60 protein-coding genes and 1 pseudogene (2 of these 61 running past the window's edge) are annotated in these 55,462 nt (G+C 69.0%); 45 read left to right on the top strand and 16 right to left on the bottom strand.

The window, feature by feature from the left end; genetic code table 11:
- Positions 1–762 carry the 3' portion of a hypothetical protein gene (locus OG609_RS16480; protein WP_327273508.1) on the top strand. The gene continues 84 nt to the left of window position 1, outside the view, so the window shows 762 of its 846 coding nt (coding positions 85–846); its start codon lies off the left edge, out of view; its stop codon occupies positions 760–762.
- Positions 763–1,194: 432 nt separating this feature from the next.
- Here OG609_RS16480 and OG609_RS16475 read toward each other — a convergent pair whose 3' ends face one another.
- From OG609_RS16475 to OG609_RS16465, 3 genes are all read right to left on the bottom strand, one after another.
- Positions 1,195–2,067 (bottom strand): hypothetical protein, encoded by an 873-nt coding sequence (locus tag OG609_RS16475; protein ID WP_327273507.1) that lies wholly within the window; start codon positions 2,065–2,067, stop codon positions 1,195–1,197.
- Between the two features lie 33 nt (positions 2,068–2,100).
- Entirely contained in the window at positions 2,101–3,081 is a 981-nt protein-coding gene (locus tag OG609_RS16470) for a helix-turn-helix domain-containing protein (protein WP_327273506.1), read from the bottom strand.
- Between the two features lie 204 nt (positions 3,082–3,285).
- Complete coding sequence (locus OG609_RS16465; protein WP_327273505.1) at positions 3,286–3,777, bottom strand: ATP-binding protein; 492 nt, start codon at positions 3,775–3,777, stop codon at positions 3,286–3,288.
- Positions 3,778–3,941: 164 nt separating this feature from the next.
- Here OG609_RS16465 and OG609_RS16460 point away from each other — a divergent pair, with 164 nt between their 5' ends.
- Positions 3,942–4,820: a helix-turn-helix domain-containing protein gene (locus OG609_RS16460; protein ID WP_327273504.1), complete on the top strand. Its 879-nt coding sequence runs from the start codon at positions 3,942–3,944 to the stop codon at positions 4,818–4,820.
- A complete protein-coding gene (locus tag OG609_RS16455) occupies positions 4,817–5,026 on the top strand; it encodes a DUF397 domain-containing protein (RefSeq protein ID WP_327273503.1) in 210 nt (69 codons plus the stop codon). Before OG609_RS16460 ends, OG609_RS16455 begins: the two co-directional genes overlap by 4 nt.
- A gap of 58 nt (positions 5,027–5,084) precedes the next feature.
- Here the strand turns inward: OG609_RS16455 and OG609_RS46190 are convergent, their stop codons facing one another.
- From OG609_RS46190 to OG609_RS16435, 4 genes are all read right to left on the bottom strand, one after another.
- Positions 5,085–9,224, bottom strand: coding sequence for an Eco57I restriction-modification methylase domain-containing protein (locus tag OG609_RS46190; RefSeq protein ID WP_442817971.1), 4,140 nt, complete (start codon positions 9,222–9,224; stop codon positions 5,085–5,087).
- 170 nt (positions 9,225–9,394) lie between these two features.
- Positions 9,395–12,469: a DISARM system SNF2-like helicase DrmD gene (gene drmD / locus OG609_RS16445; protein ID WP_327273502.1), complete on the bottom strand. Its 3,075-nt coding sequence runs from the start codon at positions 12,467–12,469 to the stop codon at positions 9,395–9,397.
- 113 nt (positions 12,470–12,582) lie between these two features.
- Complete coding sequence (locus OG609_RS16440) at positions 12,583–14,811, bottom strand: poly(A) polymerase (RefSeq protein WP_327273501.1); 2,229 nt, start codon at positions 14,809–14,811, stop codon at positions 12,583–12,585.
- Complete coding sequence (locus OG609_RS16435) at positions 14,812–16,482, bottom strand: RNA ligase family protein (RefSeq protein WP_327273500.1); 1,671 nt, start codon at positions 16,480–16,482, stop codon at positions 14,812–14,814.
- A 508-nt stretch (positions 16,483–16,990) separates the two neighbouring features.
- On the opposite strand from OG609_RS16435, the gene rpsJ reads away from it, so the two are divergent.
- The 32 genes from rpsJ (at position 16,991) to truA (ending at position 35,103) form a co-directional block, all read left to right on the top strand.
- Positions 16,991–17,299, top strand: coding sequence for a 30S ribosomal protein S10 (gene rpsJ / locus OG609_RS16430; RefSeq protein WP_003948644.1), 309 nt, complete (start codon positions 16,991–16,993; stop codon positions 17,297–17,299).
- A 13-nt stretch (positions 17,300–17,312) separates the two neighbouring features.
- Entirely contained in the window at positions 17,313–17,957 is a 645-nt protein-coding gene (gene rplC / locus OG609_RS16425; protein ID WP_031080467.1) for a 50S ribosomal protein L3, read from the top strand.
- Between the two features lie 4 nt (positions 17,958–17,961).
- Positions 17,962–18,612, top strand: coding sequence for a 50S ribosomal protein L4 (gene rplD, locus OG609_RS16420; RefSeq protein WP_093897249.1), 651 nt, complete (start codon positions 17,962–17,964; stop codon positions 18,610–18,612).
- Positions 18,612–18,935: a 50S ribosomal protein L23 gene (gene rplW / locus OG609_RS16415; RefSeq protein ID WP_014154589.1), complete on the top strand. Its 324-nt coding sequence runs from the start codon at positions 18,612–18,614 to the stop codon at positions 18,933–18,935. Before rplD ends, rplW begins: the two co-directional genes overlap by 1 nt.
- A gap of 39 nt (positions 18,936–18,974) precedes the next feature.
- The gene (rplB, locus tag OG609_RS16410; RefSeq protein WP_093773282.1) at positions 18,975–19,811 is read left to right on the top strand and encodes a 50S ribosomal protein L2; all 837 of its coding nucleotides are present in this window, start codon (positions 18,975–18,977) and stop codon (positions 19,809–19,811) included.
- A 12-nt stretch (positions 19,812–19,823) separates the two neighbouring features.
- Entirely contained in the window at positions 19,824–20,105 is a 282-nt protein-coding gene (gene rpsS, locus OG609_RS16405) for a 30S ribosomal protein S19 (protein WP_003966956.1), read from the top strand.
- A gap of 43 nt (positions 20,106–20,148) precedes the next feature.
- The gene (gene rplV, locus OG609_RS16400) at positions 20,149–20,496 is read left to right on the top strand and encodes a 50S ribosomal protein L22 (protein ID WP_004571827.1); all 348 of its coding nucleotides are present in this window, start codon (positions 20,149–20,151) and stop codon (positions 20,494–20,496) included.
- Entirely contained in the window at positions 20,496–21,332 is an 837-nt protein-coding gene (gene rpsC / locus OG609_RS16395) for a 30S ribosomal protein S3 (protein WP_103492852.1), read from the top strand. Before rplV ends, rpsC begins: the two co-directional genes overlap by 1 nt.
- A 5-nt stretch (positions 21,333–21,337) precedes the next feature.
- Entirely contained in the window at positions 21,338–21,757 is a 420-nt protein-coding gene (gene rplP / locus OG609_RS16390) for a 50S ribosomal protein L16 (protein ID WP_014047785.1), read from the top strand.
- Positions 21,757–21,981, top strand: coding sequence for a 50S ribosomal protein L29 (gene rpmC / locus OG609_RS16385; RefSeq protein WP_124716937.1), 225 nt, complete (start codon positions 21,757–21,759; stop codon positions 21,979–21,981). The genes rplP and rpmC overlap by 1 nt, the downstream gene beginning before the upstream one ends.
- Positions 21,981–22,265, top strand: coding sequence for a 30S ribosomal protein S17 (gene rpsQ / locus OG609_RS16380; RefSeq protein ID WP_030977953.1), 285 nt, complete (start codon positions 21,981–21,983; stop codon positions 22,263–22,265). Before rpmC ends, rpsQ begins: the two co-directional genes overlap by 1 nt.
- Before the next feature lie 107 nt (positions 22,266–22,372).
- Complete coding sequence (gene rplN / locus OG609_RS16375; protein WP_003966950.1) at positions 22,373–22,741, top strand: 50S ribosomal protein L14; 369 nt, start codon at positions 22,373–22,375, stop codon at positions 22,739–22,741.
- Positions 22,742–22,743: 2 nt separating this feature from the next.
- Positions 22,744–23,067, top strand: a complete 324-nt coding sequence (gene rplX, locus OG609_RS16370; RefSeq protein WP_018550616.1) for a 50S ribosomal protein L24 — start codon at positions 22,744–22,746, stop codon at positions 23,065–23,067.
- Positions 23,067–23,624, top strand: coding sequence for a 50S ribosomal protein L5 (rplE, locus tag OG609_RS16365; protein ID WP_327273499.1), 558 nt, complete (start codon positions 23,067–23,069; stop codon positions 23,622–23,624). Before rplX ends, rplE begins: the two co-directional genes overlap by 1 nt.
- 2 nt (positions 23,625–23,626) lie before the next feature.
- Positions 23,627–23,812 (top strand): type Z 30S ribosomal protein S14, encoded by a 186-nt coding sequence (locus OG609_RS16360; protein ID WP_024491590.1) that lies wholly within the window; start codon positions 23,627–23,629, stop codon positions 23,810–23,812.
- Between the two features lie 224 nt (positions 23,813–24,036).
- Positions 24,037–24,435 carry a 30S ribosomal protein S8 gene (gene rpsH / locus OG609_RS16355; RefSeq protein WP_037688013.1) on the top strand — a complete coding sequence of 133 codons (399 nt, stop codon included), beginning with the start codon at positions 24,037–24,039 and terminating at the stop codon, positions 24,433–24,435.
- Between the two features lie 21 nt (positions 24,436–24,456).
- Positions 24,457–24,996, top strand: coding sequence for a 50S ribosomal protein L6 (gene rplF / locus OG609_RS16350; RefSeq protein ID WP_030914145.1), 540 nt, complete (start codon positions 24,457–24,459; stop codon positions 24,994–24,996).
- Between the two features lie 2 nt (positions 24,997–24,998).
- Positions 24,999–25,382 carry a 50S ribosomal protein L18 gene (gene rplR / locus OG609_RS16345; RefSeq protein WP_093540756.1) on the top strand — a complete coding sequence of 128 codons (384 nt, stop codon included), beginning with the start codon at positions 24,999–25,001 and terminating at the stop codon, positions 25,380–25,382.
- Between the two features lie 47 nt (positions 25,383–25,429).
- On the top strand, positions 25,430–26,035 hold the full coding sequence (gene rpsE / locus OG609_RS16340) for a 30S ribosomal protein S5 (RefSeq protein ID WP_266913326.1): 606 nt from the start codon (positions 25,430–25,432) through the stop codon (positions 26,033–26,035).
- Positions 26,035–26,217, top strand: coding sequence for a 50S ribosomal protein L30 (gene rpmD / locus OG609_RS16335; RefSeq protein WP_018550611.1), 183 nt, complete (start codon positions 26,035–26,037; stop codon positions 26,215–26,217). Before rpsE ends, rpmD begins: the two co-directional genes overlap by 1 nt.
- Position 26,218: 1 nt before the next feature.
- Positions 26,219–26,674 (top strand): 50S ribosomal protein L15, encoded by a 456-nt coding sequence (gene rplO, locus OG609_RS16330; protein WP_018550610.1) that lies wholly within the window; start codon positions 26,219–26,221, stop codon positions 26,672–26,674.
- Between the two features lie 215 nt (positions 26,675–26,889).
- Complete coding sequence (gene secY, locus OG609_RS16325) at positions 26,890–28,209, top strand: preprotein translocase subunit SecY (protein ID WP_093540755.1); 1,320 nt, start codon at positions 26,890–26,892, stop codon at positions 28,207–28,209.
- Positions 28,209–28,865 (top strand): adenylate kinase, encoded by a 657-nt coding sequence (locus tag OG609_RS16320; RefSeq protein WP_114246103.1) that lies wholly within the window; start codon positions 28,209–28,211, stop codon positions 28,863–28,865. Before secY ends, OG609_RS16320 begins: the two co-directional genes overlap by 1 nt.
- Positions 28,866–29,000: 135 nt before the next feature.
- Positions 29,001–29,837 (top strand): type I methionyl aminopeptidase, encoded by an 837-nt coding sequence (gene map, locus OG609_RS16315; protein WP_327273498.1) that lies wholly within the window; start codon positions 29,001–29,003, stop codon positions 29,835–29,837.
- Between the two features lie 328 nt (positions 29,838–30,165).
- On the top strand, positions 30,166–30,387 hold the full coding sequence (infA, locus tag OG609_RS16310; protein ID WP_003956442.1) for a translation initiation factor IF-1: 222 nt from the start codon (positions 30,166–30,168) through the stop codon (positions 30,385–30,387).
- 60 nt (positions 30,388–30,447) lie between these two features.
- The gene (gene rpmJ / locus OG609_RS16305) at positions 30,448–30,561 is read left to right on the top strand and encodes a 50S ribosomal protein L36 (RefSeq protein WP_003956441.1); all 114 of its coding nucleotides are present in this window, start codon (positions 30,448–30,450) and stop codon (positions 30,559–30,561) included.
- 194 nt (positions 30,562–30,755) lie between these two features.
- The gene (gene rpsM / locus OG609_RS16300) at positions 30,756–31,136 is read left to right on the top strand and encodes a 30S ribosomal protein S13 (RefSeq protein ID WP_014047799.1); all 381 of its coding nucleotides are present in this window, start codon (positions 30,756–30,758) and stop codon (positions 31,134–31,136) included.
- 105 nt (positions 31,137–31,241) lie between these two features.
- Positions 31,242–31,646 carry a 30S ribosomal protein S11 gene (gene rpsK / locus OG609_RS16295; protein ID WP_003956432.1) on the top strand — a complete coding sequence of 135 codons (405 nt, stop codon included), beginning with the start codon at positions 31,242–31,244 and terminating at the stop codon, positions 31,644–31,646.
- Between the two features lie 31 nt (positions 31,647–31,677).
- Positions 31,678–32,304 (top strand): 30S ribosomal protein S4, encoded by a 627-nt coding sequence (gene rpsD, locus OG609_RS16290; protein WP_327273497.1) that lies wholly within the window; start codon positions 31,678–31,680, stop codon positions 32,302–32,304.
- A gap of 107 nt (positions 32,305–32,411) precedes the next feature.
- Positions 32,412–33,434, top strand: a complete 1,023-nt coding sequence (locus OG609_RS16285) for a DNA-directed RNA polymerase subunit alpha (protein ID WP_003966937.1) — start codon at positions 32,412–32,414, stop codon at positions 33,432–33,434.
- Positions 33,435–33,648: 214 nt separating this feature from the next.
- Entirely contained in the window at positions 33,649–34,161 is a 513-nt protein-coding gene (rplQ, locus tag OG609_RS16280; protein ID WP_327273496.1) for a 50S ribosomal protein L17, read from the top strand.
- 87 nt (positions 34,162–34,248) lie between these two features.
- On the top strand, positions 34,249–35,103 hold the full coding sequence (gene truA, locus OG609_RS16275) for a tRNA pseudouridine(38-40) synthase TruA (RefSeq protein ID WP_327273495.1): 855 nt from the start codon (positions 34,249–34,251) through the stop codon (positions 35,101–35,103).
- A 22-nt stretch (positions 35,104–35,125) separates the two neighbouring features.
- On the opposite strand, the gene OG609_RS16270 is transcribed toward truA, so the two are convergent.
- Together OG609_RS16270 and OG609_RS16265 are read right to left on the bottom strand one after the other, a co-directional pair.
- Positions 35,126–37,021 carry a hypothetical protein gene (locus OG609_RS16270; RefSeq protein WP_327273494.1) on the bottom strand — a complete coding sequence of 632 codons (1,896 nt, stop codon included), beginning with the start codon at positions 37,019–37,021 and terminating at the stop codon, positions 35,126–35,128.
- Positions 37,022–37,038: 17 nt separating this feature from the next.
- A complete protein-coding gene (locus tag OG609_RS16265; protein ID WP_327273493.1) occupies positions 37,039–37,893 on the bottom strand; it encodes a hypothetical protein in 855 nt (284 codons plus the stop codon).
- A gap of 58 nt (positions 37,894–37,951) precedes the next feature.
- Between OG609_RS16265 and OG609_RS16260 the strand changes: the two genes are divergently transcribed.
- The 4 genes from OG609_RS16260 to glmM all read left to right on the top strand — a co-directional run bounded on the left by OG609_RS16260 (position 37,952) and on the right by glmM (position 42,626).
- The gene (locus OG609_RS16260) at positions 37,952–39,580 is read left to right on the top strand and encodes an ABC-F family ATP-binding cassette domain-containing protein (protein ID WP_327278074.1); all 1,629 of its coding nucleotides are present in this window, start codon (positions 37,952–37,954) and stop codon (positions 39,578–39,580) included.
- A 441-nt stretch (positions 39,581–40,021) separates the two neighbouring features.
- Positions 40,022–40,465: a 50S ribosomal protein L13 gene (gene rplM, locus OG609_RS16255; protein ID WP_072486702.1), complete on the top strand. Its 444-nt coding sequence runs from the start codon at positions 40,022–40,024 to the stop codon at positions 40,463–40,465.
- A 44-nt stretch (positions 40,466–40,509) separates the two neighbouring features.
- Positions 40,510–41,037, top strand: a complete 528-nt coding sequence (gene rpsI, locus OG609_RS16250) for a 30S ribosomal protein S9 (RefSeq protein WP_030914197.1) — start codon at positions 40,510–40,512, stop codon at positions 41,035–41,037.
- A gap of 230 nt (positions 41,038–41,267) precedes the next feature.
- The gene (glmM, locus tag OG609_RS16245; protein ID WP_327273492.1) at positions 41,268–42,626 is read left to right on the top strand and encodes a phosphoglucosamine mutase; all 1,359 of its coding nucleotides are present in this window, start codon (positions 41,268–41,270) and stop codon (positions 42,624–42,626) included.
- A 145-nt stretch (positions 42,627–42,771) separates the two neighbouring features.
- Here glmM and OG609_RS16240 read toward each other — a convergent pair whose 3' ends face one another.
- The 7 genes from OG609_RS16240 to OG609_RS16210 all read right to left on the bottom strand — a co-directional run bounded on the left by OG609_RS16240 (position 42,772) and on the right by OG609_RS16210 (position 49,379).
- Complete coding sequence (locus tag OG609_RS16240) at positions 42,772–43,728, bottom strand: DUF389 domain-containing protein (protein WP_327273491.1); 957 nt, start codon at positions 43,726–43,728, stop codon at positions 42,772–42,774.
- Positions 43,729–43,755: 27 nt separating this feature from the next.
- Positions 43,756–44,751: a type I pantothenate kinase gene (gene coaA / locus OG609_RS16235; protein WP_327273490.1), complete on the bottom strand. Its 996-nt coding sequence runs from the start codon at positions 44,749–44,751 to the stop codon at positions 43,756–43,758.
- A 261-nt stretch (positions 44,752–45,012) separates the two neighbouring features.
- Positions 45,013–45,993, bottom strand: a complete 981-nt coding sequence (locus tag OG609_RS16230; protein ID WP_327273489.1) for a CU044_5270 family protein — start codon at positions 45,991–45,993, stop codon at positions 45,013–45,015.
- On the bottom strand, positions 45,981–46,580 hold the full coding sequence (locus tag OG609_RS16225; RefSeq protein ID WP_327273488.1) for an RNA polymerase sigma factor: 600 nt from the start codon (positions 46,578–46,580) through the stop codon (positions 45,981–45,983). The genes OG609_RS16230 and OG609_RS16225 overlap by 13 nt, the downstream gene beginning before the upstream one ends.
- A gap of 98 nt (positions 46,581–46,678) precedes the next feature.
- Positions 46,679–46,888: a hypothetical protein gene (locus OG609_RS16220; protein ID WP_327273487.1), complete on the bottom strand. Its 210-nt coding sequence runs from the start codon at positions 46,886–46,888 to the stop codon at positions 46,679–46,681.
- 547 nt (positions 46,889–47,435) lie between these two features.
- Positions 47,436–48,035 carry a cysteine hydrolase family protein gene (locus OG609_RS16215; RefSeq protein WP_327273486.1) on the bottom strand — a complete coding sequence of 200 codons (600 nt, stop codon included), beginning with the start codon at positions 48,033–48,035 and terminating at the stop codon, positions 47,436–47,438.
- 99 nt (positions 48,036–48,134) lie between these two features.
- Positions 48,135–49,379, bottom strand: coding sequence for an MFS transporter (locus tag OG609_RS16210; protein WP_327273485.1), 1,245 nt, complete (start codon positions 49,377–49,379; stop codon positions 48,135–48,137).
- Between the two features lie 139 nt (positions 49,380–49,518).
- Here OG609_RS16210 and OG609_RS16205 point away from each other — a divergent pair, with 139 nt between their 5' ends.
- The 6 genes and pseudogenes from OG609_RS16205 to OG609_RS16180 form a co-directional block, all read left to right on the top strand.
- Complete coding sequence (locus OG609_RS16205; RefSeq protein ID WP_327278411.1) at positions 49,519–49,635, top strand: LysR family transcriptional regulator; 117 nt, start codon at positions 49,519–49,521, stop codon at positions 49,633–49,635.
- A pseudogene (locus tag OG609_RS16200) lies at positions 49,611–49,744 on the top strand (LysR family transcriptional regulator); the annotation flags it as partial. The gene OG609_RS16205 and the pseudogene OG609_RS16200, both read left to right, overlap by 25 nt.
- Positions 49,745–50,017: 273 nt before the next feature.
- Positions 50,018–50,845 (top strand): alpha/beta fold hydrolase, encoded by an 828-nt coding sequence (locus OG609_RS16195; protein ID WP_327278073.1) that lies wholly within the window; start codon positions 50,018–50,020, stop codon positions 50,843–50,845.
- A 451-nt stretch (positions 50,846–51,296) separates the two neighbouring features.
- Positions 51,297–51,455, top strand: a complete 159-nt coding sequence (gene lanA, locus OG609_RS16190; RefSeq protein WP_327273484.1) for an SCO0268 family class II lanthipeptide — start codon at positions 51,297–51,299, stop codon at positions 51,453–51,455.
- A 197-nt stretch (positions 51,456–51,652) separates the two neighbouring features.
- A complete protein-coding gene (locus tag OG609_RS16185; RefSeq protein WP_327278072.1) occupies positions 51,653–54,757 on the top strand; it encodes a lantibiotic dehydratase in 3,105 nt (1,034 codons plus the stop codon).
- Positions 54,754–55,462, top strand: partial view of a lanthionine synthetase C family protein gene (locus OG609_RS16180; RefSeq protein WP_327273483.1) — the 5' portion only. 620 nt of this gene lie beyond the right edge of the window; 709 of the gene's 1,329 nt are visible here — the first part of the coding sequence; it begins with the start codon at positions 54,754–54,756; the stop codon falls past the right edge of the window. Before OG609_RS16185 ends, OG609_RS16180 begins: the two co-directional genes overlap by 4 nt.

The raw sequence follows: 55,462 nt of genomic DNA, 5'->3' as shown, positions 1-55,462 counted from the left end.
TCGTTCGGTGGAGGCGTGAAATCCTGTCAGGAACCCAGTGACGGCGGGTCCGAGGACCGTGTCACGCTGACACGGAACTACTGGCTCAAGGGTATTCCGCGAGACGATGCAAAGAATGTGGTCCGGAAGGTCTTTGAGAATTGGAAGGAGGCCGGACATGTCGTTGATGCTGCGCCAGATTATGAACGTCGAGTGGTTGCGGCCAATTTGAGAAGCAAGCCGGATGACTTCCTCATGCAGGTGGCAATGGGGCTGGGCGGTCAGCTGAGCGTCGGCGTCACTTCTCCCTGCTTCTGGGACAAGAAGCCGGGGTCCGAGTCTCTCGGCTACCCGGCACCCAGGACCGAGGCCGAGCTACACGATCGGCAGGAAGCCATGAACGGGGTACGGTCCGTTTCCAGTCGGATCCTGGACAGCTTCGCCGGCGGCCGTCCCTCCCGTGACGAGCCCGCGGTTCTAGTGCGTCTGCAGGACGGCTCGTGCTACGCGGACCATCAGTGGACCTATACCTGTGAAGACGCCTCGACCGCAGAGCGAGCCTTCCACCAGATGGTGCGCATTTTGGGGGAGCGTGGATGGCAGATGGAGGAACCGTCCACAGAGGTGGCGGCGCAGGGTGGTGACGCCGTCGTGGTCCTGACACCGGACGAATACGAGGCAGGGGCCGGGGTGGTCCGGAACCATGGAGAGGCCGTTATCAGCATCTCTGCCGCGTGGGAACGTGAGTGGCCGCCACCCTATATGCGCGAGGGCGGTCGGTAGACAAGAATTCGGTTCTGAGCGCCCTCTTTGAGCATTGGCAAGGCCGAGGAGGCCCGCGGCGTACCCGTTGTCCGACCTCGCTCGTACGCTGGACCGACAGGGGGAGGATCCTCCCCGCCCGGGAGCTCCGAGGATGTCGATGGAGGCGTACGGCTCTAGGGTGGCGGCGAGGACCGGAGGGGACCGACCATGGCAACCGTGCACGACGTAGCCGCGTACATCCTGGTGGACGCGCAGGGCCGGCCGCTCGGCTGAGAGTGGCAGTCGCCGGAAGGTGCCGACGTCGTCCTCGGGCAGGCCGGCGTCGCCGAGGACTACTGGCGACGCTGACGGCCCCGCGACGTACCGCGTCCTGCCCCGGCCCCGGACGCGGGGAGCCGGTGAACGGGATACGGGCCTGCAGGCAGGCGGGGCGCCGCCGCCAGGGCGAGGCTACTTCTCGGCGAAGATCTCCTCGGCAGAGGTGGCGGTGACGGCTCGCATGAGCCACTGGCGCAGAGTCTCGGGGTCGCCGCAATCGGTGATCCGCCCGCGAACCTTGTCAGGAGCGGCGATGCCGCGCTCTTCCAATACGAGCAGGATGTCCTCGGCGCGGCCTTGCGCTCGGCCTTCGTCCCGGATTTCTTCCGACATGAAGGACTTGTAGAAGGAGAGGTCCACGGCCACCAGGTTCCTCCAGTGCTGTGCGGCCGGGCGGTTGCCCAGGCCCTGCGCGGTGAGTTCGACGATGGGGTCGGCGATTGCTTCCGGTGTGTCCCGCAGTGCGGCGGACAGGGATTTCAGTATGGCACCGACGTCCGGATTATCGGCGTGTGTGATGGCGGCCAGGGTGGCGAGCGCGAGGTCCTTGCGAGCCTCGGCCACGTCCGTGATCACCGGCATGTTGTGCGGTCCCGCGACGAGGGGGTAGAGGGCTAAAGTCTGCCATTGGCGGACGCCGATGGAGATCGGACGTGCGGCCCATTCGGCGGTGGCTCGGTCCTGGCAGACGACCAGCAGCAGGGCGGGCAGCCGGTATTTGCTGTTGAGGTAGGTGACGTAGTACGGCCAGCTGACGGTCTTGTCGGGGTCCCTCTTGCCCTGGGCCTCGATGGCGAGGAGGAAGGGTCCGTCGTCCTCGGTTTCGATCCGCAGCAGGGTATCCACGCGGCGTTCGACCGGCCGGGCCTCGGTGAGGTCGGTGGGCATGAGGGTGACTGAGGTGGGTGGTGGGATGGCGACCCCGAGTACGTCAGAGACGCGGGAGAAGAGGCCCGGGTATTCCTGGAAGATGCGGTGCATTGCTTCGTGGGGCGAGCTGACCATGCAGGTCCGTTCGAGTTGTGGGTGATGTTCCGGTCAGGCGGCTGTGTGGAGGTCTGTCCGGCAGTCGCGGCAGTAGCCGGGGTGGCGGGAGCGGAAGGCGCGGTCGCAGTGGTCACAGTTCTGGAGCGGGATGACGATGACGCCGGGGCGTGCGAGTGCGATGACGTCCTGGGCTCCTGGTAGCGGTGGTGGCAGGAGCGTCGTGATCCGGTGGCGCAGGAGCTTGGCGGGGTGCTTCGGGGGACTTGGGAGGTCGGTGGTGAGGGTGTGGCGGATGGTGTCGGGGTGGGCGTCGCGTTCGAGCCAGGTGGCGACGCCGGGGGCGAGGGTGTGGATGTCGTGCTCGGAGAGGACGAGTTGAGGTGCGTGGCGGCGCAGGTCGGCGAGGAGGGCGGTGGCCATGTGCTGGAGCTCTGGTGTGAGCTCCTGCGGCTGGGGGAGTGGCGGGGGTGGTGTGGTGCGTGCGGTGGGGGCCGGTACGAGGGCGCGGGCTGGCAGCGGCTGTGGCTGCGGCGCGGGTGCCGGGGGTGGTGCGGGGCGCGGTTCGGGGGCGGTCTCGCGTGGTGGTGGTTGTGGTGCGGGCAGCGGGGCTGCCGGTTTGCTGCGCCTGGTCCGTGGCTGCGGCGCTGCGGCGGTGGACGCGTCGGCGCCGGGCTGGTTGTACGAGACGGTGCGGGTGACGATGCGGCCGTCGGCGAGGCGTACGCGGCTGCGGTGGAGGTAGCCGTGGGCTTCGAGCTCGCGCAGGGCGGCGGCGATGCGGGTCTCGCTCTCGGGGAAGCGTTCGGCGAGGTGTTTGATGCCGATCCTGGCTCCGGCGGGGAGCGACTGGATGTGGGCGGCGAGCCCGATCGCGGCGAGGGAGAGTCCGCGGTGCTGGGTGAGGTGGTTGCCGATGACGGTGAAGCCTGCGGCATGCTGGAAGTTGATGTGGACGACACCGGATGACGGTGTGGCGTCTCCGGGTACGGGGGACGGGCCGCACGGGGGCGCGGTAATCTGCGGGGTATCCATCGGGAAGCCTCTACTTCCTCGGTGGTCAGGCCCCCGGTTGAGAGTGCGAATCTCGGTCGGGGGCCGTCGCATGTCTGGAGTTGTCGCGGCGAGCATATGCCAGCCAACCCGTATGAAATCCAGCCCAGTTTCCCCATGTCACCCGAGTGAGTGACGGGGTCGGGTTTGGGTGGGGAGGGTAATTTCTCCAGGTTCTTTAAAGCTTTATGTATCGTGGAGCGTGGGGACGCGGCGCACCGGGTCGTGGGTTTCCGCGACCCGGTTGAGCGGTCGTGGTACGAGGTCGAGTTCGGCCCAGATCGTCTTGCGCGGGACGGGGCCGATGTCGATGCCCCAGCGGTCGGCGAGTGCCTCGACGATCAGCAGGCCGCGCCCGCTCTCCGCGTGCTGGTCGGGGGTGGACACGACGGGCAGTTGCTCGCCCCGGGTGTCGGTAACCTCGATCCGCAGGAGCTCGTCGCGGTGGGCGGTGAGGCCGAGTTGGAAGTCCCGGCCGGTTACGCGGCCGTGGACGGCGGCGTTGGCGGCCAGGTCGGCGACGATGTGCGCGGCCGGTTCGCAGACGATCCCCCAGTCGCCCAGATGTGCCGTGGCCAGGAGGCGGGCGAGCCTGGCGCCCCGGCGGGTGGGCGAGAGCAACACGGTGAACTGCCGGGCGGGAGCGGAATGTTCGGTTCGGGTGATGTGTTGGTTCACGCCGCTCAGCGTGGCCGGGGCGTGCGTACCGTGAACAGCAACGAGCCCCTTGCGTACGGTGCTTGTCCCGTGCTTGTCCAGTGCTGTCCCGGCTGTCCGGGGTGACGTGTTGGGGACACAGGGGTTGAGCCAAGAACGGCATGCACATCGGAAGTGGGGCACGGATGAGCGTGGATGAGACCGGTACGGAGCGCGGTGACGCCGGGGCGGACGAGCCGGGTTGGGACGTCGATCCCGATGACGAGTCGGGGGCGGCCGTGGTCGCGGCGGTGGGCCGCCAGCTCAAGGCGTGGCGGGAGGCGGCGGGGCTGCGGGCCGGCGAGTTCGGGGCCGCGATCGGGTACGGGGAGGACCAGGTCTACAAGGTGGAGGGTGGCCGCCGCATCCCCCGCCCGGAGCTCCTGGACAGAGCGGACGAGGTGCTCGGGGCACGCGGGAAGATCGCGGCGATGAAGCAGGACGTCGCGGAGGTCCGGTACCCGAAGAAGATCCGGGATCTGACGAAGCTGGAGGCCAAGGCGGCCGAGATTGCGGCTTATGTGGCGCACGGCTTGCATGGGCTGTTGCAGACCCCGGGCCATGCGCGGGCGCTGTTCGAAGCTCGGCAGCCCCCCTACTCGCAGGATGAGGTGGAACGGATGGTGGCTGCGCGCATGGCGCGGCAGTCGATCTTCGAGCGGTCGCCCGGACCTGCTCTCAGTTTCGTCCAAGAGGAGTCGGCGCTCAGGCGGCCCATTGGGGGCACGATGGAGTGGCGGCGGCAGCTCGAACGTCTGTTGGAGATCGGACAGTTGCGCAATGTCACCCTCCAGGTGATGCCTACGCACCGCGAGGCGCATCCCGGCATGGACGGGGACATCAGAGTGCTGAAGTTCAAAGACGGTTCGGCAGTGGGGCGTTCGCACGGGGCGTTCAATGGGCGCGGGGTGACCGACCCGAAACAGCTCCGTATCCTCGAACTGCGGTATGGCATCATCCGGGCCGAGGCTCTCACACCCCGAGAGACTCTGGCCCTCATCGAGCGAATGCTGGGAGAGACATGATCCGCAGAACTTCCGCGCAGGGCGTTTCCGAGTTGGCCTGGTTCAAGAGCAGCTACAGCAGCGACGGTAACGAAGGCGACTGCGTCGAGGTCGCGGCGGCACCCGGCGCGGTGCTCGTGCGCGACTCCAAGAACGCGCAGGGAGCTCGGCTCGCCTTCGCGTCAGATGCGTGGGCTGGCTTCGTCTCGTACGCCGCCGGGCGCTGATCCCGTTCGTACGCTCGCCCTCGCCCTGGGCGAGTGCCTGGGCAAGGGCGAGCTGCTGTCAGAAGATCCCGTCCTGGATGCCGTCCTCCGGCTTGGGCTCCACCTTCGGCTTCGGCGCCCGCTTGGGGGCGGCCTTCTTCTTCGCCCCTGGCGCGTGAAGCCCGGCCTCCTGCTCCTCCTTGTAGCGAGCGTGATTCAGCTCCAGGAGGCGGTCGAGGATCTCGGTCTGGGCGGCGGGGGCGATAGTGAACCGGGTGCCTTGCGGTGTTTCGTGAAATCCGTGATGCAGGTCGAGGCCTGTCCATTCGTACGACTCGGCGACGGCTTCGTCGACCTCAACGTGGGCTCGCCGGATGGCCTCGATCTCGGATGATTTTGTCGTTCCTCTGTGTACCAACCCGTAGAGATCCGTGAGTCCTAGGGACTGGGCTGCCATGGCGCTACGCTGGGCGCTTTCCAGCGTGATACCGGCAGTATCGAGTCGGGCGGTTTCGCCTGGGCGCGGGAACGTTTCGTAGACGTCTGCTGGCGTGTACCGCAGGTCGCCTTTCAAGCTTGAACCCCATTGCAATGCCCAATAATAGTGAGGTGCGCTGGACAGTACGGCGAGTCTGGCTGGCGAGTCCGAGGTGAACACGCCCAAGGTGTTGGAGAATACCTGGTCAGTTGGCTGCAAGAGAGGCATGGCGGTCTTGCTGACGAGGGCAATCGCGATTACATGCGCTAGCCCTTGATTCTCGATGCTCGCGTAGAGATTGCGTGCCCGCTCGGCATACTGCCACCAGCGATCACGTCGGGCGGGGCGCTTGTTCGTTGCTCGCACGGGCCTTACGAGGCGCTCGACAATCGCGAACGGCTCCGCGTAGGTTCGCGCTTCCGACTCGGGCATTCCGCGGAAATCGATTACCCATCGGCTGGCCGATCCAGTGGGGCGGGAATTTTGATCTTCTCCGTTCAGGTATGGGAAAATTACATCCTTGTTGCGTGGGTCCGTTGCGAGCAGAGCGCGGGCTTCACTCGGTTCAAGGATGAACCCTTTACCGAGGAGGATTGACCCCATGAACGACTGCCCTGCATTCGCCGCCAGCCGATACGGCTTCCCGTTTACCCGCGATTGCGGAGCGAGCCCCGAGGTGATCCCCGGTACCTCATTGCCGTTCAAGACGGGCATCTCGCTGCTACCCGGGCTTCCCCCCAGCCACAGCAGCGAGACTTCCAGCGCCGCCGTCCCCGGCCAGGGCTGCGACTTGATCGCCCGGTACACCGTCCACCCGGCAGCCGTCGCCTGGTCCAGCCCGACCTCTCGGGTGTCGCCCTGCGCGATCGTGTTCGTCGCGATGATCCCCGTACGCCGACCCGGCGCCAGCGCCAGGTTCCGCAGCAGGAAGTACGCGCACAGGTCCGCGCTGCCCCGCTGTCCTCCGCCCAGCCGGTTGACCAGGTACTCGCGGTAGTCCGTGCCCAGCGCACCGGTCAGCTTCTGGCCGCCGATGAACGGCGGGTTCCCCACGATCGCGTCGAACCCCGACGCGCCCCCCACCCCCATGATCTCCGGGAACTCCAGCGGCCAGTGCAACGGCCGTACCGCAGCCGCCCGTTCGCCCGTCAGCCACCGGTCCACAACGCCTCGCGCCTGCTCACCCGCGTACGACGACCCGGGGACCTTCGCGTCCTCCTCCAGCGCCGTAGCCACCAGCCCCGCGACCGACTCCAGTCGGTTCCGGTACGCCCGTGCCTTCGCGCTCTCCTTCGCGTCCCGGAACTGCGCGGCGCCCCGCTTGCCGCCCACCTTCTCCTCGCCCGTCAGGTCGGACGCCTCCTCGTCGGAGATGCCCTCCGCCGCCAGCGCCGCCCCCACCACCGCGTCCGCCGCCAGGCGCAACCGTTCCGACAGGGCCTCCGCCTCGCGCAGCTTCTCCGTCTTGGCGTGGACGCTGCGGATGTCGTGGACCGGGGTCGCCTCGATCTCGCGGCGCAGACCCGCCGCTTTCGAGAGCAGGGACTCCGTCACGTCCAGGGCCCGCGACACCTCCTGGCTCAACTGACGTGCGCCCGACTCCAGATGGAACGCCTTGATCTGTTCCACGTCGATGACACCGACCAGCGAGTCCCCGCACCGCAGCGCGTGGTCCAGGAAGGAGAACGGCCGGCCCTTCGCCAGCGTGACCAGCCAGAGCGACAGCTTCGCCAGTTCCACCGCCATCGGGTCCCGGTCCACCCCGTACAGGCACCGGTCGGCGACCAGACGCCGTGCCACCCGCAGCAACTCGTCCCGGTCGTCCGCACCCACATCGCGGCGGACCTCGTCCGGCAGCCCGTCGCGCAGCCAGGCGTCCACCACCCGGTCCGAGAGGTAGCGGCAGGCGGAGACGAGGAAGGCGCCGGAGCCCATTGCCGGATCCAGCACCCGCAGCTTCAGCAGCTCTGCCGCGGGCTTCGCCTTCCAGACCCCGACGGCCGCGCCCTCCGCCGGGCCGGGGGAGAAGCACAGGGGAGCGAGGGTGTGCTCGACGACCTCTTCCGCCAGCTTCTTCGGGGTGTAGTGCGTCCCCGTGTTGCGGCGGTTGCCGGAGCGCACCATCACCGTGGAACCGGCCGGGAACACCATCGGCTCGCCGCGTAGATCGTCGTCGACCAGGCCCGCGAAGGGTGCGACACGGGCGGCGAGCTCGTCGTCGTTGCCGGCCGAGGCGTGCAGTTCGGCGGTGACGACGCCCGCCTTGTCCAGGGCCTTGCGGATCTGGGCGACCGAGGTAACCCCGGTCGCCTCCTTCAGTTCGGCCTCGATCGAACCGGCGGCCTGCCACTGCTCCAGGTCAGCCAGCGGCAGCACCGCCTCGTACTGTCCGTCGCGGCCGAGAGCGATCCCGAGGTACGGCTGGTCGGCGCGCTCGCAGCCGTACTCCAGCAGGCCCTCGTAGACATGGCCGATCTGCTCGACGTCCAGGCCCTTGTACGACATGGCCTCGCGGCCTTTGCCCCGGCCCTTGCGGCGCAGGACGAGGAGGGCGTCGAGGATCTCGTACACCACCCTGTCCGTGACCTTCGCCTCCGCCAGCCACGGGAAGCGCGACGGGTCGAAGAGCGAGCCGCCGTACGCGGGAATCCACAGCTCGTCATGGGTCGAGCCGCCGTGGATCGCGGCGAACACCGCGAGCAGCTGCGGCCAGGCGGCGGCGCGGCGGTCGCCCAGCTCGCCGCCGTGCAGGGAGCGTTCGGCGTCCAGGGCGTCGTGGAGCGGGGCGACCGCATACGACTCGGAGTACAGGCGGTCGTCGGAGGGGAGCAGCCGCTGCTCCTCCGCGTACAGGAGGAAGACCAGCCGCATCATGACCGTCAGCGCGCTGTCGTACAGCGGCTTCCCGTCGACATCGGCGAGCATCCGGCCGTTCGACTCGCGGTCCAGGCGGGAGAGTTCCGCGACGAGCAGTGCGACGGCGGCGCGGACCTGCTTGCCGAGTGTGTCGGTGACGTCCGTCTGCTGGTCGGCGGTGCGGGCGAAGAGCGCGGCGAGCGAGGAGGTGTGCTTCCCCTCGGCGTCCAGCGCGGGGAGCGCGGCCCGGCGGGCGTGCAGCAGGCTGGCGAACGCGCGCAGGAGCAGCGGCTCCTCCAGCCACAGGTCGGCGTCGAAGACGGCGACCGTGGTTGCCTCCTTCGGGCGGGCGTGGACCAGTGCCCACTCGCGGCCGTTGGTGACCAGGGCGAGCGGGACGTCACGCCAGCGGGCCAGATCGGCGGCCCGGTCCACCGCGGAAGGGGTGTCGCCCTTCGCCCGCGTCAGCGAGGCGCCCCACTCGGGTGCGCGGAAGAAGAGAACACGTGAGGAGGGGCCGTCGGGGCCGGGGCCGGGGCTGGGGCCCAGGACGACGGCGTCCGGGCTGTTCGCCCCGGCCCGTACGGACTCGGGCAGGGCGGCGCCCTCGCGCAGGCCAGGAGTCCAGCCCAGCAGCTCGCCCAGGATCAGCCGCTCCCACCCGTGGCGCAGCAGGGCGGGGTCCTCCTGGACCTCGTCCCACGCCTGGCGGAGCCGCTGCAAGGTCTCCTTCGGCACGGTGTCCAGGCCCTGCGGGAACACCTCGGTCAGGACGGACAGCGAGACGAACGGGCCGTCCGGGCGGAGCAGCCGCAGCCAGTCGGTGTGCTGGTCCGCGGGCGTGGGGATGTGCCCCACAGGCGGGCGGCGAGGGGCGGGGGGCATCAGCGCTGGTCTCCACGGGCGAGGGCGGACGGGACGAGGAAGGTGACGGCGACGGGGAACCACCGGGGCGTCGGATCGGCCCAGCGGCTGCGGAGTGCCTGGGACTCGGACTCGATCAGGGCGGGGATCGCGTCCAGCCGCTCGGTCAGGGCCTCGCGGTCGGCGCGCAGCTAGCGCCGCTCGTCGTCGATGTCGAAGAGCGAGCCCTGTTCCCAGTATCCGTGATCGGCGAGACGGTCACGGATGGAGCGTTCCAGCTCGGCGAGGACCTTCCGTACGCCCTCGACCTCCTCGTCGCAGCGAGTCGCGAGGAGCTTCTCCACCGACTTGAACCTGGCGCGCGCACGGGTGCCCAGGGCGCGGGACAGCTTGTCCTTCAGCTGGGGCTGCCAGAGGGCGGTGAGCCGGTCGGTGACATCCGCGGCGGGCAGCTCCTCCGATGCTGCCGCGAGCCAGGCGTCCAGCTCGTCCTGGCGCGCGCTCTCCAGCTTGCCGCCGGTGATCGCACCCCCGGCGGTGATGATTTCCTCGTGGAGCCGGGTGCCACCGCGGCCGGAGACGACCACCCGGCCGTGGGCAACCACGGCGGGCGTACGCAGCAGATCGCCGGGCACCACGCGGGCGGTGACCCGGGACAGCTTCGCCTCCTGGCCGCCCGACCACAGCTCCGCCCGCAGCAGCCGCAGGCACATCTGGACGAGGCGGTGGCCCAGGTGGAGCAGGACCACGTCGGTGCGCCGGCGGGCATCCCGCTCGTCGAAGACCACCGGGCGTTCCCGGCCGGTCAGCGGGTGACGCAGTCCGTCGTTGCGGGCGTGGGCCCAGGCGCCGGGGAGCTCAGGGAGGCGGAAGTAGCGTGCGGGGGAGTCGCCGCCCGCCGGGTCCGGGATTTCGGTGAGGTCCTTGCGGTGGGCCAGCCCGAGGCCGGTCCGCACCACGCGCTCCACGGTCTCCGGCGTCAGGTGCAGGGTGTCGCGGCTGCCGGCGAGCTCCCCGACGAGTTTTTCCAGTTCCCTGGCCAGATCACGGTCCGTCTTGAGGGCGGCCTGACCGGATCGCCTGCTGATCTCGGCGTCGGCGGTGGTCCAGTCGGAGCGGCGGCCCAGCATCTTCTGCTCGACCTGCGCGGCGATGATCTCACCGGCGCTGCCCAGGTCCTCGCGGATCTGCTCCGTCTTGCGGGCGGCGACGGCGAGGAAGTGGAGCTCGTCCTCCAGGGTGCCGTTCGTGTGCCGGGAGTCAGGGGCGTCGTCGTCGGTGGCGGTGAAGCCCTGCCAGCCTTCGGGGACGAAGTGGAAGACGTCTACCTGGTCCGCCCGCTGGCCGTGCCGGTCGATGCGGCCGTTGCGCTGTTCGAGACGGTTGGGGTTCCACGGGATCTCCCAGTGCAGGAGGCGGTGGCAGTGGGCCTGGAGGTTGATGCCCTCACTGGCGGCGTCCGTGGCGAGAAGGATGCGGACCGGAGAGAGGGAGGGGTCTTCCTGGAAGACCGTCTTGATGTGCTCGCGCTCCTCGGGCTTCTGGCCGCCGTACAGCTGGGCGATCCGGTCCGCCGGATATCCGGCGGCGATCAGCCGGTCGAAGAGCCAGCGCTGGGTGTCGCGGTACTCGGTGAAGACGATCACCCGGTCCGGCTCCCAGTCCCCGGCCGGGCCGTTCTCGCAGACGATGGCGTCGAGCCAGCCGCGCAGAGCGACGAACTTGGCGTCCGGCCGTTTGGTGGCCGTACGCGCCCACACCGAAAGCTCCTTGAGCCGGGTGTGCTCGGCGCTGGTTAGGGTGTGCGAGGCCTGGCGGACCGCGGTCAGGGCCCGCTCCGCCGCCTCGGCATGGTCCTCGTCGCTCTCCGCCGTCTCCTCCACCCGCTCGATGAGCGGACGCAGGACCTTCTCGCTGGGGGCTTGTTCGGCTGCAGGACCCTTGGTCATGGTTGCCAGGTGCACGTCGATCGTCTCGGCGAAGGCCTTGGGGGAGGACAGGAACCGCTTCTTGAGCAGGGTGGTGACGAAGTCCGAGGCCGTGCGGGCGGCACCGGTGTCACCGGCTTCCCGGCGGGAGCGGGCGTACGCCGACAGCTTCCCGTAGGCAGCGCGTGCCTCGTCCTCGTACCGCACCTCCAGAGCGTGTGGCACCCGGTCGGGGAAGCGCGCCCTGCCGTCCCAGGTCTTGGGCAGTTCCGACTTGAGGCGGCGCACCATCACGCGGCGCAGCTGTTCGTCCGAGGGCTTCACACCCCGGGCGAAACGGTGATCGTCCAGTAGTTCCAGGAGCGCGGTGAACGACTCCAGGAAGCCGTTGTGCGGGGTGGCGGAGAGGAAGAGGCGGTGCTCGCAGTGCGGTGCGAGAGCCCGGATCGCCTTCGTACGCTGCGAATCGACGGCATACCTGCCGGTGCCGGAGGGCGCGCAGGTGTGCACCTCATCGACGACCAGCAGGTCGAAGGCGCGCGGGTACTCCGGCAGGTGCGGCAGGACCTCGCGCAGCATCCGCATCGGCCGGTCCCGCTTCAGCCAGTCCACGGAGACGATGAGACGGGGGTAGTGCATCCACGGGTTGGCGGCGTGTGGGCCCCGCGAGCGACGCAGCTCTCTGAGCAGGGCGCTGTTCACGATGCGGAAGTCCAGGCCGAACTTGTCCCGCATCTCGTCCTGCCACTGAAGGGTCAGGCCGGAAGGACAGACGATCAGCATGGTGCGGGCCCGGTGGCGGAGCATGAGCTCCTGCATGACCAGACCGGCCTCGATGGTCTTGCCGAGGCCGACGTCGTCGGCGATCAGCAGATTCGTCCGCGGCATGGACAGGGCCCGCACGACTGGGGCGAGCTGGTAGTCCTGGATCTCGGCCCCGGACCGGAAAGGGGCCTGGAGGGCGGTCTTGTCGGCGGAGGCGATCGCACCCCAGCGGACCGCGTCCAGGAAGGCGTCCAGGCGTGCCGGGGCGTCGATACCGGTGGCGGGTGAGGGGAGCTCGTACTGCTGATGGACCACCGCGCCCTGCTCCAGCTCCCAGACCACCCGGAGCTCTTCGTCGCGCGCGTCGTCCTCGACGGAGACCAGAGACACCAGGTGCGGCGCCGACGCTGCCGCAGTACGGGCGGGATTCTCGGACGAAACCGCGGAGCGGGTGACCTCGGTGACCACCCAGGGACGATTTCGCACGGTGACGAGCTGGCCGTGAGCCGGGGCGGCACTGTCCTCGTCCCTATCGATTCCGGTCCGGTCTGTTCCCACGGCCACGTCCGTCATCGATCGCACTCCCGCTCTTGTCCCCTTAACCCCTGCGAGAAGCTTAAAGGGGGAAAAGCGGCACACAGCGGGGTCGGAGGGATTGGTGGCGGGAAGGGACGCCGTCCAGTCTGTCAGAGGGTGAACGCCGGGTCTCCGGCCGACCGGAGAACGGACAGTTCCACCCGGGCCAGCGAGGCGTCCGGGATGCCGTGCAGAATCTCCACCCCGATCTCCGCCAGCCGGTGCCCGTCAGGCGGCGTGGCGCCCAGGCCGATCGCGTATCCCGCCAGGCCCTCGGCGGTGAGCGGGCGCGGCCAGATACGGGAGTCCGGGGCGCCCGCCCCGGCGAGGGCGGCGGCCAGGCCGAGGAGACGGCCGCGCAGCCGCCCCTCGTCGGGGCCGGGCGATACGGAGACGATCGCCCAGGCGGCGTGACGGAGGTGCAGGGGCGGCGGGGCGCAGAGCAGGGCGTGCGGTACGGGGTCGGAGACGGCGGCGGACTCCAGGATCTCCCAGGCGCGGAAGAGTTCCCCGGCGATGAGGTCGCGGCCTGTGGGGGAGACCTGCGAGGTGCAGGAGCGGACGGGGGCGGTTGGAGTCAGCACGGTGAGGGGAAGTTCGCCCGCCTCCCCGGAGCCGACCGGCCGGTTCCAGTCCCACGCCGCCCAGGTTTCGAAGAAGTGCCGGAGCAGCGGGAGCGGCGGCAGATCACCGGCCTCGTGGGCGGTGCGGGCCGCCAGTACGGACCAGGCGAGGCCGGGCAGTCCGCCGCACGGTGCGGAGTCCAGGCCGCGTGCCCGGGCCCAGGCCTTCACCTCGCGCGCGAGGCGGGTGAACGCGGCCCGGTGCGGGTCCGCCGCCGCGAGCACCGCGTCCGCGTCGCTCACCGCGCTGAGCGCCGTGGCCGCCGCCTCGCCCAGTTCGCTGCGGCGGGCGACCGCCACGTCCGGGGAGAGGTCACCGGTCGCGACGATCACCAGGTCGACCCGGAACCCGTCGAGGCAGAAACGCAGACCGGGTACGCGCGCACCGGTCACCTCGCGCAGATCGACGGCCTCCGGCAGGGCAGCGGTCAGCCGCTCCCGTGTCCCCGGGAGATCCCCGTCACCGGGCAGCGCAGCGACCAGGTCCACATCGGCGCCGGGCAGCGCACAGCCCATCCGCCGCGAGCCGACCGGATGGACGCGGCCCTCGGGCAGGGCGGCGGCCACCCGGCGGACGATCTCCGCCGCGTCGGCTTCCGATCCGTCCGCCGCCGCCCCGGTCAGCTCCACCCGTACCCCGAAGTGGTCCGACACGTACAGCCCATCCGGCGTCGGTACGTCGCCCAGCAGCGCCGCTGACACGGGCCGCAGCCGCTCCGAGCGGACCAGCACCCGGTCCAGCCGGGACACACGCCCCGTCAGGGAGGAGACGGCGGCCAGCGGATTGACGGACGGATCGAAGGTCGGGGTCCGGTCGCCCGCGCCGTGCACCCGGCTCCAGGCGTCCGCCATCCCCAGCCGGTCCTGCGGAGTGTCGCCGCCGTCGTTGAAGTCGCCGAGCAGCATCACATCGCCCTCGATCGCGGCCAGCCCCGCTGCCAGATCGGCCAGTTCGGCATCGCGCCGGGCGGCGCCGTTCGCCGAGTGGTCGCTGCTGAGGTGGGTGACGGCCACCGTGACCGGTCCTTCCGCGGTCTCCACGACCACGGCGGCGACCGCCTTGTGCGGGCCGAGGACATGCAGGCCCGCCTCCCGCACGGGGACTCTGCTGAGCAGCAGCAGACCGCAGTCGGCGACATCCCGGCCGGCCGGGTCCGACCAGAGGATGTAGCTCTCGCGGACCCAGGGCGTGGCCAACAACAGGCCGAGCAGGGCGGGTTCGGCCTCCTGGAGAGCGATGACATCCGCGTCCGCCGCGCGCAGGGCGTCGAGGAGCAGTGGCCGGCGCCGGGCGGTGTCGATGCGGTCGCTGTCGTAGCGGTCCCAGAGGGTGTTCCAGGTCAGCAGCGCCAGGGAAGCGGACTGCGCGGGCGTCGGCGCGTCCTCGGGCACGGGTGTCCAGGCGGCCTCCGGTACGGAGTACGCGTGCGGCGTACGGGAGGTGAAGTACGGGGACGGCAGCCGACGCGGGGTGCGTACCCGTCCGGCGTCCGACGCGTCGATCCGGTCCACGCCCGAGGACCGGTCCCACACCAGCTCACCGTCGGCCTCGAAGAACAGCACCCGGTGCCAGGGAATGTCCCCGCCGGGCGTGAACCGGGGCAGCGGCACCCGCTTGGGCACGGTCCCGCGCTGCGCCACGCCCATCACGAAGCGCGCCGGGTCGAACCGGGCGTCCCAGCGGACCCGGTGGTAGATCTCCTCGCTGGTACGCATCTACGCCCTGTCCTCCACGGTTCCGCTCGCGCCGATGTACCAGGTGCGGTGTGCCTGGCCGGGGTACGGGGGTACGAACCGGTGCAGCTGCGAGGCCAGCACCCGAGGGGGCACCGGGTGGGTGCGGCGTTCGTTGCGCCGGATCAGCTCCGCTTCGCCGACCAGGGCCACGGCGTGGGTGAGCAGCGCGTCCCTGCGCCGGGCGACCGCATGCACCAGGGAGCGCTGGTGCGCGTTGAGCGAGGTGGCGTCCCAGACGACCGTGCCACCCGCGGCGAGCGCGGTGTCCAGCCGGTCGAGCCCCTCGCGCAGCACCTCCCCGTTGGCCCTCTGATCGGCGCGCGATCCCCGGGCGAGCCGTAGATCGTCGAGCGAGAGATACGTGTCGACACCGGGCAGAGCGCGCGCGAAGGTGCTCTTGCCGCTGCCGGAGGGGCCCACCAGATGGACCAGGCGCGGGAAGTCCCCGGTCCGCCACCGCCAAGTCGCGGCGACGGCCTCCTCGGCGGTGGTGACCCGGCCCAGGGCGTATGCCTCGTGTGCCTGCGCCCGGCAGCGGTCGGCGGCCGCCGGCTCCAGATCCGCGAATGCCTCGCGCAGCCCGTCCGGTTCCTGTACGTCCTGTGCGTGCAGCGCCGACCACTCCACCTGCTCGCGCGTCCCGTCGGTGTCCGCCACGGCGGCGGCCAGCGCGTGCAGCAGTGGCAGATCGGCGGCGAACGACATCCGGACCAGGCCGGTCCTGCGCTCCTCGTCCGGGTACGGGCGGTGCAGTGCGGGGTGCAGCCCGACGAGATCCGAGATGCGCCGGGCAGATCGCATCCCCAGCGCCCCCGCCAGCGCGGGTGCCAGCTCCGCACGCCGTCCGCGGTGCAGCAACGCGGCCAGTACGCCGGTCAGCCGGTCGTCGCCCGTCCGGCCCGACGCGTCGAGGGAATCGCCCATCGCGAGGGCAGCCCCGGCGTCACCCGGTGCCGTGCCTGTCGCGTCGGCCAGCGCAGCCGCGTCGACCGGTGCCCCCGACCGTACGGCCCACAGGGCGGCGGCCGGGCCGAGCCCGTTCTCCACGACGGAGGCGTGCATCCAGTGCGTATCGGTCTGTACATGGCCGGGCCGCACCCACTTCGCCACCCGGCGCCCGAAGTCCGGTGCGCCGAAGCCGTCCGCGGGCCGTACGACGTACCCCTCCTGCCGTCCGGTGTCGGGCCGCAACGCCCGCAGCGTCTTCTCGGCCCGCGCGTCGAACACTCCGCGCCACAGCACCGGCGGCACCGGAATCCCCAGCTCGCGCAGGAGGACGACGGTCCGGTCCCAGCCCAGGCAGTGCTCCCCGTCCCAGACGGAGAAGCCGTAGAAGAAGCTCTCCAGGCCGTCGTACGGGATCGAATGGCGCGCGAACATGTTCTCCCCGCACACCCGCCACCCCTCGGGTATACGGGACCCGATCCGGCCCTGCAGCGCCTTCACCCACCCCCGCGAGGGGTGATGGGCGGAATCGAGCGAGCGGGCGTGGAGTCCGTCGGCGTAGAGCGTGGTGTTCTCGCCGTCCAGCTTCTCGGTGACGACGACCTCGCGACCGGTCAGCCCGGAGAGGTCCGCGATCCGTACGTCGTCCGAGGTGGCCCCCGGGGACCAGGGCAGATGCGCGGTGCGCGGATAGTGCGTACGCATGATCGATGCCCCTGATGACGACGGCGTGCCCGGCCGGTCACTGTAGGGGCGGGGTCGTACGACGCTCGACCGAATTACGATGAGCGGGCCCGGCACTGCTCCCGCTGCGCGCCCGCGTTTGACCGAGCGACCACGCGAGGTAAGATCCTCCGCCCGATTGGCCAGGCTCACGCCCCGTATGGCACACTGACCAGGTTGCTCGGTTGAGTGCCAATGCTGCGCGCCTCCCGCCGGGAGGACCGGAAGCGAGTCCCACAGTACTCGTCGACCCCCTGCGGGTCGGACGTACGGGAATCTTCCGGGAAGCGTCAGTGGGGCACCGGCCAGGCACCCGGTGGGTGTTCCGCCCCCGGTCTCGCGGTCCTCGGGCCCGCACCCCCTTGGTTGGGAAATCCTTCGGGAGATCTGCGTAGAGGGGATGCGACACGCCCGACCGCGTGGGTCGGAGACGGAGTCGTTAGAACCCCCGGGTTCCAGAGCGTTACGAGAGACAGGACTACTAGTAGCCATGGCGGGACAGAAGATCCGCATCCGGCTCAAGGCCTACGACCACGAGGTCATCGACTCCTCGGCGAAGAAGATCGTCGAGACGGTGACCCGCACTGGTGCGTCGGTCGCGGGCCCGGTGCCGCTGCCCACTGAGAAGAACGTGTACTGCGTCATCAAGTCGCCGCACAAGTACAAGGACTCGCGCGAGCACTTCGAGATGCGCACGCACAAGCGCCTCATCGACATCCTCGACCCCACGCCGAAGACGGTTGACTCGCTGATGCGTCTCGACCTGCCGGCGGGCGTCGACATCGAGATCAAGCTCTGAGGTGACGCGCGAGATGGCTAAGAACATTAAGGGCGTCCTGGGCGAGAAGCTCGGCATGACCCAGGTCTGGGACGAGAACAACCGGGTCGTCCCGGTGACCGTCGTCAAGGCCGGGCCCTGCGTCGTCACCCAGGTCCGCACCAACGACAGCGACGGCTACGAGTCGGTCCAGATCGCCTTCGGCGAGATCGACCCGCGCAAGGTGAACAAGCCCCTCAAGGGCCACTTCGCCAAGGCCGACGTGACCCCGCGCCGCCACCTGGTGGAGCTCCGCACCCCTGACGCCAGCGAGTACACGCTGGGCCAGGAGGTCACTGCCGAGGTGTTCGAGTCCGGCGTCAAGGTTGACGTCACGGGCAAGAGCAAGGGCAAGGGCTTCGCCGGTGTGATGAAGCGTCACAACTTCAAGGGTGGCAAGGCGTCCCACGGTGCCCACCGTGTGCACCGCATGCCCGGCTCCATCGGTGGCTGTGCCACCCCCGGCCGTGTCTTCAAGGGCATGCGCATGGCGGGTCGCATGGGCAACGAGCGTGTCACCACCCAGAACCTGACCATCCACGCGGTTGACGCGGAGAAGGGTCTGCTCCTCATCAAGGGCGCAGTCCCCGGTCCGAACGGCGGCCTCGTCCTGGTCCGTACCGCGGCCAAGGGGGCTTGAGGTAATGAGCACCATTGACATCCTTTCGCCGGCAGGCGACAAGGCCGGTACCGTCGAACTCCCCTCGGAGATCTTCGACGCGAAGACCAGCGTTCCGCTGATCCACCAGGTCGTCGTCGCACAGCTGGCAGCTGCCCGTCAGGGCACGCACAAGACCAAGACCCGCGGCGAAGTCCGTGGTGGTGGCCGCAAGCCGTACCGCCAGAAGGGCACCGGCCGCGCGCGCCAGGGTTCGACCCGTGCGCCGCAGTTCGCCGGCGGTGGCGTCGTCCACGGCCCGCAGCCGCGTGACTACTCGCAGCGGACCCCGAAGAAGATGAAGGCCGCCGCCCTGCGCGGTGCCCTCTCCGACCGGGCACGCCACTCCCGTATCCACGTCGTCACCGGCGTGGTCGACGGTGCAGTCTCCACGAAGGCCGCGAAGACGCTGTTCGGCAAGATCTCGGAGCGCAAGAACCTGCTCCTGGTCGTCGACCGCGCCGACGAGGCCGCGTGGCTGTCCGCCCGCAACCTGCCCCAGGTGCACATCCTGGAGCCGGGCCAGCTGAACACGTACGACGTGATCGTCTCTGACGACGTGGTCTTCACCCAGGCCGCCTTCGAGTCCTTCGTGTCTGGCCCCCAGACCGCTGAGACCGAAGGGAGCGACGCCTGATGAGCGAGGCGACCGTTACCAGCAAGACCTACTCGGACCCGCGCGACGTTCTCGTCAAGCCGGTCGTTTCCGAGAAGAGCTACGCGCTGCTCGACGAGAACAAGTACACGTTCATCGTCGCGCCCGGCTCCAACAAGACCCAGATCAAGCAGGCCGTGGAAGCGGTCTTCTCGGTCAAGGTCACCGGGGTCAACACGATCAACCGGCAGGGTAAGCGCAAGCGCACCAAGACCGGTTTCGGCAAGCGCGCTGACACCAAGCGCGCCATCGTGACCCTCGCCGAGGGCGACCGTATCGACATCTTCGGCGGCCCGACCTCCTGACGGAGGTCGAGTCGTCCGGAATCGGACGAGGACTGAGAAATGGGTATCCGCAAGTACAAGCCGACGACCCCGGGCCGTCGTGGCTCCAGCGTCGCCGACTTTGTCGAGATCACGCGGTCCACGCCGGAGAAGTCGCTGGTCCGCCCCCTGCACAGCAAGGGCGGCCGTAACAACGCCGGTCGTGTGACCGTTCGCCACCAGGGCGGTGGCCACAAGCGCGCCTACCGAGTGATCGACTTCCGTCGTCACGACAAGGACGGCGTGCCGGCCAAGGTCGCGCACATCGAGTACGACCCGAACCGCACCGCGCGCATCGCGCTCCTGCACTACGCGGACGGCGAGAAGCGCTACATCATCGCGCCGCGTGGCCTGACGCAGGGCGACCGTGTCGAGAACGGCCCGGCCGCCGACATCAAGCCCGGCAACAACCTGGCGCTGCGTAACATCCCGGTCGGTACGACCATCCACGCCATCGAGCTGCGGCCCGGCGGCGGCGCGAAGTTCGCCCGTTCCGCGGGTGCCTCCGTGCAGCTGCTGGCGAAGGAGGGCACCATGGCCCACCTTCGTATGCCGTCGGGTGAGATCCGCCTGGTCGACGCCCGCTGCCGCGCCACCATCGGTGAGGTCGGCAACGCCGAGCAGTCGAACATCAACTGGGGCAAGGCCGGCCGCATGCGCTGGAAGGGCGTCCGCCCGACCGTCCGCGGTGTCGCGATGAACCCGGTTGACCACCCGCACGGTGGTGGTGAGGGCAAGACCTCCGGTGGTCGCCACCCGGTCTCGCCGTGGGGTCAGAAGGAGGGTCGTACTCGCTCGCCGAAGAAGGCATCGAGCAAGTACATCGTCCGCCGCCGCAAGACGAACAAGAAGCGCTAGGAGCGGGTTTAGATGCCGCGCAGTCTCAAGAAGGGGCCCTTCGTCGACGGCCACCTCATCAAGAAGGTGGACGTACAGAACGAGGCAGGCACCAAGAACGTCATCAAGACCTGGTCCCGTCGCTCGATGATCGTCCCGGCCATGCTGGGTCACACCATCGCGGTGCACAACGGCAAGATCCACGTCCCGGTGTTCGTCACCGAGTCGATGGTCGGCCACAAGCTCGGCGAGTTCTCGCCGACTCGCACCTTCCGCGGCCACGTCAAGGACGACCGGAAGTCGAAGCGCCGCTAACCGCGGGGTGGAAACGACTATGACTTACACCGAAGGGACAACCATGGAAGCCAGGGCCCAGGCGCGGTACATCCGCGTCACGCCCATGAAGGCCCGCCGCGTGGTGGACCTCATCCGTGGCATGGATGCCACGGAGGCTCAGGCGGTCCTGCGTTTCGCCCCGCAGGCCGCGAGCGTGCCGGTTGGCAAGGTGCTGGACAGCGCCATTGCCAACGCTGCACACAACTACGACCACACCGACGCCTCTTCGCTGGTCATCAGCGAGGCGTATGTGGACGAGGGCCCGACCCTGAAGCGGTTCCGTCCGCGTGCTCAGGGCCGTGCCTACCGGATCCGTAAGCGGACCAGCCACATCACCGTGGTCGTCAGCAGCAAGGAAGGAACCCGGTAATGGGCCAGAAGGTAAACCCGCACGGGTTCCGGCTCGGCATTACCACGGACTTCAAGTCCCGTTGGTACGCCGACAAGCTGTACAAGGACTACGTCAAGGAAGACGTCGCCATTCGTCGCATGATGACGAAGGGCATGGAGCGGGCCGGCATCTCGAAGGTCGAGATCGAGCGCACCCGCGACCGCGTCCGCGTTGACATCCACACCGCCCGCCCGGGCATCGTCATCGGTCGCCGTGGCGCCGAGGCCGACCGCATCCGTGGCGAGCTGGAGAAGCTGACCGGCAAGCAGGTCCAGCTGAACATCCTCGAGGTCAAGAACCCCGAGGTGGACGCTCAGCTGGTGGCCCAGGCCGTCGCCGAGCAGCTCTCCTCCCGCGTCTCCTTCCGTCGTGCCATGCGCAAGAGCATGCAGAGCACGATGAAGGCCGGCGCCAAGGGCATCAAGATCCAGTGCGGTGGCCGCCTCGGCGGCGCCGAGATGTCCCGCTCGGAGTTCTACCGCGAGGGCCGTGTGCCCCTGCACACGCTCCGCGCGAACGTCGACTACGGCTTCTTCGAGGCCAAGACGACCTTCGGCCGCATCGGTGTGAAGGTCTGGATCTACAAGGGCGACGTCAAGAACATCGCCGAGGTCCGCGCCGAGAACGCTGCTGCCCGCGCTGGCAACCGCCCGGCCCGTGGCGGCGCTGACCGCCCGGCCGGCCGTGGTGGCCGCGGTGGCGAGCGTGGCGGTCGCGGTCGCAAGCCGCAGCAGTCCGCGCCGGCAGCCGAGGCCCCCAAGGCCGAGGCTCCCGCCGCCGCTGCTCCGGCTGAGAGCACCGGAACGGAGGCCTGACCGAAATGCTGATCCCCCGTAGGGTCAAGCACCGCAAGCAGCACCACCCGAAGCGCAGCGGTATGTCCAAGGGTGGCACGCAGGTTGCGTTCGGCGAGTACGGCATCCAGGCGCTGACCCCGGCGTACGTGACGAACCGCCAGATCGAGGCAGCTCGTATCGCGATGACCCGCCACATCAAGCGTGGCGGCAAGGTCTGGATCAACATCTACCCGGACCGCCCCCTGACGAAGAAGCCTGCCGAGACCCGCATGGGTTCCGGTAAGGGTTCTCCCGAGTGGTGGATCGCGAACGTCAAGCCCGGTCGGGTGATGTTCGAGCTGTCCTACCCGAACGAGAAGATTGCTCGTGAGGCGCTTACCCGCGCTGCTCACAAGCTTCCGATGAAGTGCCGGATCGTTCGGCGCGAGGCAGGTGAGTCGTGATGTCGGCCGGTACCAAGGCGTCCGAGCTGCGCGAACTGGGCGGCGAGGAGCTTCTCAACAAGCTCCGCGAGGCCAAGGAAGAGCTGTTCAATCTCCGCTTCCAGGCGGCGACGGGCCAGCTCGAGAACCACGGTCGGCTCAAGTCCGTCCGTAAGGACATCGCCCGGATCTACACCCTGATGCGCGAGCGCGAGCTGGGCATCGAGACGGTGGAGAGCGCCTGATGAGCGAGAAGACTGTGACTGAGACGAACACCGACCGCGGTTTCCGCAAGACCCGTGAGGGTCTGGTCGTCAGCGACAAGATGGACAAGACCGTCGTCGTCGCTGTCGAGGACCGTGTCAAGCACGCGCTGTACGGCAAGGTCATCCGCCGTACGAACAAGCTCAAGGCGCACGACGAGCAGAACGCCGCAGGCGTCGGCGACCGCGTCCTCCTGATGGAGACCCGGCCGCTGTCCGCCACGAAGCGGTGGCGCGTCGTCGAGATCCTCGAGAAGGCCAAGTAATTCCTGAGGGGCATTCCCCTCAGGCAAGTTCCGCCAGGCTCGGTGGGGGTCCGCTCCGGTAACGGAGTGGCCCCCGCCGGGAACCGGCAGACGATCAGGAGATAGACGTGATCCAGCAGGAGTCGCGACTTCGCGTCGCCGACAACACGGGTGCGAAGGAAATCCTCACCATCCGTGTTCTCGGTGGTTCGGGTCGCCGCTACGCGGGCATCGGTGACGTCATCGTCGCCACCGTCAAGGACGCGATCCCCGGTGGCAACGTGAAGAAGGGTGACGTCGTCAAGGCCGTCATCGTTCGCACCGTCAAGGAGCGTCGCCGTCAGGATGGCTCGTACATCCGCTTCGACGAGAACGCCGCCGTCATTCTGAAGAACGACGGCGACCCCCGCGGCACCCGTATCTTCGGCCCGGTGGGCCGTGAGCTGCGCGAGAAGAAGTTCATGAAGATCATCTCGCTCGCGCCGGAGGTGCTGTAAGCATGAAGATCAAGAAGGGCGACCTGGTTCAGGTCATCACCGGTAAGGACAAGGGCAAGCAGGGCAAGGTCATCGTGGCCTACCCCGCTCAGGACCGCGTCCTCGTCGAGGGTGTCAACCGGGTCAAGAAGCACACCAAGGCCGGTCAGACCGCTCGCGGTTCGCAGACCGGTGGCATCGTCACGACCGAGGCCCCCGTCCACGTGAGCAACGTTCAGCTCGTCGTGGAGAAGGACGGCAACAAGGTCGTCACGCGCGTCGGTTACCGCTTCGACGACGAAGGCAACAAGATCCGCGTTGCCAAGCGGACGGGTGAGGACATCTGATGGCTACCACCACCACTCCGCGTCTGAAGACGAAGTACCGCGAGGAAATCGCCGGCAAGCTGCATGAGGAGTTCTCGTTCGAGAACGTCATGCAGATCCCCGGTCTGGTCAAGATCGTGGTCAACATGGGTGTGGGCGACGCCGCCCGCGACTCCAAGCTGATCGACGGCGCCGTGCGCGACCTCACCACGATCACCGGTCAGAAGCCGGCCGTCACCAAGGCCCGCAAGTCCATCGCGCAGTTCAAGCTGCGCGAGGGCCAGCCGATCGGCTGCCACGTCACCCTCCGTGGTGACCGGATGTGGGAGTTCCTGGACCGTACGCTGTCGCTCGCGCTGCCGCGTATCCGTGACTTCCGTGGTCTGTCGCCGAAGCAGTTCGACGGCCGTGGCAACTACACCTTCGGTCTCACGGAGCAGGTCATGTTCCACGAGATCGACCAGGACAAGATCGACCGGGTCCGGGGCATGGACATCACCGTGGTCACCACGGCGACCAATGACGACGAGGGTCGTGCCCTCCTTCGTCACCTCGGCTTCCCGTTCAAGGAGAACTGACCGTGGCGAAGAAGTCCCTGATCGCTAAGGCCGCCCGTAAGCCGAAGTTCGGCGTCCGCGGGTACACCCGCTGCCAGCGCTGCGGCCGGCCCCACTCCGTCTACCGCAAGTTCGGCCTGTGCCGCGTGTGCCTTCGTGAGATGGCTCACCGTGGCGAGCTGCCGGGCGTGACCAAGAGCTCCTGGTAATTCTCCTTCGCCCTCTGGGCGTTGGGAATTGACGGAAGCTCTCGGTAAGCATCTGGTCGGCAGGAGTCCGCCCTCACATGCCGTAGGCTTGTGGGGTTGGGCGCCTGCCGCCCTAGACCGACTTACTACGCCGTAGGTCCCCGCACCGCACCCGTCCCGCCACTGAGTGGGGAGAGGGATGGCGCATACAGGAAACCCCGGCGAGAGAGGCCGAAGGCCAATTCATGACCATGACTGATCCCATCGCAGACATGCTCACGCGTCTGCGTAACGCGAACTCGGCGTACCACGACTCCGTCGTGATGCCGCACAGCAAGATCAAGTCGCACATCGCGGAGATCCTCCAGCAGGAGGGCTTCATCACCGGCTGGAAGGTCGAGGACGCCGAGGTCGGCAAGAACCTCGTCCTCGAGCTGAAGTTCGGCCCGAACCGCGAGCGCTCGATCGCCGGCATCAAGCGAATCTCGAAGCCGGGTCTGCGTGTATACGCAAAGTCCACCAACCTGCCGAAGGTCCTCGGCGGCCTGGGCGTGGCGATCATCTCCACGTCCCACGGTCTCCTGACCGGCCAGCAGGCCAGCAAGAAGGGCGTAGGTGGGGAAGTCCTCGCCTACGTCTGGTAGTCGGGAACGGAGGAATAGCTCATGTCGCGAATCGGCAAGCTCCCCATCCAGGTTCCCGCCGGTGTGGACGTCACCATCGATGGCCGTACGGTCGCAGTGAAGGGCCCCAAGGGCACCCTCTCGCACACCGTTGCGTCGCCGATCGAGGTCACCAAGGGTGAGGACGGCGTTCTGAACGTCGTCCGCCCGAACGACGAGCGTCAGAACAAGGCCCTTCACGGCCTGTCCCGCACGCTGGTGGCGAACATGATCACCGGTGTGACCCAGGGATACACCAAGGCGCTCGAGATCAGTGGTGTCGGTTACCGCGTCCAGGCGAAGGGCTCCAACCTGGAGTTCGCCCTGGGCTACAGCCACCCGATCCTGATCGAGGCCCCGGAGGGCATCACCTTCAAGGTGGAGTCCCCCACGAAGTTCTCCGTCGAGGGCATCGACAAGCAGAAGGTCGGCGAGACCGCGGCCAAGATCCGCAAGCTGCGGAAGCCTGACCCGTACAAGGCCAAGGGCGTCAAGTACGCCGGCGAGGTCATCCGCCGCAAGGTCGGAAAGGCTGGTAAGTAGCCATGGCATACGGCGTAAAGATCGCCAAGGGCGACGCCTACAAGCGTGCCGCCCTCAAGCGTCGCCACATCCGCGTCCGCAAGCACATCTCCGGTTCGCCGGAGCGTCCGCGCTTGGTTGTGACGCGGTCCAACCGCCACATGGTGGCCCAGGTCATCGACGACATCGCGGGCCACACGCTCGCGTCGGCGTCGACCCTGGACGTCTCCATCCGTGGTGGCGAGGGCGACAAGAGCACCCAGGCCAAGCAGGTCGGCGCCCTGGTCGCTGAGCGCGCCAAGGCCGCAGGCGTCGAGGCCGTCGTGTTTGACCGCGGTGGTAACCAGTACGCCGGGCGGATTGCCGCTCTGGCTGACGCCGCCCGTGAAGCCGGGCTGAAGTTCTAAGCCCCGGTTCCTACGCACAGCGGACGTAACAGAGAGAGGTAAATCCAATGGCTGGACCCCAGCGCCGCGGAAGCGGTGCCGGTGGCGGCGAGCGGCGGGACCGGAAGGGCCGTGACGGCGGCGCAGCTGCCGCCGAGAAGACCGCGTACGTTGAGCGCGTTGTCGCGATCAACCGCGTCGCCAAGGTTGTGAAGGGTGGTCGTCGCTTCAGCTTCACCGCGCTGGTCGTGGTGGGCGATGGTGACGGCACCGTCGGTGTCGGTTACGGCAAGGCCAAGGAAGTTCCCGCGGCCATCGCCAAGGGCGTGGAAGAAGCCAAGAAGAGCTTCTTCAAGGTTCCGCGCATCCAGGGCACCATCCCTCACCCGATCACGGGCGAGCGGGCCGCGGGTGTCGTGCTGCTGAAGCCGGCTTCCCCCGGTACCGGTGTTATCGCCGGTGGCCCGGTGCGCGCCGTTCTGGAGTGCGCCGGCGTTCACGACATCCTGTCGAAGTCGCTTGGCTCGTCCAACGCGATCAACATCGTGCACGCGACCGTGGCGGCCCTCAAGGGCCTGCAGCGTCCCGAGGAGATCGCGGCTCGCCGTGGTCTGCCCCTCGAGGACGTCGCCCCCGCGGCTCTGCTTCGTGCACGTGCGGGAGCGGGTGCGTAATGGCTCGCCTCAAGATCACGCAGACGAAGTCGTACATCGGCAGCAAGCAGAACCACCGCGACACCCTTCGTTCGCTCGGGCTCAAGCGCCTGCACGACGTGGTTGTCAAGGAGGACCGCCCCGAGTTCCGCGGAATGGTGCACACCGTCCGCCACCTCGTGACGGTTGAGGAGGTCGACTGACATGGCGGAGAACAAGCCGCTGAAGGCCCATGACCTCCGGCCCGCCCCGGGCGCCAAGACCGCCAAGACCCGTGTGGGTCGTGGTGAGGCGTCCAAGGGTAAGACCGCTGGTCGTGGTACCAAGGGCACCAAGGCCCGTTACCAGGTTCCGGAGCGCTTCGAGGGTGGGCAGATGCCCCTCCACATGCGTCTCCCGAAGCTCAAGGGCTTCAAGAACCCGTTCCGCACCGAGTACCAGGTCGTGAACCTGGACAAGCTCGCGACGCTCTACCCCGAGGGTGGAGAGGTCACCGTGGCCGACCTGGTCGCCAAGGGTGCGGTGCGCAACAACCACCTCGTCAAGGTCCTCGGACAGGGCGAGATCTCCGTGGCGCTGCAGGTTTCGGTTGACGCCGTCTCCGGCTCCGCCAAGGAGAAGATTGCCGCCGCCGGCGGCACCGTCACCGAGCTCGTCTGAGACAACTCGATGGCCTGAACATCCGACCGGGGATGCCTCTCATATGGGGCATCCCCGGTTGGTCGTTCCTAGGTGGGCATGGTCGCCGGTAAGGTGGCGTGCGTTGTTGTGTGGTAACCCCCTGGGCGCCCGCCCGGGGACCTTTGACTGTTACGTATTCGTCGATCCTCAAGACCGTCACCTCTACGCATTGCGCGGGGGTCGCAGGAGGCACCGTGCTCACCGCGTTCGCCCGGGCGTTCAAGACGCCCGACCTGCGCAAGAAGCTGCTCTTCACGCTCGGCATCATCGTGCTCTACCGGCTCGGGGCACACATCCCTGTACCGGGAGTGAGCTACGAGAACGTCCAGACCTGTGTTGATCAGGCCAGCAAGGGCAACAACAGCCTCTTCGGCCTGGTGAACATGTTCAGCGGTGGTGCACTGCTGCAGATCACGATCTTCGCGCTCGGCATCATGCCGTACATCACGGCCAGCATCATTCTTCAGCTGCTGACCGTGGTGATTCCCCGACTCGAGGCGCTCAAGAAGGAGGGGCAGTCCGGGCAGGCGAAGATTACGCAGTACACGCGTTATCTGACCGTCGCGCTCGCCATCCTCCAGGGCACCGGCCTGGTGGCCACCGCCACCAGTGGCGCACTGTTCAGCGGCTGCCCGGTCGCCGACCAGATCGTGCCGAACCAGTCGATCTTCACGACCATCGTCATGGTGATCACGATGACCGCGGGTACCGCGGCCGTCATGTGGCTCGGTGAGCTCATCACCGACCGCGGCATCGGCAACGGCATGTCGATCCTGATGTTCATCTCGATCGCCGCCAGTTTCCCCGGCGCCCTCTGGGCCATCAAGACCAGCGGCAAGCTGGCCGACGGATGGATCGAGTTCGGCACCGTCATCCTGATCGGCTTCGTGATGGTGGGCCTCGTCGTCTTCGTCGAGCAGGCCCAGCGCCGTATCCCGGTGCAGTACGCGAAGCGCATGATCGGCCGCAGGTCGTACGGCGGTACGTCGACGTACATTCCGCTGAAGGTGAATCAGGCGGGTGTGATTCCCGTCATCTTCGCTTCTTCGCTGCTCTACATCCCGGCCCTGATCGTCCAGTTCTCCAACTCCACTGCGGGCTGGGCGACCTGGATCAAGGACAACTTCGTCAAGGGCGACCACCCGTACTACATCACGGCGTACTTCCTGTTGATCGTCTTCTTCGCCTTCTTCTATGTGGCGATTTCGTTCAACCCCGAGGAAGTCGCGGACAACATGAAGAAGTATGGTGGGTTCATCCCGGGTATCCGGGCTGGTCGACCTACTGCCGAGTACCTGAGCTACGTGCTCAACAGGATCACTTGGCCGGGCTCGCTGTACTTGGGTCTGATCGCTCTTGTGCCGACGATGGCGTTGGCCGGCTTCGGTGGTGCGAACGCCAACTTCCCGTTCGGCGGGACGAGCATCCTGATCATCGTGGGTGTGGGGCTGGAGACCGTGAAGCAGATCGAGAGTCAGCTCCAGCAGCGCAATTACGAAGGGTTCCTCCGCTGATGCGAATCGTCCTCGTCGGGCCGCCCGGTGCCGGCAAGGGAACGCAGGCTGCGTACCTTGCCAAGAACCTGTCGATTCCACAGATCTCCACGGGCGATCTCTTCCGTGCCAACATCAGTCAGGGCACCGACCTTGGCAAGCAGGCCCGCGCCTTCATGGACGCAGGGCAGTTGGTGCCGGACGAGGTCACCATCGGGATGGCCAAGGACCGCATGTCCCAGCCGGACGCCGAGAACGGCTTCCTGCTGGACGGCTTCCCGCGCAATGTGGGTCAGGCCGAGGCTCTTGACGCCATGCTCAAGGACGAGGGCACCAAGCTGGACGCGGTCCTGGACCTGGAGGTCCCCGAGGACGAGGTGGTCAAGCGCATCGCCGGCCGCCGGATCTGCCGGAACGACGGCTCGCACGTCTTCCACGTGACGTACAACCCGCCGAAGACCGAGGGCGTCTGCGACACCTGCGGCGGCGAGCTGTACCAGCGCGATGACGACACCGAGGACACGGTTCGTACTCGGCTGGAGGTCTACCACACGCAGACCGAGCCGATCATCGACTACTACAGGGCCCAGAACCTGGTGGTCACCATCTCCGCGCTCGGCAAGGTCACCGATGTGACCGAGCGGGCGATGGAGGCTCTCAAGTCCGCCAAGGGCTGAGAGAACACCCCGCAGTACTTGTGCAGTCGGCCGCGGCGTCCATGGGCGCCGCGGCCGACTGTTTGCGCCGTATCGTTGAGTACGGCCGCACCCGTCACCGTTCTATGCAGGTCCGACGCAGAGAGGCGCCGCGCAATGGTGCAGATCAAGACCCCCGAGCAGATCGCGAAGATGCGTGAGGCGGGGCTGGTGGTCGCTGCCATTCACGCGGCCACCCGCGAAGCGGCGGTCCCCGGCGCCACCACGCTGGACCTGGACCAGGTCGCTCGCAAGGTGATCGCCGATCACGGTGCGAAGTCGAACTTCCTCGGGTACGGCGGGTTCCCCGCGACCATCTGCACCTCGGTCAATGAGGTCGTCGTCCATGGCATCCCGGACGACAAGACCGTCCTCAAGGACGGCGACATCATCTCCATCGACGCCGGCGCGATCGTCGACGGCTGGCACGGCGACGCCGCATACACGGCCTTCGTCGGCACCGGTCACGCACCGGAGCTGATCGAACTCTCCCGGGTCACCGAGGAGTCCATGTGGGCCGGTATCGCCGCGATGAAGGTGAACAACCGCCTCGTCGACATCTCGAAGGCGATCGAGTCCTACATCCGCCGCCAGCCCCGCCCCGCCACCGGCAAGTACGGGATCATCGAGGACTACGGCGGCCACGGCATCGGTACCGAGATGCACATGGACCCGCACCTGCTGAACTATGTCGCCCGCAAGCGCGGCAAGGGCATCAAGCTCGTGCCCGGCGTCTGCCTGGCCATCGAGCCGATGGTCTCGCTCGGTACGGCGCAGACCGAGGTGCTCCAGGACGACTGGACCGTGATCACGACGGACGGCACCTGGTCCTCCCACTGGGAGCACTCGATCGCCCTCACCGAGCAGGGCCCGCTGGTCCTGACGGCCCCCGACTGCGGCAAGGCGAAGCTGGCCCAGTACGGGATCGAGGCCGCGCCGGACCCCCTGGGCTGATCATTCGCCCGGCGGACGGAGTGCACGCAGCCGGCGGGAGCCTGCGAGGCGCCTTGGCGTCGAGCCCGTGAGGGCTGCGTGGGGGAGGGGTCGGGATCGAGGCGGCCCCGGACCCTTCCCCAGGGTCTTAAGGACCAGGGCGGCCCCATAGGCCGATTTGACCCCCTTGTGGAGGTCTAAGGATCTCCCGGGGTGGGCAAACTTGACGGATTCGTCTTTTGGAGTCCGCTGACGTAGACTGACTCGTCGGCTCTCGTGCATCCGTGTGTCCACATGTCCACATGTGATGCCGAAAGTCGATCAAGGTAGCCGATTCGAAAGGCGAAGCGTGGCCAAGAAGCAAGGTGCCATCGAAATTGAGGGCACCGTGATCGAGTCCCTCCCGAACGCCATGTTCAAGGTGGAACTCCAGAACGGTCACAAGGTCCTCGCGCACATCAGCGGCAAGATGCGGATGCACTACATCCGAATCCTTCCGGATGACCGGGTCGTCGTGGAGCTCTCTCCGTACGACCTGACGCGTGGCCGGATCGTCTACCGCTACAAGTAGATCTTGCCCGCACCCCGCTTCGGCGTGGTGATGGCACTGACCCGGAGAACCTGACATCCCATGAAGGTCAAGCCGAGCGTCAAGAAGATCTGCGACAAGTGCAAGGTGATCCGCCGTCACGGTCGGGTCATGGTCATCTGCGACAACCTGCGCCACAAGCAGCGCCAGGGCTGACGCACGACCCCCTGCATCTCGCAGCACTTCGCGCGACGCACGTAATACGTACATACGCAGAGTCCGTCCAAGCTTCGGCTGACGACACCTCCGGCGGGGGCCGGGGACCCGGGCGTACCACCTCTCGTCACGAGAGGTCGGCGATCGGGAGTGGCACTGCGGAAGACCCCCGAAATAACAACTGGAGCCATTGAATGGCACGCGTTTCAGGTGTTGACATCCCGCGCGAAAAGCGCGTGGAGGTTGCCCTCACCTACGTCTTCGGTATCGGGCGCACCCGGTCCAAGGAGATTCTCGCCACCACCGGCGTGAACCCCAACACGCGCGTTCGCGACCTGGCCGAAGAGGACCTGGTCAAGATCCGCGAGTACGTGGACGCCAACCTCCGCACCGAGGGTGACCTTCGCCGCGAGATCCAGGGCGACATCCGCCGCAAGATCGAGATCGGCTGCTACCAGGGCATCCGCCACCGTCGCGGTCTGCCGGTCCACGGCCAGCGCACCAGCACGAACGCTCGTACCCGCAAGGGCCCGCGTCGCGCGATCGCCGGTAAGAAGAAGCCGGGCAAGAAGTAGTCCTCAGCGGACGCACTGCGGGCGTCCGGGACACCGGCCATCCGCAGCAACCAGCGGTCTTCGCTGTAGGACCGATCACCTCCCCTCTCCATCTGGAGTCAAGACATGCCCCCCAAGGGTCGTCAGGGCGCAGCCAAGAAGGTGCGTCGCAAGGAAAAGAAGAACGTCGCTCACGGCCACGCGCACATCAAGAGCACGTTCAACAACACGATCGTCTCGATCACGGACCCCTCGGGCAACGTGATCTCCTGGGCCTCCGCCGGCCACGTCGGCTTCAAGGGCTCGCGCAAGTCCACCCCCTTCGCCGCGCAGATGGCCGCCGAGTCGGCCGCCCGCCGCGCGCAGGAGCACGGCATGCGCAAGGTTGACGTCTTCGTCAAGGGTCCGGGCTCCGGCCGCGAAACCGCGATCCGTTCGCTCCAGGCCACCGGCCTGGAGGTCGGTTCGATCCAGGACGTCACCCCCACTCCGCACAACGGATGCCGGCCGCCCAAGCGTCGCCGCGTCTGATTCCGTCTGAAGCAACGGAGACAACTGGAAAATGGCGCGATACACCGGGGCCGACTGCAAGCGTTGCCGTCGGGAGAAGCAGAAGCTGTTCCTCAAGGGCAGCAAGTGCGAGAGCGCGAAGTGCCCGATCGAGATCCGTCCTTACCCCCCGGGTGAGCACGGACGCGGGCGCACCAAGGACAGCGAGTACCTTCTTCAGCTTCGTGAGAAGCAGAAGTGCTCGCGTATCTACGGTGTTCTTGAACGACAGTTCGTGAACTACTACAAGGAAGCGAACAAGAAGACCGGCAAGACCGGTGAGAACCTTCTGCGCATCCTTGAGACCCGCCTCGACAACGTGGTCTACCGGGCAGGCTTCGCCAAGTCCCGCGACCACGCCCGTCAGCTGGTGCGTCACGGACACATCGCCGTGAACGGCACGAAGACCGACATTCCGTCGGCCCGCGTAGCTGTGAACGACGTGATCGAGGTTCGCCAGAAGTCCAAGGCCCTGACCCCCTTCCAGGTGGCCCAGGCCGAGGCCGGCGAGCGCACCGTACCGGCGTGGCTCGAAGCCGTGCCGTCGACGATGCGGATCCTCGTGCACTCCCTGCCCGAGCGCCAGGTGATCGACACCCAGGTGCAGGAGCAGCTGATCGTCGAGCTCTACTCCAAGTAGTAGCTCGTGGGTCCGGGCGGTACGGCTCTTTCGGGTCGTGCCGCCCGTACCCTTGTCAGTATCTGGGGGCGTCAAATAGTGGGCGCCCACGACTGAAGGAACGCAACATGCTTATCGCTCAGCGTCCGTCGCTGACCGAAGAGGTCGTTGACGAGTTCCGCTCCCGGTTCGTCATCGAGCCGCTGGAGCCGGGCTTCGGCTACACCCTCGGCAACTCTCTTCGCCGTACGCTCCTCTCCTCGATCCCCGGTGCTGCTGTCACCAGCATCCGGATCGACGGTGTCCTGCACGAGTTCACCACCGTGCCGGGCGTCAAGGAGGACGTCACCGACCTCATCCTCAACATCAAGCAGCTGGTCGTCTCCTCGGAGCACGACGAGCCGGTCGTGATGTACCTGCGCAAGCAGGGTCCCGGCCTGGTCACCGCTGCTGACATCGCCCCGCCGGCCGGTGTCGAGGTCCACAACCCGGACCTGGTCCTGGCCACGCTGAACGGCAAGGGCAAGCTGGAGATGGAGCTGACCGTCGAGCGCGGTCGCGGCTACGTCTCCGCCGTCCAGAACAAGCAGGTGGGCCAGGAGATCGGCCGTATCCCGGTCGACTCCATCTACTCGCCGGTGCTCAAGGTCACGTACAAGGTCGAGGCGACCCGTGTCGAGCAGCGCACCGACTTCGACAAGCTGATCGTCGACGTCGAGACCAAGCAGGCCATGCGTCCCCGTGACGCCATGGCTTCGGCCGGTAAGACCCTGGTCGAGCTGTTCGGTCTGGCGCGCGAGCTCAACATCGACGCCGAGGGCATCGACATGGGCCCGTCCCCGACGGACGCCGCGCTCGCTGCCGATCTGGCGCTGCCGATCGAGGAGCTCGAGCTCACGGTCCGTTCGTACAACTGCCTCAAGCGTGAGGGCATCCACTCCGTGGGTGAGCTCGTGGCTCGTTCCGAGGCCGACCTGCTCGACATCCGCAACTTCGGTGCGAAGTCGATCGACGAGGTCAAGGCGAAGCTGGCCGGTATGGGCCTGGCGCTCAAGGACAGCCCGCCCGGATTCGACCCGACGGCCGCGGCCGACGCCTTCGGCGCCGACGACGACGCGGACGCCGGTTTCGTGGAGACCGAGCAGTACTAGTACGCCTCCGGCTGGGGTACCCGGGTCTGCTGGGTGCCCCGGACCGGGTGAGGCTTTGTCCTCGAACGCCGGACGGGCTCAGCTTTGGCCGATGACCGGCTTCGTCTGCCGGATTGATTTCCCGATCGGCTCTTGATCTTCCGTGTGGCGTCCGCCGCACGGGAACTGACACCGGTACCTGATACGGCCGGTGCAGCACACAAGGAGAAAAACCATGCCGAAGCCCGCCAAGGGTGCCCGTCTGGGCGGCAGCGCTGCGCACGAGAAGCTTCTTCTCATCAACCTTGCGAAGGCGCTGTTCGAGCACGGCCGCATCACCACGACCGAGGCCAAGGCCCGCCGCCTGCGTCCGGTCGCCGAGCGTTTCATCACCAAGGCGAAGAAGGGCGACATCCACAACCGTCGCCTGGTGCTGCAGTCGATCACGGACAAGGGCATCGTGCACACGCTCTTCACCGAGATCGCCCCGCGGTACGAGAACCGCCCCGGTGGTTACACCCGCATCACCAAGATCGGCAACCGTCGTGGCGACAACGCCCCGATGGCCGTCATCGAGCTGGTCGAGGCGCTGACCGTGGCCCAGCAGGCCACCGGTGAGGCCGAGGCCGCGACCAAGCGTGCGGTCAAGGAAGACGCCCTCAAGAAGGACGAGGCCCCGGCCGAGTCCGCCGAGGTCGTCGAGGACGCCAAGCCGGCCGAGGCCGACGCGGAGTCCAAGGACGCCTGAGCGTTCTGAGACCACTGGACGGGCCCGCATCACCCTTCGGGGCGGTGCGGGCCCGTTCCGTATGTACTGGCAGAAAAGGATCCTTCGGTGAGTGACGAGGTAGAGCCCGGCTTCGTGCGGGTGCGGCTGGACCTGGCGTACGACGGCAAGGACTTCTCCGGCTGGGCCAAGCAGACCGGCAGGCGGACCGTCCAGGGGGAGATCGAGGATGCGCTGCGGACCGTGACGCGGTCCTCGCGGACGTACGACCTGACCGTCGCCGGGCGCACCGATGCCGGGGTGCATGCCCGGGGCCAGGTCGCCCATGTCGATCTGCCGGACGAGGTGTGGTCCGAACACGCGGACAAGCTGCTGCGGCGGATGGCCGGACGGATGGCGCCCGATGTACGGATCTGGCGGATTGCGGAGGCTCCGGCCGGGTTCAATGCCCGGTTCTCGGCGCTGTGGCGTCGCTACGCGTACCGGGTCGCCGATCGTCCCGGTGGGGTGGATCCGCTGTTGCGCGGTCATGTGCTGTGGCACGACCGGCCGTTGGACGTCGACGCCATGAACGAGGCGGCGGCCCGGATGGTCGGGGAGCACGACTTCGCGGCGTACTGCAAGAAGCGCGAGGGTGCGACGACCATCCGTACGCTGCAGAAGCTGAGTTGGGTACGGGACGAGCCGTCCGGGATCATGACGGCGACCGTGCAGGCCGATGCGTTCTGCCACAACATGGTGCGGGCGCTGATCGGGGCGGCGCTGTTCGTCGGGGACGGGCGCCGTCCGGCCGAGTGGCCCGCACAGGTGCTGGCGGCGCGGCTGCGGAATCCCGGCGTGCATGTGGTGCGTCCCCATGGGCTGACGCTGGAGGAAGTGGCCTACCCGGCCGACGAGTTGCTGGCCGCCCGCTCCAAGGAGGCGCGCAATGTGCGCACGCTCCCCGGGAGCGGCTGCTGCTGAGAGCCGCGGGCGGGATTCCCGTTCACTCAGGGGCCGGTGCCGTTCCGCCACCGGCCCCGCGGCGCTGTCGCCAGGCGCCCGTCAGCCGGGCCGCCACGTACAGGGCCGAGATCGTGACCACCGTCGCGCCGACCGGGCTGACGCCGGAACCCAGCCAGCCGCGGACCGCGGACGCCGTGAACAGCAGCAGGGCCGGGACGCGGACCAGCCACCAGCGTGGTGAGCGGGGCTCATGGCTGTCCGGGGACGAAGGATGTTCGCCGTCCTCGGTGGTCATCGTGGACCGCATGCCGGCCAGCAGGCCGCGGCGGGTGAGGACCCGGGCGTCGGGGAAGGTGTCGAGGACTTCCGGGCGGTCGCCGAAGCCCGGGGGCAGCGGGGGCAGGGACAGGGCCGCCAGGAGGTCGGACTGGTGGCGGGGCGGGTTGCCCGTGGAGCGGAGGATGTGGGTCAGCGGGCGGGGGTCGGCGAGGGCGAAGGCTCGGGACAGGGCTTCGGCCGTGGCGGTGACCGTGGCGTGGTCGGGGGCCGGGGACGTGGCGTTCCACTCGTGGGTGGCCAGGGGCCTGCCCTTGAGGAACAGGGTGAGCCCGCAGCGTTCGGGCATGCGGCGCAGGACCAGCGTGGGCCACTTCTCGCCGGTGGTGAAGTTGTCGGCCGCCGTGGTCAGCGGGTCCTCCGTGGAGAGGACCGAGCGTTTGGCGGGCCGGGCTTCCGGGACGGCCTCGACGTAGGTGTGCGTGGCGGTTGCCGGGGCAGTGCGTAGCGAGACGCCGCACATCAGTGCTGCCTGTGCCACGTCCGCCGGGCGGGCCGCCGCTATCGCGACCGCGCACGGAGCGCCCGGCGCCCAGGCAGGGGTCGTGCGGGGCTGCGGGGGACGGCCGAAGAACGGGGTCCGCGTCGCCACGTGGATACGGACGCCCGAGCGGGTCTCCAGGAACTCCTGGCGCGGGTCGTCGCCGAAGTACCCCCAGGGGTACTTGGTGGCATGGACACCGATACTGCGGAACGCGTCCAGCGCTTCGTCCCAGCGCTCCGTACGCAGCAGCATCAGGGCCAGGTGGTTGCGGAAGCCGGCCGCCTCGTGGCTGCCCGGTTCGTACGCGGCCGAGAGGTCCAGTGCGCGGGCGACCGCCGCCGCGACGCGGGGCGCGTACGGGTCGGGGCCGGCGGGTGTGCCGGGGGAGGGGGACACGACCACGTACTCCAGCGCCGCGGACAGCGGCAGCGCGTGCAGCTTCGAACCGGGCGGGGCCGTATCGGCCGCGCTCTCGGCGAAGCCGAACATCTCCTCGTGCGAACCCCACCACTTCGCGCACAGGTACTGGAGGGCCGCGGCATGGCATCCGTAGTGGTGCGGGTCGCGTGCCAGGGCCTGCGCCCAGTACTCGTCGAAGACATCGCGCGGGGCCTGGCTGCCCCTGGCGTGGGTCAGGGCGATGCGCCACGGCACGGGGTCGGCGGGGTTGAGCCCGGCCGCCCTGCCGATCACCGGGGCCGCGTCCTCCAGCAGCGCGAAGAAGGCCCGGAACTGCTCGCGCGAGACATGCTTGGCGCGTTCTGCCGTACGTATTTCCCAGGCCCGGTCGATACAGAGGTCCGCCCGGACCAGAGCCGCGTCCGGGTCCTCGGGGGATTCGGCCAGCCAGGCGTCCAGCCAGCCGGGGTTGTGCAGGGCGGCCTCGGCGAGACGGGACACGTAACCGTCCCTCAGCTCCCACTGCTTGTGCTCACGGGTCGCGGCGAGCAGTTCGCGAGCGGGGCCGTGGTCGCCCTCCGTGGCCGAGGTCAGGGCGGTACGGAGTGCGGCGTCCGGAGCGTCGACGACCACGGCCTCGTCCGGCGGCAGATCGGCGCCGATGGCCGCGCTGTGGCGCAGTACGCGGGGCAGGGTGAGGAGGAACGGAAGGCGCACGAGATCCCCGGGCCGTGTCAGGCGGCGGGTGCGGTGGCCGCCGCCGATGCCTGGAGCTCGCCGCGGTGGTGGATCTGACGGAACGTGAAGTTCGTCAGGTCGTCACCGGTGGCGAAGGCGTTCTTGTCGGCCTTGGTGACGTTCTTGCCGCTGGTGTACCCGGTGATGGCGAAGTAGGCGTAGCGGCCGTAGGAGTTGGCGGTACGGCGGCAGACCGATCCGGCGGGGCAGAAGGCCGGCACACCCGCGCCGCTGAGTGTGGCGATGCTGCCGCTCGACTGCTGGGCCGCCTTCTTCGCCTGGGCTTCCGTCTCGAAGACCGCGAGGCCGACGGTGACGGCGATGCCGTCCTTGCTGTACGTGGCCCGGATGACCTGGTCGCAGCCGTTGTTGACGAGGATCGAGCCGAGCGCGTCCTTGGTGGTGGCGGCGCAGTTCTTCGTCTGCTGCGTCGCGCCCCTGGCGTAGACGCGGTCGCCCATCGTCAGCTTCTTGCCGGGGAAGAACGCATCGACGGTGATCGGCGCCTTGTCCTTCTTGACGTCGGATATGTAGTCCTTCGGGTCCGGCGGGGGCGGTGGTGCCACCGAGGAGAAGGACGGCTCGGGCTCGGCGGTGTTGTGCGGCAGGTCGGTCGGTGCCGGCAGCTCGCTCGCGTTCTTGCCGGAGCCGGTGGCGCTGTTGCTGTTGTTGGTCGAGATGACCGCTGCCGCCACGATGGCGCCGACCGCAGCGGTGGCGAGCACGCCGCCGCCGATCAGCAGCCACTTCTTGCGGCGGCTGCGCGCGGCGGACTCGTCGGCCAGCGCTGCCCAGTCCGGACTCTGTGTGCCCCCGGGCCCCCAGGAGGGCCCCCCTTGCCCAAAGCTCATGCGGCGAATCCTAGACGGAACATAAACCGGTTGGGCCAGGGCTTCGCGGCCCGTGACAATGCTGTGCATGGGACATCTTGAAGCAGGCCATCTGGAGTACTACCTACCGGACGGGCGGGTGCTGCTCGGCGATGCTTCGTTCCGGGTCGCGGACGGGGCAGTGGTCGCCCTCGTGGGGGCGAACGGCGCCGGAAAGACCACGTTGCTGCGGCTGCTCGCCGGGGAGCTCCAGCCGCACGGCGGGTCCGTGTCGGTGAGCGGCGGGCTCGGGGTGATGCAGCAGTTCGTGGGCTCCGTGCGGGACGACCGTACGGTCCGGGATCTGCTGGTCTCCGTCGCCCAGCCCCGTATCCGGGAAGCGGCTCTGGCGGTCGACAAGGCCGAGGAGCTGATCCTCACCGTCGACGACGAGGCCGCGCAGATGAAGTACGCGCAGGCCCTGAGCGACTGGGCGGAGGCCCGCGGGTACGAGGCCGAGACGGTGTGGGACATGTGCACCATGGCCGCGCTCGGTGTCCCGTACGAGAAGGCGCAGTGGCGCGAGGTGCGCACACTGTCCGGTGGTGAGCAGAAGCGGCTGGTGCTGGAGGCGCTGCTGCGCGGGCCGGACGAGGTGCTGCTGCTCGACGAGCCGGACAACTATCTCGACGTCCCCGGAAAGCGGTGGCTGGAGGAGAAGCTGAAGGAGACCCGCAAGACGGTCCTCTTCGTCTCCCACGACCGGGAGCTGCTGTCCAGGGCCGCCGAGAAGATCGTCAGCGTCGAGCCGAGCCCGGCCGGCAGCGACGTGTGGGTGCACGGCGCCGGTTTCGATACGTACCACCAGGCCCGCAAGGACCGGTTCGCGCGGTTCGAGGAGCTGCTGCGCCGCTGGGAGGAGGAGCACGCCCGGCTGAAGGCGCTGGTCCACCGGCTTCGGCAGCAGGCGGCGATCAGCCCCGACATGGCGTCGCGCTACCGGGCCATGCAGACCCGCTTCAAGAAGTTCGAGGACGCGGGACCCCCGCCGGAGCCGCCGCGCGAGCAGGACATCAAGATGCGGCTGCGCGGTGGCCGGACCGGCGTACGGGCGATGACCTGCAAGGGGCTGGAGCTGACCGGGCTCATGAAGCCGTTCGACCTGGAGATCTTCTACGGGGAGCGGGTCGCCGTCCTCGGCTCGAACGGCTCCGGGAAGTCGCACTTCCTGCGGCTGCTCGCGGGCGAGCCGGTGGCGCACACGGGGGAGTGGAAGCTCGGGGCGCGCGTCGTCCCGGGTCACTTCGCGCAGACGCACGCCCATCCGGAGCTGCTGGGCCACACGCTCGTCGAGATCCTGTGGACCGAGCACGCCAAGGACCGCGGCGGGGCGATGTCCGTGCTGCGGCGGTACGAGCTGGAGCGGCAGGGGGACCAGCCGTTCGAGAAGCTGTCCGGCGGGCAGCAGGCGCGGTTCCAGATCCTGCTCCTGGAGCTGGCCGGCACGACGGCACTGCTGCTGGACGAGCCGACGGACAACCTGGACCTGGAGTCGGCCGAGGCCCTGCAGGACGGTCTTGAGGTGTACGAGGGGACGGTGATGGCCGTCACGCACGACCGCTGGTTCGCGAAGTCCTTCGACCGGTATCTGGTGTTCGGCTCGGACGGCGTCGTACGGGAGACGACGGAGCCGGTGTGGGACGAGCGGCGGGTGGAACGGGCCCGGTGACGCGGTTGCTCCACGGTCCGGGGTGCGCCTTGTCCGGGTGGGTGGGGGTGGTGCCCCTCCGGGGAGTCTTCCCGGAGGGACCCCGGAGGGGCACACGACGGCCCAAGGCGCACCCCCGCGGGGAACCCGCACCAACCAGCCCGTCCGGCGATTGAGGACGGAACCCCGGCAGCGGGGCCGGCCAGGCCGGGGAACCCCGCTGCCGCCCGCCCGAGGGCCACGCGTTTTGACCCGTCCGGGGCGGGGCGGGTAGTCTCGTTGATTGTTATGCGTATTGGCTTCGTCGTTCTCACGCGTAGGGCCCTTACGTAGGTTCTCTGGAGCAGTTACCAGTGGCTCGCATACGGGCAGCGTCCCCGGCATTGTGAGCCCCAGCTGCATGATCGCTTCAGAGGTGTCATGTGTCTGGACCCCATCCACTGAAGAAGCGAAGGCTACGAAGTGCGTACGTACAGCCCCAAGCCCGGCGATGTGACGCGCCAGTGGCACATCATTGACGCGCAGGACATCGTCCTGGGCCGTCTGGCCACCACGGCTGCGAACCTCCTCCGCGGCAAGCACAAGGCGATTTACGCCCCCCACATGGACATGGGCGACTTCGTCATCATCATCAACGCCGAGAAGGTTCACCTCTCCGGCAACAAGAAGACCCAGAAGATGGCGTACCGCCACTCCGGGTTCCCGGGTGGTCTCCGCTCCGTCCGTTACGACGAGCTGCTCGCCAAGAGCCCCGAGAAGGCTGTCGAGAAGGCCATCAAGGGCATGATCCCCAAGAACAGCCTGGGCCGTCAGATGCTCTCGAAGCTCAAGGTCTACGCGGGCGACCAGCACCCGCACGCTGCTCAGCAGCCGGTCCCGTTCGAGATCACCCAGGTCGCGCAGTAGTTCCGGCCTCCCCCTAAGACCAAAAGAAAGATCTGAGGAGAATCGTGGCCGAGACCACTGTTGAGAACCCCGTCGAGGGCACCGAGGGCGAAGAGGTTTTCGCCGAGGTGACCACCTTCGAGTCCGAGGTTCCCGTCGAGGGCGAGTACACCAGCGAGTCGCTGGCTTCCCGCTTCGGCGACCCGCAGCCCGCCGCCGGCCTTGGCCGTCGGAAGAACGCCATCGCCCGCGTCCGGATCGTTCCGGGCACCGGCAAGTGGAAGATCAACGGTCGCACCCTTGAGGACTACTTCCCCAACAAGGTGCACCAGCAGGAAGTCAACGAGCCCTTCAAGGTGCTCGAGCTCGACAACCGCTACGACGTCATCGCCCGCATCTCGGGTGGCGGCGTCTCGGGTCAGGCCGGCGCCCTGCGCCTCGGTGTGGCCCGTGCGCTGAACGAGGCGGACGTGGACAACAACCGCGCCCCGCTGAAGAAGGCCGGCTTCCTCTCCCGCGACGACCGTGCGGTCGAGCGCAAGAAGGCCGGTCTCAAGAAGGCCCGTAAGGCCCCGCAGTACAGCAAGCGCTAAACCGCCTGCTTATCTGCTTTACACGTTCGCCCCGGCGGCACACCTTGTGCTTGCCGGGGCGTTCGTCTATCGGCACCCTCGGGCGTATAACGGCATAAGACGTTCATACGCTCGCATGCGCAGCGTTGTGTTGCGTTGCCCGGCGACCGGACGCGCCGCATCGTGTTGCTGCGTCGCGTCGGTTTGCTTTGGTTTGGTTTGCGGTTTCGGAGCATCTTCGGAGGACACCAGTGGGACGACTCTTCGGCACGGACGGTGTGCGCGGTGTCGCCAATGCGGATCTGACGGCTGAGCTGGCGCTCGGTCTCTCGGTCGCTGCGGCGCATGTGCTGGCCGAGGCGGGCACCTTTGAGGGGCATCGGCCGACAGCCGTGGTGGGACGCGACCCACGTGCGTCCGGAGAGTTCCTGGAGGCCGCCGTCGTGGCAGGCCTCGCCAGTGCGGGCGTGGACGTCCTGCGGGTCGGTGTGCTGCCCACCCCTGCGGTGGCGTACCTCACCGGCGCGCTGGGCGCCGACCTCGGTGTGATGCTCTCCGCCAGCCACAACGCCATGCCGGACAACGGTGTCAAGTTCTTCGCCCGTGGCGGTCACAAGCTCGCCGACGAGCTGGAGGACCGGATCGAGACGGTCTACGAGCAGCACCGCACCGGTGAGCCCTGGGCGCGTCCGACGGGCGGCGGGGTGGGCAGGGTCACCGACTACGCCGAGGGCTTCGACCGGTACGTCGCCCATCTCATCGCCGTCCTCCCGAACCGGCTCGACGGGCTGAAGGTCGTCCTCGACGAGGCACACGGCGCGGCCTCCCGGGTCTCGCCCGAGGCCTTCGCGCGGGCCGGCGCCGAGGTGATCACGATCGGTGCCGATCCGGACGGTCTGAACATCAACGACGGCTGCGGCTCCACCCACCTGGATCTGCTGAAGGCCGCAGTCGTCGAGCACGGCGCCGACCTCGGCATCGCGCACGACGGCGACGCCGACCGCTGCCTCGCCGTGGACGCCACGGGCGCGGAGGTCGACGGCGACCAGATCCTGGCCGTGCTCGCCCTCGCCATGCGCGAGGCCGGGCAACTGCGCAAGGACACCGTGGTCGGCACGGTCATGTCCAACCTCGGCTTCAAGATCGCGATGGAGCGGGAGGGCATCCAGCTCGTCCAGACCGCCGTCGGCGACCGTTACGTACTGGAGTCGATGAAGGCCGAGGGCTACGCGCTGGGCGGCGAGCAGTCCGGTCATGTCATCGTCCTGGACCACGCCACGACCGGCGACGGCACGCTGACCGGCCTGATGCTGGCGGCCCGGGTCGCGGCCACCGGCCGTACGCTCGCCGAGCTGGCCGGGGTCATGCAGCGGCTGCCCCAGCTGCTGATCAACGTCCCCGACGTCGACAAGTCCCGGGTCGGGACCTCCCCGGAGCTGGCCGCGGCGGTCGCCGAGGCCGAGCGCGAGCTGGGCTTCACCGGGCGCGTACTGCTGCGCCAGTCGGGCACGGAGCCGCTGGTACGGGTCATGGTCGAGGCGGCCGACATCGACCAGGCACGGGCGGTCGCCGAGCGGCTGGCCGATGTGGTGAAGTCCGCACTCGGTTAGGACCTGTCCGGGCCTGGCCGGCCTGTGGTCGGCTGGGCCGGGCTCGATCGGGCCCGCAGTCGGCCGGTGCGGGCTCCGCAGGTCCCGGCTCGGCGGGGCCGTTCGCCGGACCGGACGGGTCCGGTTGTGTCGGCCGCGCCGCTCGCTATTCGCCGGACAGGCTCGCAACACAGCCCGTCCGGCGGCGGTGCGCCGCCCACAGGGCCTTCTGGACCAGCAGCGTCAACGTTCCCGCGACCACGATCCCGCCGAGGTTCGCCAGCAGCTGGGCCGTGGAGCCCGACATCTGGCTGTAGTCGCTGTAGCTGAATGCCACCGCCGCATTGGCCGCGGCCGGCACGGTGGTCACCGAGATGGCGACGCCGATCAGCGCACCGGACTTCGCCGAGGTGAGCGAGAGCGTCCCGGCGATCCCGGCCAGGAACGCCACCACGAACGACATCGCGTCCGGCTTCCAGATGAACGCCGTGTTGGGCCGGGCCGCCTCGATCATCGAGCGGTTGAACAGCCCGAAGGCGTCCATCAGCCAGGCGAACCCGGCGGTCAGTATCATCGCGACGGCGAAGCCGCCGATCAGCGCCACCAGCGACCGCCACACCAGTCGCGGAGCGCGCTGCACCAGGGCCGTGGAGATCCCGGCAAGCGGCCCGAACTCCGGACCGACCGCCATCGCGCCCACGATCAGGATCGCGTTGTCGAGCATCACACCGCAGGCGGCGAGCATCGTCGCGACCGCGAGGAACGCCACATAGGTGACGCTGAACGTCGACTCCTCGTGGGTCGCCTCCGTCAGCTCCTCCCACAGCACCGCGTCCGCGCCCTCGCCCGGCGCCTCCTCCTCGGCCTTGTCGGCGTGCGCGGAGAGCGTCAGGTCCATGTTCTCGACGGTGATCGAACCGGACTTGTCGATACCGAGCCTGCGCAGCGCGCTGATCAGCTCGTCGCCCGCCTCGCGGGCCACATCGCACAGCACCACGTCACCCGCCGGGTTACGGGCGACCCCGGACATCACCACGAGATGCGTCGTACCGACGGTGCTCTCCAGCAGGTGCACCACCTCGTCCGTACGGTCGGCGGGGACGATCAGGCGCAGATGCAGCACGCGGCCACTCCCAGGAGGCTCGGAGAATCAGAGTTTGCGCAGTGACAGCCGCTGGACCTTGTGGTCCGGCCCTTTGCGCAGCACCAGAGTGGCACGGCCCCGGGTGGGCGCGACATTCTCCACCAGGTTGGGCTTGTTGATGGTCCGCCACATCGTCGCCGCGTACTCCATGGCCTCCTCCTCGGAGACCTGGGTGTACTTGCGGAAGTACGAGAACGGATTCTGGAACGCCGTCTCGCGCAGTTTCCGGAACCGGTTGAGATACCAGGTCTCGATGTCCTCGGTCCGCGCGTCCACGTACACACTGAAGTCGAAGTAGTCGGCGAGCCCGACCCTGGTCCGCCCGTCCTTTCCGGGCAGCGCGGGCTGAAGCACGTTGAGCCCCTCGACGATCAGGATGTCGGGGCGGCGTACGGTGAGCCGCTCGCCCGGCACGATGTCGTAGATCAGATGCGAGTAGACGGGCGCCGTCACCTCGTCCTTGCCGGCCTTGATATCGGCGACGAAACGGGTCAGGGCACGCCGGTCGTACGACTCGGGGAACCCCTTGCGCGACATCAGCCCGCGCGACTGGAGCTCCTTCATCGGCAGCAGGAACCCGTCCGTGGTGACGAGCTCCACCCGGGGATGCTCGGGCCAGCGGGCCAACAGCGCCTGGAGGATACGGGCGCTGGTGGACTTGCCCACCGCGACACTGCCCGCGACGCCTATGACGAACGGGGTGCCCCGCTGTGCACCGTGCCCGTTGCCCGCGTCCCCGAGGAAGGTGTTCAGGGCGCCGCGCAGGCCCGAGGTGGCCTGGACATAGAGGTTGAGGAGCCGGGAGAGCGGCAGGTAGACGTCCCGTACCTCGTCGAGGTCGATGACGTCGCCGAGCCCGCGCAGTTGCTCCACCTCGTCGGCGGTCAGCGGCAGCGGAGTCTTGTCGCGCAGGGCGCTCCACTCGGCGCGGGACAGGTCGACGTACGGCGTCGACGCGTGCTCGGTGCGTCGGTGGGTGCTCCGTGGCGGCGAAGTGATCACGTGTTCATTGTTGCGGGAGTTTCAACGGAGTGGGGGGTGGGGTCGGTCACGTGGGGGCGGTGCTCGTTCCGGGCTGCCGGGCGTGGTGGTGCGGCCGGTCTCTCGGAGCTGGACATGCGGGCTCCCCCCTGACTGCTGGGCCGACGGGCTGACATCCGGCAGCGACATGATGCACCCGCTGGTACCTGCCGCAGTCGGTGGGGCCGGTGTCCGCACCCCTGTGGCGGACACCGGCCCCGGTTCGCGGCCACTGGTGGCGTCTCAGGGCTTCTCGCCCTTGGCGTCGACGACGGCGGCCCTGACCCGGGCTTCGCTCAGCATGATCTGCCCGGCCTTGAACTTCTCCGACGGAAATCGCACCTTGCCCGCGGAGGACGCGTACTCGTAGTCCTCGGTGACCACGAAGCGCATCCCGGCGTACCTGAAGTCGTGCGGGTCGAGGAGGATCTCCCGCTGTTCGTGGCTGCCGTCCTCCTTCCGGGTGATGGCGATGACCTCGCGTCCGGCGGCGTCCTTCACCAGGTGGTCGGTGACCTGGACACCGGGGACGGTGGCCAGGGCCCGGTAGATCCGAGCGAGGGCGGCCGGTGCGATCGGGTACGCCTCGACCATCAGACCCATCGCGCGGAAGCTGTGCTGGGCCTCGGCCTCGGGCGGGTCCTCGGCGGTGTTGCCGGTCGGGTAGAACGAGCGGACCTTCGCCAGCAGCCGTGCGGGGTCGTCGGGCAGCTCGTTGGCGGCCCGGTAGACCTGACGGGACGTGCGGTAGTCGTCGTCCTTCCCGTTCTTGGCCGCGGCGGAGTTGTCGTACGGGACCCAGTTGTCGGGGTCGTACGTGAAGCGGCCGACGGCCGAGCCCTTCTGGGGCGGCTGGGCCATCACCGTCTTCGTGTAGATCCACTGGTCGTCGCGCGGCTCCGGGGCCGCCTGCTGCTTCTCCAGCGTGTCGGCGGCCCGGTTCAGCACCTCGGCCGGGCTGCTCAGCCGCAGGGTTCCGGTGGCCGCAGCGGGTCCGGAGCGGTCGGGGGCGGCGGCATCGACGAGCTGGGTGCCGAGCACGGCAGCCACGGTGATCGCCGCTGCCGCACCGATCGAGGCGATCCGCCAGTCTGCCTTCAGCCGACGGGCACGGCGGCCCGCGGCGGCGGCCTCGGTGAGCCGCTGCCGACCTGGGGCGAGTGCCGAACGGTCGGGAACGGGGGCGTCCGCGCGCAGCTCGCGCAGCCGGGTCATTTCGTCCATGACGGGGTCAGCTCCATGACGTCGGGCGTGAACGAGGGATCCATGTCGAGCGCTTCACGGACCTTGCGGCGGGCGCGATTGAGCCGGGACCGCACGGTGCCGAGCGGGATGCCCAGCGCCTCGGCGACCTCCTGGTATCCGAGGTCGGCCCAGGCGACGAGCAGCAGCACATGGCGGTCGCCGGGCGAGAGCGAGGCGAGCGCCCCGGCCAGCGGCGCCTGTGCGGCGATCCGGTCGTCGGAACGGTCGCTCCAGGACGCGGCCACCGGATCCTGCCCCGTACGGGCCAGGGCCCGCAGCCCCCTCTCCTCGCTGCGCCGCTGCTTGCCGATGAGATTCGCGGCGATGCCGTACAGCCACGGGCGGGCGTTGCGATGCGTGCCGTCGTAACGGCGCCGGGAGCGGAAGGCGATGAGAAAGGTCTCCGCCGTGATGTCGTCCGCCGCGCCCTCCCCGAGGCGGCGGGCGGCATAGCGGTGGATGTCCGGGGCGTGGCGGTCGTAGAGCCCGGCGAAGATCTCGGGATGCTCCAGCGACTGCGCGACGACCTCGGCATCGTCGTCGGGGCTGGCTGGTGGTCCGGTCACATCGGCTCCTGGGGGCTCGGCGGGTGAGCGTGTCACCCCTTGTTGCCCGCAGGGCGCGGAAAGGTTCACAGGATACGGAGAGCCTTGGTGCGACGCCGTCACCTCACCATCAGCACCGCTTTCCCCCGCACCTGTCGGGCCCACAGGTCCGTGATGACGTCGGTGGTACGCGACCGGTCCCGGACCGAGCCGATCTCCGGATGCAGCCGGCCCGGCCCGCCGTCGGCACGACCGAACCGGCGAAGGAGGCCCCGCTCGTCCACCCGTGCGAGACGGACCCCCGGCCACCACGACGCGATCGTCGGCATCCTCACCCGCGCCGGAATCACTCCGAAGCTTCTGCGGCGGCAACTGTCCTTCGACACCGGCCACACCCCTGTGGCATGCGGCGAGGCGGCCGCGGTCGTCGGCGGCGTCGAGCGTGCCCGCCGGGCTGGAGTGGCGGCAACTGACCCCGGCAGCCGCGATCGAGATCCACCTCCTGACCAGGGGCCGGGCTGGACGCCCCGCCGTCGCCCACCTGCTGCGCACCGCAGCCGATACGGCCCGCACGGGAGACTGGCTCCGATCGCCGGACACGACGGCCACAGCTACGCCGTGAGCGGCAACCTGCCCTCGCAGTCGGGGCAGTTGCCAACGGGAGACGGGGCGCGCGAGGGGGCGTCAATCTGCCGGGTATCCATCGGGGCGGAGTTCGTCACGTACGCCTCCAGCAACTGACCACCGCGCCCACGAACGCCCGCCCCGTTCCCCTTCCTCCTGGGGGAGCGGGGCGGTCACGGTGCCGACTGTCAGTGGTCGCCTCCGCACCGGGTGGATGCGGCGACCGTGGGTGGGATCGGCTCGTGGTTCGAGTCAGCCGGCCCGGAGCAGGGCGTGCAGCTCGGCGGTGTCGATGATGTGGGCCCGTGAGGGGAAAACTTGATGGAGCAGGACGTTGTGGACTTCGGTGTCCGGGTCGGCGACGCCGTCGGACAGGACGTAGAGCTGGTAGTCGCGGTCGGCCGCGTCGATGACGGTGGACAGGACGACGCCGCTGGTACTGATGCCGGAGACGACCAGAGTGGTGATGCCGCGCTCGCGCAGCTGCTGGTCGAGGTCGGTGGTGGACATGCCGCCGTAGCGGATCTTGCGCACGACGATGTCGCCGTCCTGGGGAGCCAGGCGCTCGTGGATGGCAGCGGCAGGGTCCTCATGGTGCATGACGCGGTGTTGGGCCAGCGGGGCGAAAGACTTGTTGATGGCCGGGATCGCGTCCCAGTCGGCCTCGGTGAAGCCGACGCGTACGTAGGCGATGGTGCCGCCGTTTGCACGAACGTCGGCGATGGCTCCTTCCACGCGACCGAGCAGGGCTTCGCAGTCCCCGCCTTCGGACAGAGGGGCCAGGATCGCGGGCTGGTAGTCCATGACGAGAAGAGCGGTGTGCGCGGGGTCAAGTGCGGGGGCAGTGCTCACGCGGGTGTTCTCCTTGCTGGTGGTGTGCCTGGTCGACGCGGACGCGTACCGGCGCGGACCAGCTGCAGCCTGCGGGCTTCAGCGGCGAGTTGCGGGGTGTCATGAGCGGCTACGGGGCAGTTCCGGCTCGTGCTGCGACGTCTGGTCGTGTCGGGGAAGCAGGAGCGGGGTGGTCAGGATGAGCAGTCCCGCGACCACGAGAGCGGTGCGTGGGCTGGTGACGTCGGCGAGCAGTCCGCCGAGCGCGGTGAGGACGGCGATGGACGCCTGCTGGCCGATCGACCAGGCCGACAGGGTGCGGGCGACGAGATGCTTGGGGGTGTGTTCGAGCCGGTATGTGGCGAGCACCGGGGTGTACAGGCTCATGTTGACGATGATCGCCAGCTCGACAGCTATCACGGTGACGAGGCCGACGACGCCGGGACGGACGAAGGCCAGGCCGATCAGCCAGATGGCGCGCAGTGTGCCGACGGTCCGGAAGACCCAGTGCCGGCCGTAGCGGGCCACGACACGGCGGGCCAGCCGCGAGCCGATGAGTCCGCCGACGCAGGGAGCGGCGAAGGCGAGGCCGTACTGCCAGGGCGGGAACCCGAGCTGGCGAAGCAGGAGCACGGCCAGCAGCGGCTCGGTGGCCATGATCAGACCGGCGACGACCATTTGGTTGAGGTAGAGCGCCCGCAAGCCGGGATGACCCATGATGTGTCGCCAGCCGTCAAGCAATGCGCCCGCCCGGGCCGGGCTTCTGTCGGTTGGTTGCGGCGCTTCTTCCCGGCCGCGGATCGCGGTGAGGCACAGCGCAGAGAGCAGGTAGCTGAGCGCGTCGACCACCACGGTGATGACCGGCCCGAACAGGCCGATCGCCGCCCCGCCCAGCGGTGGCCCGACTGCGATGGAGCTCCAGTTCGTGGACTCGAACCGCGCGTTGGCCACGAGCAGGTCATCCGGCCGGACGAGGGCCTTGAGGTAGGCGCCGCTCGCCGCGTTGAAGGCGATCTTGGCTGCGGCGACCACGGCCGAGATCACGAGCAGCTGGACGAAACTGAGCAAACCGAAGGCGTAGGCGACCGGGACCGTCGCCATGACCGCAAACCGGGTCAGGTCCATCGCGATCATGACCAGGCGCTTGCGCCGGAACTCCACCCACGGCGCGAGTGGCACCGCGATCAGCGCGCCCACCGCAGGCCCCACCGCGGACAGCGCGGACACCTCAGCGGGGCCGGCATGCAACGCCAGCACGGCGATCAGCGGCAATGCCCCGAACCCCAGCCCGGACCCATAAGCGCTCACCGCATATGCCGCCCACAGCCAGCCGAACTGCCGGCCCAACGGTGTCCTGCCCACCATGCTCAGCGCGCCCCCTTGATGTCCCACCCGAACAAACTGACATTGACCGGTGAGAGCTAAGCGAGCAGCACGACAGCAGGTCAAACAACTGCACTGCCAGTCATTCACAACCATCGGTTGTTCACTCAGGTGGATCGGTGTGGATCTCGAAGCAGTCCGTACCTTCGTCGCCGTCGCGGAAGCGGGCCAGTTCCAGAAAGCCGCCGCCGACCTGTCGATCACCAGCAGGCCCACGGCCTACGCCGCATCCCGGTGACCGACCCGACGCCCGTCTACCCGCACTCGCTCCTCTGGCGCCGCGACAACCCCCACCCACCCTCCGCGCCCACCTCGCCGCCACAGCGGCCGGCCACGACGGGGCTGGGCGATTCCGCGCTGAACGCCGCCATCACTCAGCTGCGCGCCGACGGGTGCGACGTCCGGGACGAGGGCGTCGCCCGCGTACGTCCGACTGCCGGGCAGGCCCCCGGGGCCGCGCCGACAGGAGCGTGAGGCCCGGCCCCGCCCGAGGCGGCAGGGTGCCGCGCCCGGAACGACGTGCGCGGCCCGCCGGTCCCCACGATTCCGATTTGCGGCTCGGGCGTCCGGCCGCACGCTGGATCGGGGGGCCCGGCAGCACACCCGAGAGGACAGCACGCATGCCCACGGTGACCACACGTGACGGTGTCGACATCTTCTACAAGGACTGGGGCCGCGGCCGCCCCGTCGTCTTCATCCATGGCTGGCCCCTGAGCGGGGACGCCTGGCAGGACCAGCTCAAAGCGGTCGCGGACAACGGGTTCCGCGGCATCGCCCACGACCGTCGCGGTCACGGCGGCTCCACCCCGGTCTGGGACGGCTACGACTTCGACACCTTCGCGGACGACCTCAACGACCTGATCACCCAACTGGACCTGCGGGACGTCACGCTGGTCGCGCACTCGATGGGCGGCGGCGAACTCGCCCGCTACATCGGCCGCCACGGCACCGACCGGATCAGGTCCGCGGTGCTGCTCTCGGCGATCTGTCCGCTGATGCTCCAGGGCCCCGACAACCCCGAGGGCGTACCGCAGTCGGTCTTCGACGACATCAAGAACGGCATCCTCGCCGAGCGTTCGCAGTTCTGGAAGGACACCGCGGTCGCCTTCTTCGGTGCCAACCGCGACGGCAACAAGGTCACACAGGGCAACCAGGACGCTTTCTGGTACATGGCCATGGCCGAGACCATCGAGGGCGGCGTCGCCTGTGTCGACGCCTTCGCCGCCACGGACTTCCACGAAGACCTGAAGAAGTTCGACATCCCCACGCTCGTCGTGCACGGTGACGACGACCAGATCGTCCCCATCGACGCCACGGGCCGCAAGACCGCCCAACTCATCCAGGACGCGACCCTCAAGGTGTACGAAGGCGGCCCCCACGGCATCGCCGTTGTCCCGGGCTACAAGGAGAGGTTCAACAAGGACCTCCTGGAGTTCCTCAAGCGCTGAACCACAGGGGGTGTCCCGTACGCGGCAGGGTTCGCCGAATTCGTCGGCAATCTTTTCGAGTCCTGCCGATATGCAGTGAAGCGTGGCGGCGGCAAGGGCCACATCACGCCGAATAAGCGGGGCGCCGTGCGGAGCGGCCGGATGGTGACGGGTGGAGACCCGCCGCGCCGTGATTCCGGGGGCCGGGGTCCGCCCGGGGCGTTGATCGCGTCGCGCGGGCGGGCAGGAGAAGTTTCTGTCCACAGAGGCAGATCCCGTCGTTACGGGCGCACGCGCGCCCGTACGGCCCCGTTCTTGTCGCCTGGGCGGGGCCGCTTCGCCGTTCTTCCGGTTGGCTGAAAACGGGCTCCCCGCGCGGTGGTGTCGCAGTGAAAAGTGAGCACGGGAGAGCCGAACAGGCGCTCAGGTATTCCAATCATTTGTTCGCTTCACTGACCCTTTGGGGGCACACATGCGCACCGAAATGATTATCGCCAACGACATCGCCGCCGACCTGGACCTCGACCTCCGCATCTCGGAGGTCTCCGACGAGACCCAGGAGTTCGGCGCCGGTACGTACTCCTCGCCGAGCAGCTACGCGATCGGCACCCGTTGTCCCATCTGCTGCTGACGCAGCACACGCGTCGGCCCGACCGGCGCGGGACCCGGCTGAAGTGAGGCGAGGCGAAGCGGGCTCAGCCCGCTTCGCCTCGCCGTACCACCGCATCGCTTTCCCGTACCGCCGCACCATGGGGGGCTGCCGACGTGCGACCAGACCTGGAACCGGACCTGGACCTCTTCGAGGTCCGCGAGCCGGTGCTCGTGCGGATGGCGAGTGCGCCGCGCGACCGCGCCGAACCCCGCATCGACCCCGACGACCCCGTTCCGGGGCTCCGTCGCCTGGCCGACGACCCGCTGCTCCGCCAGGCCGTCGAGGTCGCCAGCGGCAGTCTCTCCCTCAGCCTCCAGCGCCTCGCCACCGCCGAGGGTGCCGCCGCCCTCGGCCGGAAGCGGACCCTCAGTGCGGCCAGGACCCTCACCCGGTACGCGCGCCGCGCCGGCGGCCGGCCCACCCCCTTCGGCCTGTTCGCGGGCGTCGGCCGGGCCGCCTTCGGCCCCGGCACCGAGGCCGCGCTCACCGGCCCCGGCGAGGTGTCGGTCCGACTCGACGGCCTCTGGCTGCACCGCCGGGTGCTCGACTGGCTCGCCGTCCCCGAGGTCCGCCGCCGGACCGATGTCGTCCTGAACGACCTGTGCGTCCGGCGCGACGGCCGGATCACCCTGCACACCGGCGAGCGCGAGATCTCGGTCCGGGACAACGCCCTCGTCGCCGTCGTTCGCGAGGCCGCCGCGCGGCCCGTCCCGTACGGGGCACTCGTCGACGACCTGAGCGCCCGCTTCCCCTCCGTCGAGCAGGGCCGCATCGACGGCCTCCTCGCGGGTCTCGTCCAGCACGGCCTCCTGCTCACCTCCCTCACGCCGTACCGCATCGACGCCGAACTCCTCGACCGCATCGAGGCCGCCGTCGACGGGGTCGTACCGGGCGCCGCCGAAGGACTGCGCGCCGTCCGCGCCGCCGCCGCCACCCACGAGGCGGACCCGCCCGGCCGGGGCCGGGACTCCTGGCGCGCGCTGCTCGCGGCCGTCCGCACCCTGGACGGCGACGACGCGGACAGCGGCCGACGGCCCCCCGTCCATGTGGACCTGCGGATGCCCGCCGACATCGTGCTGCCGGAGACGATCGGCGAGGAGGTGCGCCGCTACGCCGCCGCGATCTGGGCGATGACCCCGGAGTGGACCACGCTCGCGTACCTGCGGGACTACCGCGACCGGTTCATCGAGCGGTACGGAACCGCCTCCGCCGTCCCGCTCGCCGACCTCGTCGACCCGCACCGCGGCCTCGGTCTGCCGCCCGAGTACGGCACCCCCGCGCCCGCCCACCCACGCGTCGGCCCCGGCGAGGACGCCGACCGCCCCCGCCGCGCCGCGATCGCCGAACTCACCCAGCAGGCCATCCTCGACGGCGGCGACATCGAACTCACCGACGCCGACGTGGCGCGCCTGGCCAAGGCCGTCGGCCAAACCCCAGGGGGCCGCGCGCCGCGCACCCTCGAACTCTGCTTCCAGATCCTCGCCGACAGCCAGGAGGCCATCGACCGGGGTGAGTTCCTGCTCCTGGGCAGTCCGCACATCGGCTCCTGGACGGCCGGCGCGACCGCGGGCCGCTTCGCCGCCGTCGCCGGTCTCACCGACGAACTCGCCGAGCTGGCCGCGGGCCCCGCCCCCGGACCAGCCGACGAGGACGTGCTCGTGGCCCAGGTCGACATCATGCCGACCGACCCGCGCTCGCTGAACATCGTGCAGGTGCCGCCGCTGCTGCCGTACCGCATACCGGTCGGCGTCGCCGACGACCGCGGCGACCCGCACTGCCTGGACTGGCGGACCCTCCTCGTCGCCGCGGGCGAGGACGGGCTGCGGCTGCTGCACGGGCCGACCGGCCGCCAGGTCGTCCCCGTCTTCCCGCACATGCTGGCCCTCGACGCTCAGGCCCCGCCCGTCGCCCGCTTCCTCTCCGACCTCGCCGCGGCCCGGCCCCGGGTCTGGTCCGGCTGGGACTGGGCGGGGCTCGACGTCCTCCCGTACCTCCCGCGCGTCCGCTACGGCCGTGTGCTGACCTCGCCGCGCCGCTGGCTCGCGGGGCGCCGGCTGATGGATGCGGCACGCTCGGGGAGCACGTCCGTATGGGAGGAGGGGCTGCGCGAGTGGCGCCGCCGGGGCCGGGTACCCGATCGGATCCAGATCGCCCGCAACGACCAGATGTTCCCGATCGACCTGCGCGAGCCGTGGGACCAGGGGCTGCTGCGCGCCGAACTGACCGCCAGGGAACCCCGGTTCCAGCTGTACGAGGACCTCACCGCGGACGGTGCCGGGCTCGGCTGGAATTCCGGGTACAGCACCGAGATCGTCGTCCCGCTCGTCCGCGCCGCGCGTACCCCGGCGGCCGAAGCGCCGGGAGAGGCCGCACCGGCGCTCGCCAAGTCCCCGCTCCGGTACGCGCCCACGGCGTTCCACCTGCCCGGCGAGGACTGGCTGACCGTCAAGCTGTACGCCGAGCAGACCGCCCACGACACCCTGCTCGCCGAACACCTGCCCGCGCTGCTGGCCGACATCGACGCGGACATCGACCGGTGGTTCTTCCTGCGCTACCGCGACCCCGACCCGCATCTGCGGATCCGTCTCCACGGCGACCCGGCCGCACTGAACGGACGGGTCCTGCCCGCCGTCGCCCGGCACGTGCGGCGCCTGGCCGAATCAGGCGCGGTACGGGGGATGACGGTGGACGCGTACCGCCCGGAGACCGACCGCTACCTCGGCCGCGCCGCACAGGAGGCCGTCGAGGGACTCTTTCTGACGGACAGTCAGTCGGCGTTGGTCCAGCTCCGGGCGCGCCGCGCCGGGGCGGCGGCCGTGCCCGACGACGTCCTCGCGGCCGCCGGGCACGCGGTGCTGCTGGACTCGCTCGGCGACTGGGACTGGTGCGCCTGGGCGGTCCACATGTTCACCAAGGGCCCCGACCACGAGGTCTACCAGCGCCATCGCGCCCTGGCCGACCGGCTGATCTGCCCCGGAGACATCCCCGGCGACACCGCCCGGCACGCCGCGGCCGAACTCCGTGTCCCCGCGCTCGCGGAGCTGTGGGCGGACGCGCCCGAACCGGCGGCCTACGGAAAGCTGGTGCTGGCCGCCTCGGAGGCCGACCGCGACGAGGCCGTGCTGTCGCTGCTGCACATGCGGCACAACCGGCTGTTCGGCATCGACCAGGCGGCGGAGGCCCGCGCCTACGCGGTCCTGCGCGGAGCCGCCCGAACCGGTATCGCCCGCCGCGAACACGTGGCCCGTTCCACCGCCGCAGCCGTCAGGAGCGCCCGATGACCACCCCCGACCGAACCGAACTGCGCGAGCGCGCCGGACAGGTCTCGGAGCAGATCCTCGACCGGCTGGCCGACCCCGCCACCACCGTGGCCGCGACCCGGATCCCGGCCGAGGCCAACGACACCGGCGAGACCGAGGCCATCTGGGCCGAGATGACCCTCGGCAGCGGCAGCCCCGGACTGGCCATCGCCTTCAGCGGCGCCACCCGTCCCGGCGCCGACCGCACCGCCCGCGCGCACGGGTACCTCGCGGCCGCCACCTCGGCCGCGGCCCTCGGGGACACCACCCCGAGCGGCATCTTCAAGGGGCCGGGGGCCCTCGCCTTCGCCGTCCTGATCGCCCACCGCACCACGGGTGGCTACGTCTCCGCGCTCCAGCGGCTCGACGGATACCAGCGGGACCTGGTCCGCAGCGCGCTGCCCGCCGTCCCGGAGAACTCCCCGCTGCCCACCATCGGGCACTACGAAGTGGTGCGCGGGATGACAGGGGTGGGCCGTTACCTGCTGGCCCGCGCCGAGACCTGCGGCGAGGAACTGGAGACCACACTCGCCTACCTGACCCGCCTCTCGCTGGGCGAGGTGGAGCATCGCGGCCACAAGGTGCCGCGGTGGTGGGCCCTGGACGCGCCCCGGATCGGCTCGGAGGACCAGCTGCCCGACGGCCACCTCAACCTCGGGATCTCGCACGGGGTCGCCGGGCCGCTCG

The sequence above is a fragment of the Streptomyces sp. NBC_01224 genome (assembly GCF_036002945.1).
In the GTDB taxonomy this organism is placed as follows: Bacteria; Actinomycetota; Actinomycetes; order Streptomycetales; family Streptomycetaceae; genus Streptomyces.
This window is presented reverse-complemented; position numbering and strand designations above follow the sequence as displayed.

Coding starts and splice junctions, on each gene's coding strand:
- rpsM (WP_014047799.1), top strand. CDS start 30,756: ATGGCACGCGTTTCAGGTGTTGACATCCCGCGCGAAAAGCGCGTGGAG.
- rplQ (WP_327273496.1), top strand. CDS start 33,649: ATGCCGAAGCCCGCCAAGGGTGCCCGTCTGGGCGGCAGCGCTGCGCAC.
- rpsS (WP_003966956.1), top strand. CDS start 19,824: ATGCCGCGCAGTCTCAAGAAGGGGCCCTTCGTCGACGGCCACCTCATC.
- OG609_RS46190 (WP_442817971.1), bottom strand. CDS start 9,224: ATGCCCCCCGCCCCTCGCCGCCCGCCTGTGGGGCACATCCCCACGCCC.
- drmD (WP_327273502.1), bottom strand. CDS start 12,469: ATGACGGACGTGGCCGTGGGAACAGACCGGACCGGAATCGATAGGGAC.
- OG609_RS16455 (WP_327273503.1), top strand. CDS start 4,817: ATGATCCGCAGAACTTCCGCGCAGGGCGTTTCCGAGTTGGCCTGGTTC.
- rplE (WP_327273499.1), top strand. CDS start 23,067: ATGGCTACCACCACCACTCCGCGTCTGAAGACGAAGTACCGCGAGGAA.
- rplP (WP_014047785.1), top strand. CDS start 21,338: ATGCTGATCCCCCGTAGGGTCAAGCACCGCAAGCAGCACCACCCGAAG.
- OG609_RS16230 (WP_327273489.1), bottom strand. CDS start 45,993: ATGGACGAAATGACCCGGCTGCGCGAGCTGCGCGCGGACGCCCCCGTT.
- rplB (WP_093773282.1), top strand. CDS start 18,975: ATGGGTATCCGCAAGTACAAGCCGACGACCCCGGGCCGTCGTGGCTCC.
- rpsJ (WP_003948644.1), top strand. CDS start 16,991: ATGGCGGGACAGAAGATCCGCATCCGGCTCAAGGCCTACGACCACGAG.
- OG609_RS16265 (WP_327273493.1), bottom strand. CDS start 37,893: ATGAGCTTTGGGCAAGGGGGGCCCTCCTGGGGGCCCGGGGGCACACAG.
- rplR (WP_093540756.1), top strand. CDS start 24,999: ATGGCATACGGCGTAAAGATCGCCAAGGGCGACGCCTACAAGCGTGCC.
- OG609_RS16285 (WP_003966937.1), top strand. CDS start 32,412: ATGCTTATCGCTCAGCGTCCGTCGCTGACCGAAGAGGTCGTTGACGAG.
- rplC (WP_031080467.1), top strand. CDS start 17,313: ATGGCTAAGAACATTAAGGGCGTCCTGGGCGAGAAGCTCGGCATGACC.
- OG609_RS16210 (WP_327273485.1), bottom strand. CDS start 49,379: ATGGTGGGCAGGACACCGTTGGGCCGGCAGTTCGGCTGGCTGTGGGCG.
- rpmC (WP_124716937.1), top strand. CDS start 21,757: ATGTCGGCCGGTACCAAGGCGTCCGAGCTGCGCGAACTGGGCGGCGAG.
- rpmJ (WP_003956441.1), top strand. CDS start 30,448: ATGAAGGTCAAGCCGAGCGTCAAGAAGATCTGCGACAAGTGCAAGGTG.
- rpsC (WP_103492852.1), top strand. CDS start 20,496: ATGGGCCAGAAGGTAAACCCGCACGGGTTCCGGCTCGGCATTACCACG.
- rpsH (WP_037688013.1), top strand. CDS start 24,037: ATGACCATGACTGATCCCATCGCAGACATGCTCACGCGTCTGCGTAAC.
- map (WP_327273498.1), top strand. CDS start 29,001: ATGGTGCAGATCAAGACCCCCGAGCAGATCGCGAAGATGCGTGAGGCG.
- OG609_RS16220 (WP_327273487.1), bottom strand. CDS start 46,888: ATGCCGACGATCGCGTCGTGGTGGCCGGGGGTCCGTCTCGCACGGGTG.
- OG609_RS16440 (WP_327273501.1), bottom strand. CDS start 14,811: ATGCGTACCAGCGAGGAGATCTACCACCGGGTCCGCTGGGACGCCCGG.
- rpsE (WP_266913326.1), top strand. CDS start 25,430: ATGGCTGGACCCCAGCGCCGCGGAAGCGGTGCCGGTGGCGGCGAGCGG.
- rpsK (WP_003956432.1), top strand. CDS start 31,242: ATGCCCCCCAAGGGTCGTCAGGGCGCAGCCAAGAAGGTGCGTCGCAAG.
- OG609_RS16475 (WP_327273507.1), bottom strand. CDS start 2,067: ATGGTCAGCTCGCCCCACGAAGCAATGCACCGCATCTTCCAGGAATAC.
- rpsD (WP_327273497.1), top strand. CDS start 31,678: ATGGCGCGATACACCGGGGCCGACTGCAAGCGTTGCCGTCGGGAGAAG.
- OG609_RS16195 (WP_327278073.1), top strand. CDS start 50,018: ATGCCCACGGTGACCACACGTGACGGTGTCGACATCTTCTACAAGGAC.
- OG609_RS16260 (WP_327278074.1), top strand. CDS start 37,952: ATGCTGTGCATGGGACATCTTGAAGCAGGCCATCTGGAGTACTACCTA.
- rplF (WP_030914145.1), top strand. CDS start 24,457: ATGTCGCGAATCGGCAAGCTCCCCATCCAGGTTCCCGCCGGTGTGGAC.
- rplV (WP_004571827.1), top strand. CDS start 20,149: ATGGAAGCCAGGGCCCAGGCGCGGTACATCCGCGTCACGCCCATGAAG.
- rpsQ (WP_030977953.1), top strand. CDS start 21,981: ATGAGCGAGAAGACTGTGACTGAGACGAACACCGACCGCGGTTTCCGC.
- OG609_RS16460 (WP_327273504.1), top strand. CDS start 3,942: ATGAGCGTGGATGAGACCGGTACGGAGCGCGGTGACGCCGGGGCGGAC.
- lanA (WP_327273484.1), top strand. CDS start 51,297: ATGCGCACCGAAATGATTATCGCCAACGACATCGCCGCCGACCTGGAC.
- OG609_RS16435 (WP_327273500.1), bottom strand. CDS start 16,482: ATGCGTACGCACTATCCGCGCACCGCGCATCTGCCCTGGTCCCCGGGG.
- rplX (WP_018550616.1), top strand. CDS start 22,744: ATGAAGATCAAGAAGGGCGACCTGGTTCAGGTCATCACCGGTAAGGAC.
- rpmD (WP_018550611.1), top strand. CDS start 26,035: ATGGCTCGCCTCAAGATCACGCAGACGAAGTCGTACATCGGCAGCAAG.
- OG609_RS16470 (WP_327273506.1), bottom strand. CDS start 3,081: ATGGATACCCCGCAGATTACCGCGCCCCCGTGCGGCCCGTCCCCCGTA.
- OG609_RS16320 (WP_114246103.1), top strand. CDS start 28,209: ATGCGAATCGTCCTCGTCGGGCCGCCCGGTGCCGGCAAGGGAACGCAG.
- rplW (WP_014154589.1), top strand. CDS start 18,612: ATGAGCGAGGCGACCGTTACCAGCAAGACCTACTCGGACCCGCGCGAC.
- rplO (WP_018550610.1), top strand. CDS start 26,219: ATGGCGGAGAACAAGCCGCTGAAGGCCCATGACCTCCGGCCCGCCCCG.
- OG609_RS16185 (WP_327278072.1), top strand. CDS start 51,653: ATGGCGAGTGCGCCGCGCGACCGCGCCGAACCCCGCATCGACCCCGAC.
- rplD (WP_093897249.1), top strand. CDS start 17,962: ATGAGCACCATTGACATCCTTTCGCCGGCAGGCGACAAGGCCGGTACC.